Origin of the sequence: Dialister histaminiformans (assembly GCF_900103425.1) — a bacterium.
GTDB lineage: Bacteria > Bacillota > Negativicutes > Veillonellales > Dialisteraceae > Allisonella > Allisonella histaminiformans.
Genome location: NZ_FMXA01000005.1, coordinates 1 through 57,671, shown reverse-complemented (window position 1 = coordinate 57,671; position 57,671 = coordinate 1). Strand labels below are relative to the sequence as shown.

Here is a 57,671-nt window from a genome sequence, read left to right as displayed (position 1 = left end):
AAAAGACGCTGAATAAGGCGGCTACCGTTATTAAAGAATAAGATAATGAAATCCTTTACATTCCACAGCCTTATGAAATGCAAAGGATTTCCATATCAAAGACCGTCAAGGCTGCACAGACAGTCCCTGTTCCGCAAAAAGAGGAAGAAATCCCAATTACTTCAGATTTCTTCCTCTTTCACTTTTTATTATATGATAGGTCTGGTACAGAAAGAGAGAGGAAACCTCAGTATCTCTGTTGTTTCCTCTCTCTTTTTTATCCGCCTGGAATCCGTATTACCAGTACACTGGAGACTGCGTCTTTTTATTCTTTCTTCAACCCAGGATAATCTAATGTAGCAAACAGATCGGCCAGCGTTTCATTCCGGCGAATCTTCTGAATTGTCCCATCCGTCCGGATGAACAGTTCCTGATGACGAAGCCGGCCATTATAGTTGAATCCCATGCTGTGTCCGTGAGCTCCGGTATCGTGGATGATAATTAAGTCCCCTCTCTCGATTTCCGGAAGATGTCTCTGGATGGCAAACTTGTCATTGTTTTCGCAGAGGCATCCTACCACATCATATACGAAATCTTCTGGCTGATTTTCCTTCCCGGCTATTGTAATATGGTGATACGCACCATACATGCCCGGCCGCATCAGGTCAGCCATACATGCGTCCACACCAATATAATTTCTGTAAATCTTCTTGTGATGAATAGCCCTTGTTACCAGCCATCCATGCGGCCCGGTAATATACCGTCCGCATTCAAAGGAAATCCGGGTATTCTCAAATCCCTGCATCTTCTGATTAAAGAGCTCATGAGCTCCTTCGCCGAGTGCTTCAATATTGACCCCGTTCTGATCCGGGCGATAAGGGATCCCAATACCTCCGCCAAAGTCAATAAAGGAAACCGTAACTCCGGTACGTTCACGCACTTCATTCGCCAGATCAAACATCATGGAAATAGTACCAAGAAGTCCTGTCAGTTCCAGTTCTGCGGAAATAACCATGGTGTGAATACCAATATACTTAATTCCTTCATCCCTGGCCCAGGCCACTCCCTTCATAAGCTGTTCCTTCGTCATACCATACTTAGCTTCCTGCGGCTTTCCGATAAAATCATTGCCAAACGCAAGATCCGGTCCCGGATTATAGCGGAAACATACCTTGTCCGGATGCAGGTCCAGTCTTCTCAGATCGCTGATAAGGCTCTTATCATCCAGATTAACGATAGCCCCCAGTTCACAGGCCTTAATAAATTCCTGATCCGAAGTCTCATTAGAGGAAAATACGATTTCATCACCGGAAAGACCTACAGCTTCCGATAAGGCCAGCTCTGCCAGAGAACTGCAATCCGCCCCGACATTAATACTCTTCAGTGAATCCATAATCCACGGATTCGGGGTCGCCTTTACCGCAAAATATTCAAAAAAGTTCTTATTCCAGGCAAATGCGTTCTGCAGACGTTTTACTCCATCATGTATTCCCTGTTCATCATAGATGTGAAATGGAGTGCCATATTCATCGGCTATTCTTCTTAATTCTTCCAGTGTTAATGGAAAACTCTTTGTAGACATCGTCTGCACCTCTTTCATATAAATTTACCAAGAATTTCTTCTATATGTAATGATGAAAGTATAACATGCTTCACGACAGAGGTCAACGTTCAAAACATATTATTTATTAATATCTGATTCTTCTTGAAATCCCATTTAAATTATATAACATTGCAATTTCAGCTAAATTAATATCATATAAGTTATTGTTTTAAACCAATGGTTAGAAAAAACGAGCACTGAAGTGCACGGCCTTTCGGTAGCAGAGCCAGCATAACATAACCTATATCCTCATATCTTTATTCTCAATACAAAAAGCCCCTGATGAATATCAGAGGCCTTTTTCATTATTTACTTTTTTGAATGCTGTACAGTCGATGACGGACAAATGTCACTTAAGAAACATTTCTCACATTCTGGTTTCCTGGCATGACATATTTTTCTACCATGCCATATGAGCCAATGATGCGCGTGTCCCCAGTCTTTTATGGGAATGACTTTCTGAAGCCCCATCTCCACTTCCAGCGGCGTTGACCCTTTGGCCAGACCAAGGCGGTTGGAAACGCGGAATACATGGGTATCTACTGCAATGCCCGGATACCCCCAGTACACACTGCGTACCACATTGGCTGTCTTGCGCCCCACCCCCGGGAGCTTAATCAGTTCATCAAACTCCTCAGGCACTTCCCCGCCATAATTCTCTATGAGCATATGGGACATAGCCAGAATATGTTTTGCCTTGCTCCGAAACAGCCCGCAGTCATGGATTTCTCCTTCCAACTCGGACTGTGTGAGCTGTACCATCTTTTCCGGGGTATCCAACCGTGGAAACAGGCGGGCCGTCACTACATTCACCCGTTCATCTGTACATTGTGCAGACAGAATAGTAGCCACCAGCAATGTAAAAGGGCTTGTATAATGCAACGCCGGTCTGGCATCGCGATATACTTCCTGCAATCGCCGCAACTGCTCCTTCTTAATTGCTTTTGTCACTCTCATCCTATCGTCTCCCTGTTATTCGTTTCTCAGCAGAAAAGCATGCGCAGACAAGGCAGCCACTGCCCCTTCTCCTGCCGCAATGACCACCTGCTTGGCTTCCCGATCTGTCACATCTCCTGCCGCAAAGAGCCCCGGCACATTGGTAAGACCATCCTTATCAGTAAGGATTTCCCCTTTGCCATTTACCGCCACTTCTTCCGGAAGATAGGCATTGTTGGGAATACCGCCAGCTTCCACAAAGAGTCCGTCCACTTCAATATGAGACTCTTCCTTGGAGGAGTTGTTGCGGATATCTACCCCATCCACCTTCTTATCCCCGGTAATACGAACCGGAGAATAACCAATCATAACTTCTACATTGGGCAGTTTATTCAGCCGGTTTACCAGGATTTCTGAAGCGCGGATACGGCTTCGAACAAGGAGATATACTTTTGTCCCAATGGCTGCCAATTCCATGGCCGCCTGCACCGCGCTGTCTCCGCCGCCAACCACAGCCGTCACCTTATTGCGGTAAAATGGTGCATCGCAGGTGGCGCAGTAACTTACGCCGCGGCCGGTAAGACGGGCTTCTCCATCAATATCCAGTGTCCTGTTCCTTTTCCCTGCGGTAACAATCAGCGTCCGGCCATGCAGTTCCTGTCCGTCATCCAGAGATACGGTAAAGGTTCCATCCTTTCCTTTTCTGAACTTTTCCACAGATGCATATTCAATGGTTACCGGATATTTTCTAACCTGTGCTTCCATTTTATCAGCCAGTTCATATCCTGCCACCGAATCAAATCCCGGATAGTTCTCAATTTCATTCGTAAGAAGCATCTGGCCCCCGATATCAGGAGAGACCAGTATAGTCTTCATTTCTTTTCTAACCGTATACAATGCCGCAGTAAGCCCTGCCGGACCACCGCCTATAACTATGGTGTCGTACATAGTACCACCTCTTTCGTAAATCCAATTAATTCGATATACTCATATTATCGTATTTTTTCGATATAGTCAACTTCTTTACACCAGTTTTCCTCCACCGATAAATTCCCGGAGAAGAGATCTGTCAGGAACCAGTGAACAGTCGATCGTATCAAACAGGTGCAGGAAATCAATAAGGCGGCGGGCTTCTCCATAATTAGGGCTTTCCGGTTTCACTTTTTTCAGTAAAGGAATTGCCATGGTTCTGAGCACCGGAAGCTCATAAATGAGTGCGGTATTGAAAACCACATCTGCCCGCCCCTGGAATGGGAATATATTTTTTCTTTCTCCCTGTTGCACGTTTGCCCAGGCACTCAGTGTATCATCCGGCGTATTATTTCTTGCCCAGCTATCTCGGACGATACGTCGAACAAGGCGGGTATCTGATGTAGAAATACGGTTATGCCTGTCTATGGAAAGCTGGGTCAATGCAGACAGGAAAATATGCATACACTGATATCCGGGGACAAAGTTGGTAAGTTCAGGATTCAGTGCATGCAGCCCTTCCACCAGCACCGGTTGTTTATCTTCCAGTTTTACTTCCTGCGCCGACCATTCCCGTTTCCCTGTTTTGAAATTAAAATGAGGAATCCTCATAGCCCTTCCTTCCAGAAGACCACTGATTACCCGCTGGAACAGCGGCACATCCAGCGCGTCCAGATTTTCATAATTTTCTTTATTTCCCGAGGAAACCGGAGGATGTTCCCTGTAATAATCATCCAGAGAAATGGTGACCGGTTTGATTCCGTTTACCCAGAGCTGCACAATCAGCCGGTTCATGAATGTGGTTTTTCCGGAGGAAGATGGTCCGGCCATACATACCATACGTATTCCCGGACGACTGAATGCAATAGAGTCGGCCAGCCAGGCCAGTTTCTTTTCCTGCAATGCTTCCGCAATGGAAATGAGCCGGAATGCTTTTCCCTCTTCTATGGCATGATTAAGTTCCCACACATTTTTGCACCCAATACGTTCTCCCCATTCCTGAGCTTCCAGGAACACGCGGGCATACATGGCTTCTCCTTCTTTTTCACCGGTTCCTGTCTTTGCATTATGGCAATGCAGCAAGAAGCCAGGGGCATAAGGAGAAAGGGAAAACTCTTTAATATAGCTGAAGTCCGGAAGTAATGCTCCAAGGAAACAGTCATAACAGGTTCCACAGGAGTAAACATGCATGGATTTCTTTATCTTATTAATCTTCTTCTGCTGATCTTTCCCAAATACAGACAGCGCCAGTTTCTCCAGCTCAGGTTCTTTGGCCACCACGTGTTCTGTCAGTGGCACTTTTTCCTGTATAATCTGATGCATTTCTCTGGTGATATCGGCCATTTCTTTTTTCAGCGGCACATGCTTATCAGTAAATTCGCAGTACAGCGAACTGCCCATAGAATGTTTTACTTCCACCCCCAGCTTTTTATTATGCATCCGGTAAATGGCATAGTCCAGAAGCAGAACCAGCGTTCTCTGATACGCCTGGAATCCATATTTAGAATGGATGGACCACCACCGGACCTCACCGGCATCCGGTATTTCCCTCCCCATCCCAAACAGTTCTCCATTATATTCTGCCAGTACCTTATCTCTTCCCAGATTCAGGGTATCTCTGAGCATTCCAAAGGTACTTCCCCTGGCAATTCTGACAGTTGTACCCTGTGAAATCATCTTCATGATATATCCCCCTTTATCTCAACTGCAACAATTTACCTGTCCTTAGTATAACCTATCCACTGAACCCCTTCCCTGGACTACATTACCATCCTGCGATGGACCGCAAAAAAGAGCCCCTGCCTGAGCAGAAACCCTTTCTTGCATTTATTTTTTATTTTACTACAATGTTAACGATTCTCTTCGGTACAACGATAACCTTGACAATCTTCTTGCCTTCCGTAAACTTCTTAATTTCCGGAAGAGCTTTTGCCTTTTCAGCAATTGCTTCTCTGTCCATAGATACCGGAACAGATACAACGGCACGTACACGGCCGTTGACCTGAACGCCCAGTTCTACTTCATCAACTACCAGAGCTGCCGGATCGGCCTTAACCCATTCCGCTTCGTGAACGCTGGCTTCCGGTTCATCCAGCTTCTGCCAGAGTTCTTCCGTAATATGCGGAACAAATGGAGCAAGGAGGATGAGCAGGCTGCGGAGCAGTTCATGCTTCAGTGCTGTATTGATTTCCCCGTGGGATTCAATGAACAGGTACATGGCATTAACCAGTTCCATGATAGAGCTGATAGCGGTGTTGAAATTAAACTTGCCATCCAGATCATCCGTTACCTTGGCAATGGTCTGATGGAGACGACGTCTCAATGCGGTTTCATCCGCTGTCAGGCTGTCTCCGTCAGCGCCCTTGAATTCCAGATACTTTTCTGTAATAGCCCATACACGCTTCAGGAAACGGTAAGAACCTTCTACGCCCTGATCGCTCCAGTTCAGATCTCTTTCCGGCGGAGCGGCAAAGAGGATGAAGAGGCGGGCTGTATCCGCGCCGTACTTGTTAACGATTTCTTCCGGGCTGACTACATTGCCGACTGACTTACTCATCTTTCCGCCGTCTTTCAGCACCATGCCCTGGCAGAGCAGGTTGGTAAACGGTTCATCTGCGGATACAAGGCCTTCATCATGAAGAACCTTGACAAAGAAACGGGAATAGAGCAGATGCAGAATGGCATGTTCAATACCACCGATATACTGATCAACCGGCATCCAGTAGTCTGCCTTTTCTCTGTTGAACGGTTCGTCTGCATTATGCGGGTCGCAATAGCGCAGGAAATACCAGGAAGAATCAATGAATGTATCCATGGTATCGGTTTCACGGAGAGCGTCCTTTCCGCAGTGCGGGCACTTGCAGTGAACAAACCCATCGCTGGTCTGCAGCGGGGACATAGCTCCGGCCACAAAGTCAACGTCTTCCGGCAGTCTTACCGGCAGATCGCTTTCCGGTACCAGAACCGGTCCGCAATCCGGGCAGTTGATAATCGGAATCGGGCAGCCCCAGTAACGCTGACGGGAAATGAGCCAGTCACGAAGACGATAGTTTACCTTTTCTTCGCCTATGCCCATCTTTTCCATCTTACGGGTAATAGCTTCTCTGGCTTCATTGCCGCTCAATCCATTGAATTCCCCGGAATTAACCAGCACACCTTCCTCAGTATATGCGTTTTCCATATCTTCCAGCTTGAGGGACCCTTCCGGATTCTGAATAGTAATCTTTACCGGCAGGTTGTATTTCTTAGCAAATTCCCAGTCACGTTCATCGCCTTCCGGCATAGCCATAACGGCACCTGTACCATATTCATACAATACATAATTGGCAATCCAGATCGGAACACGTTCACCATTCATCGGATTGATTGCATAGCTTCCGGTAAACATCCCCAGCTTTTCGGCACCTTCCGCTGTACGGTCAATATCACTTTCATTCTTTACCTTGTCAATAAAGGCGCGAATTTTTTCTTCTTCCGGATTTCCTGCAATCAACTTGGAAACCAGAGGATGTTCCGGAGCCAGAACCACATAAGTCACCCCGTATACGGTATCAACACGGGTTGTGTAGACTTCGATTCTGTCTTCCATGCCTTCCACTGCAAAGCTGAACTGTGTACCGGTGGAACGGCCAATCCAGTTCTTCTGCATAGTCTTAACACGTTCTGGCCAGCCTTCCAGCTTATTCAAATCCTTGAGCAGTCTGTCTGCATAGGCAGTAATCTTGAAGAACCACTGAGAAAGGTTCTTCTTCACTACCGGATTCTTACAGCGCCAGCATCTGCCTTCTTCTACCTGTTCATTGGCAAGAACGGTATGACAGGTGTCGCACCAGTTAACCTTAGCTTCCTTCTTATAAGCCAGTCCACGCTTATAGAAAATTTCAAACAGCTTCTGGGTATGCTTATAGTAATCTTCGCGACAGGTCAGTACTTCTCTGTCCCAGTCATAGGACAATCCCAGTTCTCTCTGCTGACGGGTCATGTTTTCAATATTGGAATATGTCCATTTTGCAGGAGCAATACCATGCTTGATAGCAGCATTTTCAGCAGGCATACCAAAAGCATCATATCCCATAGGATGGATGACGTTGAATCCCTGCATCTTCTTGAATCTGGCAACCACATCGCCAATCGAATAGTTTCTTACATGCCCCATGTGAAGATTCCCAGATGGATATGGGAACATTTCCAGAACATAATATTTCTTCTTGTCCGGATCCTGTTTCGTGGCAAAGGCCTTATCTTCCAGCCACTTCTTCTGCCACTTTTTTTCAATTTCCTGAGGTACGTATTTGTCTACCATGTGCATCACCTTCCATAAGTTATTGTGTCGCCTGTATAAGCATAAACTCCAATTTAACTTTATATATACGTTACATTTTACAACACCATGCTTAAAATAGCTAGTTATTTCTTACTGTATACTTTCTTTCTCTGTCCATATTTGCTTATACATGTTCAGGTAATATAATAAGGATATTGATGATAAATTTTATGTGATTTGATTATATCAATGAAATTAATTCCCATATTCTTTCCTGCATTGTGAGGTATTTATGCACCAGTATCTGTTCTTTATCGGCGGCTGGCCTATCCGCTTTTATGGTATTTTCTTCACCTTAGGCATTCTATCCGGCTGTATCATGGCCTATTTCCTTCTGCAGAAAGAGGGCCATCACTGGGAAGAGCATATGTTCAATCTGGGATTGGTTATTGCCTTTTTCGGTATCATCGGAGGTCGACTCTGGGATGTCTTCTTCTTTGACTGGGGATATTACCACGATCATCTTCTGCAAATTCCTTTTGTCTGGCAAGGCGGTATGGCGATACAGGGAGGCGTCATCCTGGCCAGCATAGCCGCTTATTTCTATCTTAAGAAATATAAGATTCCTGTTCTCCCCTTTGCCGATACGGTGGCACCGGCCATTATCCTGGGCCAGGCGGTAGGACGCATTGCCAATTTCATGAACGGTGACGCCTTCGGGCACCCTACCGGATCAGATTTTGGCCTTCTTTACCCGCATACCACACTGGCCTATAAGGCTTATGGTTCCCAGCCGTTATGGCCGGCTGAGGTCTGGGAATGTCAGGGTGACCTCCTCATCTTTGTTCTTCTCATCTGGTATGTTTGTGAAAAGCGCCCCAGAGGCACGGTTATCTGCCTCTATGTGATGCTGTATTCCCTGCTTCGCTTTTTCCTTGAGTACTTCCGTGGAGATTATGTCCACCTTACTTTTGGCCTTAAGAGCGCACAGGTGACTGCATTAGGCGGATTCATGATTGCCACTGCGCTTTTTATTTATTTTTACTGGAAGAACCATTCTCTGAAAGATTAATCCTGCCGCAACCCCTTCACCGTTAAAAAAGCAGTAAGCCACAGGGAACTCTCCCCTCCAGGGGCAGAGTTCTTCTCCGGCCTACTGCTTTTTATTGTGCTTATTTTTTTATTTCTGCCATATGCATGCATTCGTTAAACCTGTCCATGGCAAAGAACAGTTCTACCTGGCTGAATTCTCTGGTCTCTATCGGATTGTTATGGTAATACAGACAGGCTGCCTTTCCTGAATCATCAGAAAGCACCACTGGCTGACCTCCTGCCTGAATCAGATGTTTCTGAATAGATTCTGAGTTATTCACTGAAGACCGAAGCGTAATTACCGTCTCCAGCTGACAGGAAGCCCGCAATCTGTCTACCGGATTGCGCCAGGTCCTGCGTTTTCTCCGGAAGGAATTTTCCACTGCGGTCAACCGCCCTTCGGAATGACCAACATAAAGGTAATATCCTGCCGGCAGCGAAACCTGTCCCGGCCAGGCCAGTTCCTTTTCATTATTAAGTACGAGAAGGAAATTCCCATATTCCCTGTTTTCCTCCTGGATGACTTCCCGGGATGATGGAAGAAGTTTTACCGATTCCGGCATATCAAACGATTCACTCCATGAAATGGCCGCCGCCTTCCAGTCCAGTTTATCCATATACCGGGAAAAGGTTTCCGCGAATTCAGGATCCGTATGAAAATCCGGCAAAAACCATTTAGCTCTGGGCCACTGCACCAGGAAAAGGATACCGGCATGTCCACCCTGTTCTGCTATTTTCCCTAAATGTTCCACATGTTTTCTCCCACGGGCTGTAACCGCATCAGGAAACATAGCTCCCTGGCTTCCAAACAGTGTACAGGATTTCACTTCCACAGGAAATACTTCTCCGGTCGCTTCATCCATAAGCAGAAGGTCAAACCGGCTGTCCCCCATAGTGACTTCTCTGCGGATAACCCGGCAGGACTCCCATCCGGGAATCCTATGCATGGTAATCAGGTATTCTGCCACATCATTGGCTCGAACAGTGTCCAGCAGGACAGGAATCCCATCCCGCTCAGCACCGACCACCTTGTACGCAGTCTTACTCTGTGCTCCATGGTTCTTTACAACATACAGCGCAGTACCTGGAAAAAGGAGTTCTCTCATGCGTCCCGGATTGGGCATATGACAGAGTTCTGTTTTTCCCTGAATCTCTACCCTGGCTACAAAACGGTTAGGCCGGCTGACAAAAATTCCCTTTACTATCTTTTCCTTATATAGTCTCATCTTTTTGTCCACAGAAAAAGGATGGGGACCCCATCCTTTCGCCTTATCAGTTAGTTATACATTGAAACGGAAATATGCTACATCTCCGTCCTGAATGATATAGTCCTTGCCTTCTACACGGAGAAGTCCCTTTTCACGAACTGCCGCATAGGAACCGCAGGCCATCAGGTCATCATAGGATACGATTTCCGCACGGATAAATCCGCGTTCAATATCCGTATGAATCTTACCAGCCGCTTTAGGAGCCTTTGTTCCCTCGCGAACGGTCCAGGAACGGCATTCATCTTCCCCTACGGTGAAGAAGTTGATGAGTCCCAGCAGGGAATAAGCCGCGCGAATCAGTCGGTTAAGTCCTGGTTCCTTTTCTCCCAGGTCTGCCAGGAATACCTTGGCTTCTTCCGGATCCAGTTCAGATACTTCCTGTTCAATTTCCGCAGAAATCGGTACCCACTTAGCGCCTTCCTTTTCTGCCTGTGCCGCTGCCTTCTGCACCAGTGGGCTGGACATCGGATCGGATACGTCATCTTCCGATGTATTCAGCACATAGAGAACCGGCTTCAGCGTCAGGAGATTCAGCTCGCGGAGCACTTCCTTTTCATCATCAGACAGCCCCAGACTTCTTACCGGCTTTCCATCAGAAAGTGCTGCATATACCTTTTCATATACCGGAAGAACAAGCTTTGCTTCCTTAATACCGGAAGAAGCCAGTTTAGCCACCTTGTTCTTCTTCTTTTCCACAGAATCCAGATCAGCCAGGCAAAGTTCGGTGTTTATAATTTCCATATCACGGACCGGATCGACAGATCCTTCCACATGAGTAATATCTCCATTTTCAAAGCAACGTACTACATGGGCAATAGCATCAGTTTCACGGATATGGCTCAGGAACTGGTTGCCAAGACCTTCCCCGCGGGAAGCCCCGGCTACGAGACCTGCAATATCTACAAAACGTGTAAACGCCGGTGTAACCTTCTTTGGATGGAAAAGGCCTGCCAGATCATAAATACGATGATCTGGAACTTCTACCACGCCAACATTCGGTTCAATAGTGCAGAACGGGAAATTAGCCGCTTCTGCCCCTGCCTTAGTAATTGCATTAAACAATGTACTTTTCCCCACGTTTGGGAGACCTACAATACCAATCTGTAAATTTGTACTCATTTAAACTCCTCTTTACTTAATTTCTTTCAATGCCTTCTTCATTCTTTCTACAGCAGTCCTGGTCAGTTCCGGAGTATTGAAAGAAGTCAGACGGACATATCCTTCCCCGCACGGACCAAAACCGGAACCTGGTGTACAGATAATTCCCGCCTTATCCAGCAGGAAATCAAAGAACTGCCAGCTGGTCATGCCTTCCGGAACGCTGAGCCAGATATATGGGCTGTTGGTTCCGCCAATAGCATGCAGTCCCGCTTCCTTTACGCCTTCCAGAATGACACGGGCATTATTTCTGTAAATATCCAAGGTAGCCTGAATCTGCTTTCTTCCCTCTTCAGTGTAAATTGCTTCTGCACCACGCTGTACAATATAGGAACAGCCATTAAACTTAGTGCACTGACGGCGATCCCACAGTTCATTGGCGCTTACCATTTCTCCACTCTTTGTTTCCAGCTTCAGTGCATGTGGCACAACGCAGTATCCACAGCGAACGCCGGTAAATCCGGCAGTCTTGGAATAGGAGCGGAATTCAATGGCTACGTCCTTAGCTCCTTCAATTTCATAAATACTGTGCGGAACATCATCTTCTGTAATGAATGCTTCATATGCTGCATCAAAGAAAATCACTGAACCGGTCTGCTTTGCATAGCGTACCCACTGTGTCAGGTCCTTACGGTTAAGAACCGTGCCTGTCGGATTGTTTGGAGAGCAGAGATAAATAATCTGCGGATCATGCACTGGAAGGGATGCCTTAAAATCACATTCTTCATAGCATGGCATATAAACAATACGTTCATATCCGCCATTCACGAACTTGCCACCGCGTCCAGCCATCACGTTGCTATCCACATATACCGGATATACCGGATCAGTTACTGCCACAATGGCTGTATCACTGAAAATTTCCTGCATATTGCCTGTATCACACTTTGCGCCATCTGATACGAAAATTTCTGATGGATCAATGTCTACACCGCGGGACTTGAAATCACCTTCCGCAATAGCCTTGCGCAGGAACATATATCCCTGTTCAGGGCCATATCCGCGGAAAGTTTCCATTCTTCCCATTTCAGCTACTGCTTTAGTCATGGCTTCTACAACAGCCGGTGCTAATGGCTGAGTCACATCACCAATGCCAAGAGAAATAATATCTGCGTCCGGATGCTGCTTCTTATAGGCTTCCGCTCTCTTACGCACTTCTGCAAAAAGGTATGCTCCCTGCAGTTCAAGAAAATGTTCATTACAAAAAGCCATGATTAATCACCTCATATACTCAAAATTATTCAGTCACGTAATATTTTAGCACTCTTTCCCAGTGTTTCCAACTCTTACAGCTTGAAAGCTACGGTTCCCAGCACGTGGGAAACCGGAACCGGTCCGATGAAGCGACTGTCGCTGCTGTGGTTGCGGTTATCCCCCATGACAAATACATATCCCTTCGGTACGGTAAAAGTACCATCCATGGAGAATTCCATAGGTTCGTTGATATATGGTTCATTCAGCGCTTTGCCATTGCGATATACATGTCCATCATGGAAGGCCAGAACATCGCCACCCTTACCTATAACACGCTTAACCCATACGTTGTGCTGCTGAGCTGATGAGCTGAAAATGGAAAGATAGTTATCCAGCGGTTCTTCCACATCATCTGCCCATGTTCTTGGACGATCTACCCGGCTGTCAATAATGACAATATCCCCATAATTTACATCCTTATGGAAGACATGCCCGATTTTTGAAACAATAAGGTATTGTCCATTATTCAGCGTAGGATACATGGATTCTCCGGATACCCGGGTTGGCACGAACACAAAAATATGAATAATCATGGCCAGTACCAGAGCTATCGCAATAGAATACACCCAATCTAATAATTCATGCATATAAAGCCTCCATGCCTTCATTCAATCGTAATATCCATCCTTCCCTTTTGCACAGGTATTTTATCGCCAGAGCAAAAAAGAGAAGGCTGTGAAAAATGTGTCTGCATTTTTTCACAGCCCCTATTTTAACAGATTTTACAGTATTTTAATAGCATATCAGAGCTTTACGCCTGGCTTATCTTCGCCAAAACGATGAATGGTATCCACAAAGCGTACGGTACCTGTCTTGTACCGGAGCAACATGGTAGATGTACGGCATCCGCCGCCAAAGTATCTTACGCCCTTCATCAGATTGCAGTCCGTAATGGCTGTTGCCGCAAAAATGCAGTCATCGCCCTGAACCAGGTCGTCAAGAGTAAGAATACGGGATGGATCTTCAATCCCCATGGCACGGAGACGGCTCAGTTCTTCTTCATTGTGTGGAAGAAGTCTTGCCTGCATATCCCCGCCAAGGCACTTGAGTCCTGCAGCTGCCAGAACGCCTTCCGGAGCTCCGCCCTGTCCGATAACCATATGAATACCACTACCCTGAACGCCGCATTCTACAGCCGGTGCTACATCGCCATCTGTAATCAGACGGATTCTTGCCCCTGCCTTTCTGCATTCACGGATAATCTTTTCATGACGCGGTCTGTCGAGAACGACTACAGTAAGGTCAGAAACTTCTCTGTCCATAGCTTCCGCTACGTTGTGGAGATTTTCCGTTACGGATGCATCAAGGCTGATTCTTCCCTTAGCTCTTGGACCAACACAGATTTTGTCCATATACATATCCGGAGCATGCAGGAGGCATCCATGCGGAGCAACAGCCAGAACAGCAATAGCGCCATCCTGTCCCTTAGCCACCAGGTTTGTACCTTCTACCGGGTCAACCGCGATATCAATAGGTTCTCCGCCTGCACCTACATGTTCTCCGATGTAGAGCATCGGTGCTTCATCCATTTCGCCTTCGCCGATAACGACCGTGCCGCTTACCGGTGTCTTGGCAAACTGTTCATGCATGCCATCTACTGCCAGCTGGTCAGCACCTTCCTTATCCCCTCTGCCCATAAGACGGCCGCTCTTGATAGCTGCCTGTTCTACAATTCGTACAAATTCCAATGATAATTGTCTGTTCATTGAAGTGCCTCCTGTATAGCCTTTTTTCATTTGATATCTCATTTTACCATATTTTAAGCTTAAATGGAGTATACATTTTAAAAAATATGTGCAACATTATTACTTATAGAGGGGAAAAGACAGGTTTGAGATTTGAGAAAGATGAGCTAAGCTCATGGCTGTAAGCCCCTGGCTTAGGGATGTACAGGCCTGAAGGCATACGGTCAGACACTAAAAAACTGAAAGGTTTTCTATCAGACTGCAGCCCGTGATCATTTCATGTTCACTTTCAGATTAAACATAGACTCAGAGCTTTGCCATGCTTTTCTTTGCTCTAACATACAGGAATGAGCTAACACTCAAGGACTGTGCGAATCTGTCGATTCGCACAGTCCTTAAAATCAAAATGGCAAGGCTGTATGGAAGTCGATGACTTCCATAAGGGGCGGATACTACGTATAGCTTTTCTTAATGAGGTTCGTTCTGAATTCTTCCTTTTCTTAGAGTCAAGTCCATATGTGTGTGTAAATTCCTCTTTGTAATAAACAGATTATCAAGCCGCTAATAATCTTTGTTTTTCTTCGGCGGACATCCTGCCGTACGGCCGGAAGAAGGGAAGTGTGGATTTTTTCTTTTATATGGAATTTTCTGAATTCTACCTCCGGCCTCTTATCTCTCACCGCTCATCTTTTGTTTGTCATCTAACTGCAATAAAAAAGATGCAAATGGCTTTAATCCATATTGCATCTTTTTTGTTATTTAAGCACTTTGGAGAGGAAGTTCTTTGTTCGTTCTTCCCTGGTGTGGTCAAACACTTCTTCCGGTGTTCCTTCTTCCAGAATGGTCCCATGGTCTACAAACAGAACACGGGTACCTACTTCCTTGGCGAATCCCATTTCGTGGGTAACTACCACCATGGTCATGCCTTCCATGGCTACTTCCTTCATGATATCAAGAACATCATGAACCATTTCCGGATCAAGTGCTGAAGTCGGTTCATCAAACAAAAGGGCTTTCGGTTTCATTGCCAGAGCTCTGGCAATAGCCACACGCTGCTGCTGTCCGCCGGAAAGCTGAGACGGCATAGCGTTTGCCTTGTCCTTAAGTCCTACCTTTTCCAGAAGCTTCATCCCACGAGCATAAGCTTCTTCTTTGCTTACCTTTCTCACCTTCATAGGAGCAAGCATAATGTTCTTAATTACAGTCATATGCGGGAAAAGATTAAAACGCTGGAATACCATCCCCACTTCGGTGCGTACCTTATTAAGATTATCTTCACTGTTCAGTGCAATTCCATCAAAGTAAACGGTTCCGCTGGTTGGTGTTTCCAGTCCGTTCATACAGCGGAGAAGAGTACTCTTTCCGGATCCGGATGGTCCGATGATAACCACTACTTCTTTCGGCTTGATTTTCAGGGTAACATCTTTTAATACATGCAGGTCCTCAAAGGATTTGCTGATATGATCTACATCAATAAGATATGGGGTACTATTCTTGTCTTCCATTATTTATGCTCCATGAACGAAACAAACTTGGCAATTGCCAATGTCATAATCAGATAAAGTGCTGCTACGGTCATCCAGATTTCAAAGGATGCATAGGTCTGTGCAATAATCAGCTGACCGCGGCGTGTCAGTTCTTCAAATCCGATAACGGAAACAAGGGAAGAATCCTTAAGCATGGTAATGAATTCATTGCCCAGCGGCGGCAGGATATTATGAAAAGCCTGCGGCAGAATAATATAATACATGGTCTGCCACCAGGATAATCCCAGAGAACGCCCCGCTTCGAACTGGCCCTGATCAATAGCCTGAATACCTGCACGGAAAATTTCCGATACATATGCGCCAGAGTTGATAGCGCAGGCAGTCACTGCGGCCACAAAAGGATTAATCTGGGTGTGAATAAGCATTGGTAAAGCAAAGTATATAAGGAAAATCTGCACCAGAAGTGGTGTACCACGGATACAGTCGGCATATATTGTCGCAATAATACGCAGTGCTTTTATTCTGCAGATTCGTGCAATCCCGGCAAACAGCCCGATAAAGAAACCGATGCCGACAGCCATTAGTGTAATTTCAATGGTAATCAATGCCCCCTGTATAAGGTAAGGAAGCGATTGTTCAATTAACTCAAAATCCATGTTTATTTCCCCGCCATCTTAATGAATGCATAATAAAACAATTGATATTGGTAATAATACAACCAATGTATTCACTTGTCAATGGATAAAAATTGTGATAAATATAGTATTTTATCGAAAAAGCCCATATTCAGGCACTTTTGAATACTATGTATAAATATTTTATTATTTGCATAATTATTTATTCTAATGGTCCATTATACATTTCACCATGGAATATCCACCCTCGGCAAAACTACATGAAATATGCCCCTCTGTCTTTCAGAGGAGCATATTTCTGTTATCTGTCATCACAACCTTAATTCACAGCCGCAGGGATGACAGGATATTTCCATATTATCAGAAACGATTCAGTCTCTTTTCCGTTTCTTCCAGGCCAAGCAGTTCAATCATAGTATAAAGACCAGGTCCCTGTGTCTGGCCGGTAAGAGCAATACGTACCGGTTCAAATGCAGCCTTGCCTTTAATACCTGTTTCCTTCATTACCGCCTTAAAGCACTTCTTGATGCTATCTTCATTAAATTCCGGAAGAGCCTTTAATGCTTCTGCATAGGCAGCCAGAATCTTATGGCTGTCTTCTGCATCTATAATTGCCTTGATTTCAGCATCTTCCACCGGTGCCGGTTCTTCAAAGAACGGTTTAACATTTTCAACCACCTGCTGACCAAAGTAGAGATGGTCTCTTACATACCATACCACCTTTTCGAGCCAGTCCCTCTTTTCATCAGACAGAGGAAGGGTGACATATCCAGCCTTTTCCAGGAATGGCATAACGAAATCCAGGAGTTCCGGTGCAGTAAGCTTCTTCATGTACTGGAAATTAATCCAGTTAAGCTTTTCGATATCAAAGACGGCATCGTTGGAAGATACTCGATCCATGGAGAATTCCTTAATCAGTTCTTCTCTGGTAAACAGTTCCTGTTCTCCCTTAGGAGCCCATCCAAGCAGTGCCAGATAATTCACCATGGCATCCGGCAAATACCCCATATCGCGATAAGCCTGTACAGAGGTTGCTCCATGACGCTTACTCATCTTCTTATGGTCAGAGCCAAGGATGAGTGAGATATGACCAAATCTGGGAACCTTATATCCCAACGCTTCATAAATAGCCAGCTGTCTTGGTGTATTGGACAGATGTTCTTCTGCACGGATTACATCGGTAACCCCCATCAGTGCATCATCAATAACCACTGCAAAATTATATACCGGAATGCCATCGGATTTCATAATGATAAAATCGCCTACTCCGGATGACTGGAATTCTACATGTCCTCTTACCATATCATCAAATGCATATACTTTATCGGTAGGAACAACCAGTCTGACTACCGGCTTTCTGCCTTCCTTCTTATATTCTTCTACCTGTTCAGGAGTGAGGTGGCGGCAATGTCCGCCGTAAACAGGGGTCTTACCTTCTGCCAGCTGTTCTTCTCTTTCCTTCTGCAACTCTTCTTCTGTGCAATAGCAATAGTAAGCCTTTCCTTCATCAATCAGGCGCTGTACTTCTTTTTTATAGATGTCCAGTCTTTCTGTCTGTCTGTATGGGCCGTTGTCTCCACCAACATCAATACCTTCATCCCAGTTAAGGCCCAGCCACTTCATAGCTTCCTTGATATTTTCTTCTGATTCACGGGAAGAACGAGCCAGATCGGTATCCTCTATACGTACGAGGAAAGTACCTCCCGTGTGTTTGGCAACCAGCCAGTTAAAGAGAGCAGAACGAGCTCCGCCAATGTGGAATGGACCTGTCGGACTTGGTGCAAATCTTACTTTAATCTTATTTTCCATAATCAGTAATTCCTCCTGTACAGTAACGAACTGGCCATAACGGCAATGGCTTTGCCTTCACCGATGGCATCCATTTTTTCTTTAGTTGTTGCTTTAATTCCCAGCGCATCCTCAGTAATTCCCATAACCCGGGACAGGCATGCTTTCATTTCCGGAATATAGCCGGAAAGTCTGGGGCGCTGTGCAATGATAGTGGTATCTATGTTACCTACTTCATATCCCATATCCCGGATTTTCTTCATCACCCGGATAAGCAGCTTAACGCTGGACGCATTTTCAAACTCCGGATCATCATCCGGGAAAAAATGCCCGATATCCGGAAGGCCTGCTGCTCCCAGCAGGGAATCCATAATCGCATGAATCAGCGCATCCGCATCGGAATGTCCAAGAAGCCCATGGGTATCAGAAATTTTTATGCCCCCGAGAATCAGAGGTCTATCATCACAAAACTGATGTATATCATACCCCTGCCCAATGCGAAATGCAATTTTTGGCTGTTCCAGTGAAGCCATGAAACGTTCAACATCCTCTCTGGTAGTCACTTTAAAAAAAGATTCCCTTCCCTGAATAATCTTTACCGGAATGCCTTTATATTCAAACAGAGACACATCGTCCGTAAATTTCTCATCTCCTGAAAGGGAATCTACCACCTTTCGAAATAACGGGGTATAAAAGCCCTGTGGTGTCTGTGCACGAAACAGTTCTTTCCTGTCCAGTGTCATGCTGACCATTCCCTCCGGCGTTACCTTCTTTATGGTATCCACACAAGGAATTCCGGTCACTACAGCAGGAACTTTTTCATTGACAAGATTCAATACAGAATCAATAAACAGACCATCCACAAGAGGTCTTGCCCCATCATGTATCAGAACCTTATCAGATGCTTCGGAAACCTTATTCAGCCCATTTCGAACAGACTCACTCCTGGTCCTTCCCCCATTGGCAAGAATAAAGGGGATTTGCGTATGAAAAGACCGGACCACTTCCTCAAATTCCGGTCTTTCCTTCTCCTGAGTCACCAGGATAATTTCATCTAATTCTGTGCTTTGCAGAACATGCTTCAGGCTATACCACACCAATGGCTTTCCCTTCACAGAAATCAGCATCTTATTTTTTCCCGCACCTACCCTGCGGCCTTCTCCTGCCGCGAGAAAAATCAGACTATTCATCCTGCTCCGGTGCCTCCAGTTCTGCAAATATCATACGCCCTGCGGAAGTCTGCAGAACGGATGCAATAACGACTGCCACTTCTTTACCTATGGATTGTGCCCCATGCTCTACCACAATCATAGTACCATCATCCAGATAGGCAACCCCCTGACCAGGTTCCTTGCCTCGTTTAACCAGCTGAACAAACAGCTTTTCTCCTGGAATAACCACCGGCTTAAGCGCATTAGCCAGATCGTTAATATTCAGTACCTCAATCTCCCGAAGCTCAGCCACTTTATTCAGATTATAATCATTAGTAATAATCTGATATCCTTTTTTCTGCGCCAGACGCATAAGCTTGGAATCCACTTCTGTAATATCATCAAAATCATCGGTGACTATGATAACGTTATCTTTTCTGGTCTTTCTCATTTTATTGAGAATGTCCAGACCACGGCGGCCACGATTTCTCTTCAGCAAATCAGCGGAATCGGCAATTTTCTGCAGTTCTTCCAGAACAAAGACCGGTACGATGACTTCGCCTTCCAGGAACCCGGTCTTGCGGATATCTGCCACACGGCCATCAATAATAACGCTGGTATCCAGCAGTTTGCCTTTAACTATATCCTCATTTTCAGCTGTCCGTGCATTTTTCCCCGGGCTGAGACGGATCCATTCCGCAATTTCACTCTGCTTGGAAATAGCCATATGCATGCCCAGATATCCCAGCAGAATACTGAGCACTACAGAAATATACGGCCCGATATATGGAATATTTTCAAATGCCAGTCCTACCAGATTGGCAATAATCAGACCGACAAACAATCCCCCTGTCCCCAGAAGAAGATCCTGAATGGAAATTTCCGCAAGGGAGGTTTCTATTCTGGAAGTAAGAGAGAAAATAAGGCGATTCAGATAGGGGGCGACCAGCAATCCCACCACGGCACCTATCATACCGCTTAAAATCATGATGCCCAGAGACAGCGCACTAATCCCCCAAACTGTCTCTGTCAGCAACGTTCTGGGAATGTACTGCGTCATCAAATGAGCCGGCTGCGCTCCTGCTACGACGCCAAGAACGGCAAAGAGCAGGACAAAGATTGATTTCAATACTTTTTCCGACATTTTGAATTCCCCATTATAAATTTAAATAGTAAGAATCTGTATGGAAGATGTAAAATCTGCCATAGATATACACATATATCTTAACATAAAAGACCGCGAATTATAATACAATATTTCTACTTTTAATCAATTTAATAAAAATTAATAAAGCGCCAGAAAGTATGCGGATAATTCCACTGTAAATACAGCTCTTCCCCTCACCGGATGTCCTGATTTTTACCCTTCTTCTGTTTCATCCAGGAAACGGCATCCGCCAGTTGACTTACATATACAGGATGGAAGGTTCCTTTATCTTTCTGTGCGGAAAACCAGGCTTCCACTTCCTCCCGGTTCCCCTCAGGGAGCAGGAAAACCGTAAAGTGCATACGCTGCGCTTCTTTTATTCTGGCCAGCACATGGGTAACCGGAAGAATCTCCCCGGTCAGGCTGATTTCCCCGGTGGCAATTACACCAGCCGGAATAGGTATATCCCAGTGAGCCGACACAATGGCCATAGCCGCGGATAAGTCAGCTGCCGTTTCCTGCACTTTAAAGCCGCTGGCTACATTGACATACACATCGCTCTGTGAAAGGCGGATATGCGCCCGTTTTTCCAGAACCGCCAGCAGCACAATCATGCGGCTATAATCAAATCCGACGCTGATTCTCCGGGGCATTGACAGTACAGAATGAACTGCCAGTGCCTGAATTTCCACCATAATAGCCCGTTGCCCTTCCATGCATGAGGTTATGGCACTTCCAGCCACAGGATTTTTCTTTTCCCGTATAAGGAATCCAGATGGATCCTTAATCCCCATAAGTCCGTCTTCCTTCATAATGAAAAGTCCGGTTTCTGATGTGGGTCCAAAGCGGTTCTTTACCGTACGGAGCACACGGAACTGATAGCTTCTGTCCCCTTCCAGGTACAGCACCACATCCACCATATGTTCCAGCATGCGCGGGCCGGCCAGATTGCCTTCCTTGGTCACATGCCCCACGATAAGCACGGTGATATTCTTCATTTTCGCCAGTTTTACCAGAGCTGATGTGCAGCTTTTAATCTGATTGGGACTGCCGATGGGCGAATCATTTTCCGGCACATACATGGTCTGAATAGAATCGATAACCACAAAATCAGGTGCCAGTTTTTCCACGGTTTCCACTATGTGGGTCAGATTGCCATCCGCCAGGATGAAACATTCATCTTCTCCCATATGGAGCCTGTCTGCCCGCATCTTAATCTGTCTCTCTGACTCTTCTCCTGTGCAGTACAGGGCCTTCGTCCCTTTTTTTGATACCGCGTGGCACAGCTGTAATATCAGCGTGGATTTACCAATCCCCGGTTCGCCGCCAAAGAGAATGACCGACCCGGGAACGATACCGCCTCCTAGTGTGCGATCCACTTCCGGCATATCCAGTACATTCCGGTTTTCACTGCCCAGATGAATTTCTGACAGGCGGGATGCTTTCTGCAGCTTCCCTCCGGTTTCTTTCAAAGCCACGGGATAATGCTTTTCTTCTGTAATGGTAAATTCTTCCATAGTGTTCCATGCTCCGCATACCGGACATCTTCCCATCCACTGGGCGGACTCTGCCCCGCAGTCAGAACACATATATTTCACTGTACTTTTTTTAGCACTCATATCTTATCTCCTGAAACAACAAAGAGGTACGGATCTGCTCCGTACCTCTTTATTATACATGAACTTTCAGGAAAACTTAGTCGGCTGTAAATACCAGTTTACCCTTGTCGTCCACATCAATGTGCAGGGTGTTCTTGCCCTTCAGGGTACCTTCAAGAATCAATTCAGCGATAGCATCTTCCACTTCGCGCTGAATAGTTCTTCTGAGTGGTCTTGCACCATACTCCACATCGGTCCCATCCTTGATAATCTGTTCAAAGGCTTTATCAGAAACCTTAAGAGCCACATGCATGGAATCCATCTTCTTTTCTACTTTGACCATAAGCAGTCTTACAATCTTCTTCAGATCGTCTTCGGTCAGTGGATGGAAGACAATGATTTCATCAATACGGTTGATAAATTCCGGACGGAATGTTCTCTTAACCGTATCCATAATCTTCCCCTTGATTTCTTCAAAGTCAGTGGTTTCCCCTTCCTTGTGTTCTGCTGTAAAGCCCATGCTCTTGGTATGTTCTCTCAGAAGAGTAGAACCAAGATTACTGGTCATGATGATAACCGTATTGGTAAAGTCTACCGTACGGCCCTGACCATCGGTAAGACGGCCATCATCCAGTACCTGGAGAAGGATATTAAAGAAATCGGCATGTGCCTTTTCCACTTCATCAAACAGAATGACAGAATATGGATTCTTACGAACAGCGTCTGTCAGCTGACCGCCTTCATCATAACCAACATATCCTGGAGGTGCTCCGACGAGACGGGACACTTCGTGTTTCTCCATGAATTCCGACATATCGAAACGAATCAGTGCCTTTTCACTGCCAAACATACATTCAGCCAGTGCCTTTGCCAGTTCGGTCTTACCTACACCGGTAGTACCGAGGAACATAAAGGAACCAATCGGACGATGTGGATCCTTCATGCCGGCTCTTGCACGACGGATAGCCTTAGCCACTGCATGTACAGCTTCTTCCTGGCCAACCACTCTCTTATGGAGTTCATCTTCCAGGTGAAGCAGACGTTCCGAATCACTCTGTGTAAGGTTCTGCAGCGGAATACCGGTCCACTTAGCCACAACTTCGGCAATGTCTTCTGGAGTAACGGCCAGATGATCCTGGTCCGCCCCCTTCCAGTCCTTCTTCAGATTTTCAATTTCATCGGAAAGTTTCTTTGCCTGATCTCTGTAGACGGCTGCCTTTTCAAAGTTCTGCGCGGAAACAGCGGCTTCCTTTTCCTTCTGGATATTCGCCAGTTCATCTTCCTTCTGCTTCAATCCTTTTGGCGCGGAAGAAGCTTCCATGCGAATCTTGGCAGCGGCTTCATCGATTACGTCAATGGCCTTATCCGGCTGGAAACGGTCCGTGATGTAGCGGGAAGACAATCTTACGGCTTCCTTAATGGCTTCATCCGGAATCTTTACCTTGTGGAAAGCTTCATATTTATCACGGAGTCCCTGCAGAATCTGCACGGTTTCTTCGTTGGTTGGCTCGCCTACCTTTACCGGCTGGAAACGACGTTCCAGAGCTGCATCCTTTTCAATGTACTTCTTGTATTCCTTCAATGTGGTAGCACCAATGCAGCGGAGTTCGCCTCTGGCCAGAGCCGGCTTCATAATATTGGCAGCATCCATAGAGCCTTCTGTTGCACCTGCCCCTACCAGCGTATGCAGTTCATCAATGAAGAGAATCCATTCCGGATGTTTCTTCACTTCTTCAATGACTTTCTTCAGTCGTTCTTCAAATTCACCTCTGTACTTGGTACCGGCAACCATAGAGGACATATTGAGAGAAATAATATGGCAGTTCTTAAGAATTTCAGGAACGTCATTTTCAACAATTCTCTGTGCCAGTCCTTCCGCAATGGCTGTCTTACCAACCCCTGGTTCACCAATCAGAACCGGGTTGTTCTTGTTACGACGGGACAGAATTTGAATAACCCGGTTGATTTCATTGGTTCTGCCAATGACCGGATCAATCTTCCCCTGCTTAGCCCGTTCGTTAAGATCGATTGCATAATCACTGAGATCGCCCAATGTTGCTGAGTCTCCTCCTTTACCGGATTCATTCATAACGGTTTCAAATGCCTTTTGCATTTTTTCTTCGGTTACACCGAAACGTTCCAGAATGCTCATGGTCATCCCATCACCTTCACGCAGTATAGCCAGAAGAAGATGCTCCGTACCTACATAGTTATTCCCCAATTCATTAGCTTCTGCAGCTGCCAGTTCCAGTACCCTCTTCGTACGCGGCGCAATGTACAGTTCGCGGTTAAAGAAGCTGGTATGAGCTCCTCCAAGCAGCTGTTCAATCTTTTCCGGGGTAATTCCAAAGGAATGAAGAATCTTGCCGCCGGCGCTATCCTTTTCACTGGCAATCCCCATGAGCAGATGTTCAACCCCTACGTATTCACTGCCCAGTTTCTGCGCTTCAGCGATAGCAAACCTCCATGCGTTTTTTACCCCATCCGTAAATCTCTGATCCATATATACCCCTCCTTGTTTATATGTTCATTGCTTTAATAAATTCTCTTACGATAACGGCTCTCCATCGATTGCTGTCTTTTTCAGAGAGCCCCTCCTGCTGTACTTTCTGTTCCACATAGGATGTAGAAAGCATTTTCAGCAGCTGCAGGCACTTTGCCTTTGTCTGTGCCGGGAGAAGTTTATGGCGGATGCCATTGTAAATCCAGGCAAAACACTCTACCCCTTCCCTGTACGGAAGGCTTCTTGCGTAGGAAAGCGTGCCTATAGCTCTCCACGCCTTATCCTTACAGAGTTCTTCATGAGCTGAATACCATGTATTCCAGGCCTTGTCCTCAACGAATTCAATATTCTTGTTCGCCTCTTCCAAACGGTTGCAGAGCCCTTTTTCAGAAACGCCCATGGAATAACTGTTCTCAATCACATAAAACGGAAAGAATTCCGACGCGCTTCGTTCCATGGCACCAATCCGGTATCCACTCCGGGCCAGTTTACCTGCCAGATTTTCAATCTGACGAAGCTGACTGATTCCCGGAATAAACACCGTTTCCCGGACAGATAACCCGGTCCCGGCCATAAGCGGCGAAGCGGTAAGATAACCAAATTCATGGTCAAAGGCAAATGGTATATACTGACTGAAAAAATCATCCAGCTTTGACAACTTTTCCCAGGTTTCCGTCAGATTGCCATCATGGGATAACGCCCAGGCGGTGAAATGGTCATCCCCATTGGTGAGGATAGCCATACCCCAGGAATCTGAAAGATACAACTTTCTCCACTGGCTGTTTCCGCTCTCCGGAAAATCAATTCCGCTTTCCAGAAGAAGGTTCTTTTCTCCTTCCGACAGGGCTGATACCGATACCGGAGTAAACTTTACCGACCCGGTTTCATTCCACTTCTGCACAACCTGGCTGACCTTGTCATTCACTTCCGCAGCCTCTGCGGTAGTCATATTATCCGGAAATGGTATCCCTGCCATATTCCGGGCCAGCTTCAACCGTGTCTGAACGATGGAATTCCACTCGCTGTTGGAATTATCTTCTTTATCCAGCCACTCTTTTACTATCATTATGCCTCTCCTCCAGATATCTTCTTAATCTCATCCCTGATTCTGGCTGCGTCCTCATACCGTTCCTCTTTAATACACTGCTGCAGTTTCTTATTCAGTTCCGCAACTTCAGGAGAAACCTTCTTTTCAGCCTCTGGATTCTTTACGCGGCCTGACGTATCCGCATCCCCATCCGTAGAAATGGAAATCTTTGGACCTTTTCCGGTGTGGTTATGCGAACCGCCTGCCTGCTGAAACAGAGGACGGAGTTTTTCACGGAATGCTTCGTAGCAGGATGGGCACCCCAGCTTGCCCGACTGTCTGAAATCCTGATAAGTTGTTCCACAGGATGGACAGGACAGGCTGCCTGTCAGCCGTTCATTCCCATTTCCCCAGAGCCGGTCAAACAAACTGTCTCTGCCGAAAAAGTTGGTAAACGGATCACTGAAAAAATCCTGCTTAAAATGCATGCCCTTTTCCTGAGCCGCACAATCCTGACACAGATGTTTTTCAGTTCTGTTCCCATTCAGTACTTCCGTAATGTGTACGGTAGCTTCCTTTTTATGACAACGTTCACAAATCATATATTATCCCCTTCTCTCAAAATGGTATTCACATTCTTAACCAATGCATGCATAAGTTCCGTCTCCCTGTTTTCAGGGCACACAGTAAATAACGACTCAAGCATACAGGTAATGAGTTTAAATTCTCTTTCGGAAATAACTCCGCAATGTCTGATCATCCGGAAATATCCCAGCACATCTTTCTCTACAGACGAATATGTTTCTTTTCCGGAAGTCCCCTCTGTCTTACGCTTATCACTGGATGTTCTGCTTTTACTTTCGGCCTCCTTAGTCCGAGTCTTTCCTTTAGGAGACAGGGAAATACGGATATAGCCTCCATTCCCTCTCCTGGATTCCACAACATAGTCCCGATTAGGTGTAAAGCGGGTATTAATCACATATGTCACCTGCGATGGCGCACATCCTAAATAGTCGGCCAGCTCATTTCGGCTTAATGTCACAGGACCATCGTTCTGTTTATCCATAAGCTGAAGTATCAGCTGCTCTATCTGATCTGACAACATCGTTCCTCCTGCCTCCTTTCTTCCTTATCGTTGTATACATTATATTATTCGAAAGTTTAAAAGTCAATAGTTTTATTAAAGAAAATTAGACTTTTTGATTTTATGCTATTTTACTAGTATTTGTCGGATTTTTTCAGCTATTAGATATCAGAATTTTCCAGATTTTTTAACTTTTATTTTAAACTTTTTGATTTTTATCTTTGACTTTCGACTTATTATCCACCTGGAAAACACAAAAAGACCTTCCTGCTCTCCTGTAAGAAAGCAGAAAGGTCTCTTCTTCATTCCTGTGCAGAAAACGTCCCGTATTTTTCTTTACCACGGTTCGTTTTCTTCACAGGCCGTATAGTCAGTCAGTATGTCCATTATAAGATACACGGGAAATCCACGGCGCACCAGGAACCCGGCCAGCCGCTTCGGATTGCCAGCCGCTTCCGGGCTCACGCGGATCTTAGCCTCCAGAATGCGGCGGGCCGCCGTTTCTTCTTCGCCCCGAGAAAGATGTCTGTCAGAAGAAAGTCCCCGCTGTGCCAGCTTTCGATGGATATATGCATCACCGTAAATCCCCTTATTCTTTATCGCTTCGAAGACTTCATCTCCCAGTACTCTGTCATTCAGATAACCATACTGTATCAGCCTGTCTATTGCCTCCGCGATTTTTTCCTCTTCATACCCTTTCCGTCTGAGTTTTGTACGTATTTCGGTTTCAGAGTAGGAACGATAGCCAAGCATGGACAGCGCTGCGTCGAATGCCTTTTTATTCGTTGTCTTCTTCATTCTTTGCAATCACCGTATCTTCGAACGGTTCTGGTTCTACCACCAGGGTATCTCTTACAATCTTATCGATTTCAGCCGATACTTCCGGATGTTCTTTCAGATAGCGTTTGGCATTTTCTCTGCCCTGGCCGATTCTGTCCCCATTATAGGAATACCATGCGCCGCTCTTTTTAATGATTTCCATGTTGGATGCAATATCCAGCAATGTGCCTTCTCTGGAAATGCCCTGACCATACATGATATCAAATTCAGCGACACGGAATGGCGGTGCCACCTTGTTCTTAACTACCTTGGCCCTGGTTCTGTTCCCAAGGATTTCTGTACCATTCTTAATCGCTTCCCCACGTCGGATTTCAATACGCATGGACGCATAGAACTTCAGTGCCCGTCCGCCGGTGGTCGTTTCCGGGTTACCAAACATAACCCCAACCTTTTCACGGATCTGGTTAATGAATATGACGATAGTTCTGGATTTGCTGATAATACCGGTAAGTTTTCTGAGCGCCTTACTCATGAGACGCGCCTGAAGACCTACGGACTGATCGCTGATGTCCCCGTCAATTTCCTGCTTCGGTACCAGTGCCGCTACAGAGTCAATAACCACCATATCCACTGCGCCGCTTCTTACCAGGGCTTCACAGATGCTCAGTGCCTGTTCACCACTGTCAGGCTGGGAAATAAGGAGATTCTTTGTGTCTACGCCCAGATTGTGCGCATAAATAGGATCGAGAGCATGTTCCGCATCGATAAACGCGGCCACTCCGCCTTCTTTCTGCGCTTCTGCGATAGCATGAAGTGCCAGTGTTGTCTTACCGGATGATTCCGGTCCGTAAATTTCAATAACACGGCCTCTCGGGTATCCCCCTACCCCTACAGCAATGTCCAGTGCCAGTGATCCAGTAGGAATGACTTCAATATTCATTCTGGTCCCCAGATCACCAAGGCGCATAATTGCCCCGGTACCGAATTCCTTTTCAATGTGGTGTAATGCACTTTCCAACGCTTTCTTCTTTCCTGCTTCGCCGGTGTTTACACCTGCATCATGGACTTTAGCCATCTCATTGCCTCCTTATATTAAATAAATGAATGTATTGCCACACGCGGTACATAGCTTTTTCTGCCGCACCCATCCTTACATTATTCCGGTCTCCCAGAAATTTTTCCTTATACACCCGGGTTCCTGCTTCACCGGAAACTGCGATATACACCAGGCCGGGATCTTCGCCCCTCTCTCCTTGGCCTGGCCCTGCATAGCCGGTGGTGGAAACAGCCAGGTGGGCCCCATAAAGCTTTCTTGCCCCTTCGGCCATTTCACGGGCAGTTTCTGCGCTCACCGCCGTATATTTATCCAGAGTTTCCTTTTTCACTCCCAGAATGTGTTCTTTGGCTTCATTCCAGTAGGTGACACAGGAACCTTTGAAATAAGAAGAACTTCCCGGATAATCCGTCATCAGTTTGCCAATAAGTCCGCCTGTGCAGGATTCAGCTGCACACAGAACCAGCTCTCTCTTTTTCAGTTCTTCTGCCAGAACCGGATGGATTCCCTGTTCTCTCACTGTAGTATGTTCCGGAATTCGTTTTTCAATTTCCCGGATAACCGGTTCCATCCGGTCCAGCGCCTCTTCGCCATCTTTCCCCCAGGCTGTAACCCGGACGGCAATAAATCCCGGTCTTGCCAGCAGGGCAATGGTTGGATTGGACTGCTTTTTCAGCAGATCCATAAGCAGTGACTCCACCTGAGGTTCTCCCATTCCGGTGACAGAGAGGACCACTGAGCGGATAATCCCCTGATTTCCAAAGCGCTTTTCCATCCATGGCATCATATAACGCTGTGCCATGATTTTCATCTCAAAAGGCGGTCCGGGAAGATGAATCAGCGTCTTTCCATTGTACGTTACCGCCGATCCGCTGGCTGTCCCCACATCGTTCTTCAGAATGAATGCCCCTTTACAGAACCAGGCCTGCCGGTCCAGCTGCGGGCTCATTGGGCGCCCTATATGTTCATAATGGGCGCACAACCTCTTATATTCTGATTCCACATGCACCAGGGACAGTCCCATCGCACTGGCCCCCGCCTTTTTGGTTATATCCCCCAATGTGGACCCCAGTCCTCCGGAAGTAATAACAATATCCGCCCTTCCCAATGCAGTGATAAATGCATTTTTCATACGATCAGGATTATCTCCCACGGTTGTCATGTATGCCACCGTATATCCGTGTTCATTGAGAAAACGTGCCAGCCAGCAGCTGTTTTCGTTCACAATCTCTCCCAGAAGGAGTTCCGTTCCCGTGGTAATGATTTCAACAATCATGATATCGCCTCTTTACCGGATGAATCAGATTCTGTTCGCAATCAGATCATACGCATATCCATCGACAATGCGTACTTTGCAGAAATCACCAGGCTTTAAATCCCCTGGATTTTCGATATATACATTACCATCTACTTCCGGTGCCTGGAATTCAGCACGTCCTTTGGCAACCAGTCCATCTCCATTGTCCACCAGTTCTTCCACCAGCACTTCCGTTTCTGTTCCAATCAGGTTTCTGTCGTTTTCCTCAGAAATTTCAGCCTGAACAGACATCAATCGATGATAACGGTCTTCTTTGACATCTTCCGGAATCTGGTCCGCCATTCGTGCAGCTGGTGTTCCATCCTGAGGAGAATACTTAAATGCACCCATATCATCAAATTTAACTTCCCGGATGAAATCACAGAGTTCCTGGAAGTCCGCTTCTGTTTCTCCCGGGAATCCTACCATAAGGGTAGTGCGGAGTGTAATCCGTGGAGAAGCTGCGCGCAGCTTACCCAGCAGGGCATAAATGCTTTCTTTTGTATCCCTGCGATGCATTCTCTTCAGAACGGAATCGCTGATATGCTGCAGCGGAATATCCACATATTTGCAGATTTTCTTTTCTCTGGTAATAAGGTCAAGCAGTTCATCTGTAAAATAAGTTGGATACATATAGAACAGACGAATCCACTTTACTCCTTCCACTTTGACCAGTTCTCTCAGGAGCCCTGCCAGATTCGTTCCATCTCCCAGATCTCTACCATAATAGCTGAGATCCTGAGCAATCAGGTTGAATTCCTTTACTCCCTGTGCCGCCAGGCGCTTTACTTCGTGTACTACCGAGGGAATCGGACGACTCCTTGCCTTGCCTCTCACATAAGGAATATAGCAGAATGTGCATCCATTATTACATCCTTCTGCAATCTTCACATAGGCCGTATACTTTGGAGTCACCAGCTGACGTGGTATTAATTCTTCATGTTCACATGGAGCGCTGTCAAAACAGTTAACCTGCTTGCCGGTGCGATAAGACTCATTAACCGCATCAAGAATCTTTGACCAGGATTCAGTACCGAGCAGTACGTCCAGTTCCGGGATCTCTCTGGCCAGTCCTTCCTGGAACTGCTGGGACAGGCAGCCGGCGGCCACAAGTTTTTCACATTTACCGTTTTTCTTATATTCTGTTGCCTGAAGCAGTGTCTGTACCGATTCATCCTTTGCCGCATCAATAAACGTACAGGTGTTGATAATGATAACATTTGCTTCATTCAAATCTTCAGTCATTTCGTAGCCGGCCTTTTCCATAAGCCCAATCATCATTTCGGTATCTACCAGATTTTTTGAGCAGCCAAGGCTGATGAATCCAATTTTTTTCATTTAGTTACTCCGTATCTCTTGCAAATCTAACCTGAGTCACCCAGCGTTTTTTCAGGCTGTCACGACCCGTTTTAACAAAAACCTTTTTTAAATTCCATAAACTCAGCAAATGTCCACGCTCATCCTTATCCCGCCTCAGTTCATTGGTAGACAGGTAGTATGTATCGGAGGCATTCATTGCCTTATCCAGTGTCTTTCCCGTAAGCAGCCAGTCCACGAATCTTCTGGCATCCGGCTTATGGGCTGCATCAGAGAAAATACCTATACCATAAAGATACCATGGCTGTCCATCATCTGGATAAACAACAGCAATGGGCAGATGCTCATTCTTGACCCGCATCACTTCATTGAAGCTGGAAATCCCAATGTCCGCCTTATCCATTGCCACCATACGTGCAGGCGTGGAAAGGAATTTTCCATACTGCACAATATGTGTTCCTGCATAGGCAAGTCGACCGATAGCCCCATCTTCCCCAAAACGTTCTGACATGCTGTAAAGCAAATCTTCCGCCTCGGAGGAAGAAACAAAATCGGTGACGGAAAGACGTGTCATCGGTGATGTGACCACATTATCCCATGTATATATGTAATCAGGATTCTCTGCATAGAAATCTCTGTTCACTGCAAATACCACCGGGTCTATCCAGATACCGGTCCAGGTATCATTTTCTGCACGATACTGATGCATTACTGTGTCGGAAGCGGGTGAAGAATATGGAGCCAGTTCTTTCTTTTCCGAAAGCTGCTGGAGTACTTCCTGTGAAGTAATCACCACATCCCCCATATTATCAGAACGCAGAGTGCTATCCAGTATCTGACGGGTAGTGAGCGGAACCACAACGATGTTTATTTTTTCTTTTCTGGCAAATGCCTGCCCCACCGTCTGAATAAAATCCGCAGGCATATCCGTATATACACGTATAAAACGCGTAGATGCTACATCATTAGCCCTCTGCCTTGCTGCCTTTTCCATATACAGGATAACCGACCCGAACACAAGTACCGCTATGCCCAGAAATAACAGCACTGACGCCAAACGTTTCATTTACTGCTCCTGCACTTTTACTGATTATCAATTATAGAAAAAACGAATCCAGAATATAACTGCCAGAATGACGATTACGGCCAGAATCCATTTTTCTGCCCGCGACATCCCTTTATCTGGCTGTTTTTTCTTATCGGATACCACTTCTACGCTCTTGCGCAGGGCTTTCCTGCTTTCATCGGATTCTTTTTTCTTTACAGGAATTCCGGCATCATCGGCTGCTGTTTCCTCATTGAAATACTGAATAAGCATATTGCCATTAAGGCCTACGGCTTCCGCATAATTGCGGATAAAACCGCGCACATAGACTGCATCGCGTATCTGGGAATACTGCCCGTTTTCAATGGCGATGATATAGGCTTCATTAATAAATGTCCGATCCGCAATGTCTCTGGTGGAAAGCCCGAGCGACTTGCGCTGTTTCTGTAAGATATCTCCTACTGTACCATTATCCATGATTTACCTCTTTATTTACATTTCCGGATAACAGTTTATCCGCTTGTTCTTTATTCATAAGGATTTCACGGGGCTTTGCTCCGTTAGCCGGGCCTACAATCCCCATCTCTTCCATTGTATCCATAAGTCGTCCCGCCCGGGTATACCCAATACGGAAACGCCGCTGAAGCATAGAGACAGACGCCCTTCCTGTATCCAGTATCCATTCTACCGCTTCTGGGAAGAGTTCGTCCTGTTCTTCCTCCACAGCAGCCTTTTCTGCCTCGTCGGGAGCGGTGAACACCAGGGGTTCCTCACTGGAAAGCATTTCCTTCACTGCTGTTTCATTATGGATATAGGAAGTAACCGACTCTACTTCTGAATCTGAAACAAAAGCCCCCTGTACACGCACAGGGTTCTGTGCTCCGATAGGATCAAAGAGCATATCGCCCTTCCCCAGCAGGTTTTCTGCGCCAGCCTTATCGAGGATAGTGCGTGAATCAATCTGAGAAGATACGGCAAAGGAAATACGGCTTGGAATATTAGCCTTAATAAGACCAGTGATAACGTCCACAGAAGGACGCTGTGTAGCCAGAACCAGGTGAATACCTGCTGCTCTGGCCTTCTGTGCAAGACGGCAGATTGCCTGCTCTACGCTGTCGGCCGCCACCATCATCAGATCAGCCAGTTCGTCGATGATGATAATCAGATATGGCATCTTTTCCTTCGGGTTCAGACGATTATACCCCCGGATATCCCGGACGGCCGATGCAGAGAATAACTTATAGCGGTGTTCCATTTCCTTAACTGCCCACTGAAGTGCACCAGCAGCCTTCTTCGGTTCAGTTACCACCGGAGAACGAAGATGCGGCACTGCATTGTATACAGAAAGTTCTACAACCTTCGGATCAATAAGCAGCATCTTGACTTCTTCCGGCCGATAATGGTACAGAATGCTCATAATGATAGTATTAATGCACACACTCTTACCACTACCTGTGGAACCAGCGATGAGAAGGTGCGGCATCCTGGTCAGATCGGCCACAATAGTCTTTCCGGTAATATCCTTGCCCAGTGCCACATTGACATTACCATGGGCATTTCTGAACTCATCGCTGTCCAGCACATCCCGGAGCGCCACCATGGTAGTCTTACCGTTTGGTACTTCAATACCTACTGCAGACTTTCCTGGAATCGGCGCTTCAATACGGATATGTGTGGCTGCCAGCTGAAGGGCAATATCGTCAGCAAGGTTTTCAATTTTTTTGACCTTTACGCCAGGAGCCGGTTCAAGCTCAAACCGTGTAACTGTTGGCCCCACACTGGTATTAATAACCCTGGCGGCTACACCAAAGTTATGCAGTGTAGATTCCAGAATCTTTTTCTTTTCTTCCGCTTCCCGGGAGAGGGACGCAGATTGTCTTCCACCAGGTTTAAGCAGCGTAAGAGGTGGGAACTTATAGGTTGAAACCGGGTTTTCTCCCTTCATGCTGCCTTCCGTTTTATCGGTGGCTGCATTTTCCGGCGGCACCACTTCTGCAGGCATATCCGGTTCCTCCGGAATCGGTACCGATTCTGGTTCCGGTGCAACGGCTATTTCTTCTTCTTCCGGAATATCCGGATTTTCCTCTGGTTCCGTATTCAATATGAGTTCCGGCCCGTTGTTTTCTACCGCCTGAGAATCCAACTGATTTTCCATGTCCGATTCCACTGTCTCCATCGGCTGTGGCTGCGTTTTTTCACTTTCCGCATCCTGGTCATCCTCATGGTGACGCTTATGGAAGATAAAATCCGTCATGGAATATGACTTTCCAAGTTCACGTTCTACCCGGCGCTGTTCATCGTAGATTGCCTTCTTCTCTTTAATGGCCTCCCCCATACGTGCCACATGCTTCGCTGTTTTCTGCTCCACATAGTTGACTCCCGGAGACAGGGAGAAATGGGTAAGAAAGACAATATCCAGAATAAATCCGGCAATCAGGACAATCCATAATCCAGCAGTTCCAAACAGGGCATGAAGGCCATAGACAGCTATCGCTCCCAGTGCCCCGCCTCCGGAAAGAATCATATCTCCGGAGAACTCCTGCCCCATCGGAACTATCCAGGCATGTATTCCTGCCAGTATCATCCAGTATAAAAGGCTGATAGCAACAAATCTCCAGGTAAATCTTACCTTAGGCCCTTTTCCGATAAACTGTAATCCCTGCAGAATACAGAAAAACGCAGGAATAATGGCTCCTTTTCCGAATAAGATCTGGAATACCTGTCGCAGTAAATCGCCAAAAAGCCCCATACTTTGTCCGGCAAGGCTGAGACAGGACAGTATCCCCAGCAGGGTCAGAAGAAGACCACAGGCTTCATAAGCTCTGGAGCCTGTCTTCTTTTTATATTTCCTTGTAGAAACGACACGTCGTTTCATATGTTCATTTCTACCTCCTCACACATGACATAGTATATTCTCTACGGTCAGCCGTTAAATTGCTGTACAGACAAAAACAAGTCGCCAAGTTCCCTCGGCGACTGTCATTTGTATATCCCCACCATGTCGTATTGGCCGTATTTTGAGTCTGCAAAAATGCAGGTGGGTGTCATCATGAAGGACTTTACTAGTCCCCGTTGAAGGGCATTAACGCTATCCCTCAGCTCTAACTCCCGATGTAAAGGTGTTGGTTCAAAATATTCAAGCTGCACGTGCACAGCAGGGCTTCATCTGTATTCATTTTAGCAGAATCATAGTTCATTTACAAGAAAAAATGTTCTGCTTTCTGAAAAATCAGAATAATTCTTTTTCCTTGTCTTCCTTGGTTACCAGCTTGATATGGAGTTCATCCAGCTGCTTGTCGGTAACTACATTCGGAGCTTCAGACATCTGGTCAATAGCGCTCTGTGTCTTCGGGAAGGCAATGACATCACGAATGGATTCGCGATGGAGCATAAGCATTACCAGACGGTCCAGACCAAAGGCAAGGCCTTCATGCGGCGGTGCGCCGTACTGGAATGCCTTAAGCAGGAATCCGAATTTTTCTTCTGCTTCTTCCTTGGAAATTCCGATAGCCTGGAATACCTTTTCCTGCAGGTCTTCCTGGTAAATACGAAGGCTGCCGCCACCGGCTTCTACGCCATTGAGGACCATATCATAGGCCTTAGCGTAAACCTTTTCCGGATTGGTGAGCAGATACTGAACATCTTCATCACGAGGTGCGGTGAATGGATGATGTTCTGCCACATAACGCTTTTCTTCCTCGCTGTATTCAAACATCGGGAAGTCTACTACCCAACGGAAGCAGAATTCATTCGGATCAATAAGATTCATACGACGGCCCATTTCCAGACGGAGTTCGCCCAGAGCCTGAGCTACTACCTTCGGCTTATCGGCAATGATAAGGATAAGATCTCCCTTTTCAGCTTCGCAGAAGCGGCCGATTTCACGAATCTTGTCTTCACCAAGGAACTTGGTAATCTGACACTTCAATGTTCCATCTTCATTGAATCCGATCCATGCCAGGCCCTTAGCGCCGTAATGTCCAACGTATTCAACCAGTCCGTCCAGTTCACGACGCGGAATCTTAGCATCGCCCTTAACGTTGATAGCCTTAACTACGCCGCCATTGTCCAGTACGTTACGGAATACCTTAAATCCGGTATCGCGAAGGAGGTCGGAAATGTCGTAGAAATGCATATCAAAGCGGAGATCCGGCTTATCAGAACCATAGAGATTCATAGCATCTGTCCAGGTAATGCGCTGGAACGGAATCTGAATATCTACATCCAGTACATTCTTGAACACTCTCTGCATCATATGTTCTACCAGATCAAGGATGAAATCCTGATCTTCAAAGGATACTTCCATATCCAACTGAGTGAATTCCGGCTGACGGTCAGCGCGCAGGTCTTCATCACGGAAGCAGCGTGCTACCTGGAAATAACGTTCAAAACCGGAAACCATGAGCAGCTGCTTGAACAGCTGCGGGGACTGTGGAAGAGCGTAGAACTTGCCCGGGTTTACACGGCTCGGAACCAGATAGTCACGGGCGCCTTCCGGTGTGCTCTTTGTCAGCATCGGGGTTTCAATTTCCAGGAATCCTCTTTCATCCAGGAATTCGCGCATTTCATGGGTAATCTTATGGCGCATGATCAGATTGCGCTGCATTTCCGGACGGCGGAGATCGAGATAACGATATCTGAGGCGTACATTTTCATCAACATCTACACCATCTTCAATATAGAATGGCGGAGTCTTAGCCTTGTTCAATACGCGCATTTCGCTGACAACAACTTCCAGTCTGCCAGTCTTCATGTGCGGATTAATTGTTTCTTCGCTTCTTTCTCTTACCTTGCCCACAACAGCTACTACATATTCATTACGAACATCTTCTGCCTTGTGGAACGCTTCTTCACCGTACTGCGGGCTGAATACCAGCTGTACGAGACCGGTGCGGTCACGAAGATCGATGAAGATAAGTCCGCCGTGGTCACGTCTTCTCTGTACCCATCCGGCCAGAGTAAGAACTTTGCCTGAATCATTGTCTTTTACTTCACCACAGCCGCAGGATCTGTGCATACCTGCCATGTTTTCCATAATTTGAGCACCTCACTAAATATTATTTATTGTTAACTGAAAAGGACGATTATAAGTTCTTGGCCATATAATCAGCCGCTTCAGCAACGTTAACCTTAATCTGTTCTCCGGTTTCCATGGTCTTAACCTGGACAACGCCTTCTTCCATTTCTGAAGAACCAATGATAGCTACCAGGGCAGCTCCGGACTTGCCGGCATGCTTCATCTGTCCTTTAAGGCTCTTGCCCTGAAGGTCAATTTCTGCCGGAACTTCTCTGTCCCTGAGTTCCTTCTGGAGTTTAACCGCAGCCACTTCCGCTTCCTTGCCCATAGCGGCAATATATACATGTTTTGCCGTTTCCGGTTCAGGAATAAGATTCTGCATTTCCAGTGCCAGAAGCAGACGTTCCATACCTACTGCGAACCCAATGCCCGGTGTAGACGGACCGCCGACTTCTTCTACGAGGCCGTCATAGCGTCCGCCGCCGCAGATAGCGCTCTGTGCCCCAAGTGGAGTGTACTGAATTTCAAATGCCGTATTGGTATAGTAATCCAGACCACGAACCAGTCTTGGATCCACTTCAAACGGAATGCCCATAGCCGTCAGATACGATTTAACCGCATCAAACTTTTCCTGGCAGTCATCGCAGAGGTAATCGGTAATTTCCGGAGCGCCAATGCTTGCCTTACGGCAGCCTTCTTCTTTGCAATCCAGAATACGGAGCGGATTCTTGTGCAGTCGTTCTCTGCAGTCATCACACAGGTCATCTACCTTCGGTTCAAAGAATTCAATCAGTTTTTTGCGATAAGCCGCACGGCATTCGCTGTGACCAATCGAATTAATGTGGAGCTTCAATTCATGAAGTCCCAGTCTCTGAAAAAGGTCATAGGCAAGAGCAATACATTCTGCGTCAGCGGCCGGAGACTTGGCTCCCAGAATTTCTACGCCGAACTGATGGAATTCACGATATCTGCCTGCCTGTGGTCTGTCATAGCGGAACATGGATCCAATGTAGAATACCTTATGTACCTGCTGATCCCCGTACAATTTATGTTCCAGATAAGCACGGACTACGGATGCTGTGTTTTCAGGGCGAAGTGTAATCGATCTTCCGCCTCTGTCTTCAAACGTATACATTTCCTTGGTGACTACATCGGTCGTGTCACCGATTCCACGAAGGAACAGTTTTGTGTCTTCAAACATTGGCGTTCTGATTTCGCCATATCCGTAAAGTGCACATAAATGGCGGATTACACGTTCCATATAATTCCACTTATATACCTGATCCGGAAGAATATCCTGTGTACCTCTTAATGCCTGCATGAGCAACCCTCTTTTTCTAAAAAATAAACATTCTGCCAACTGCCAACCGGCAGGACAAAACATGAATAAATTGTATCATTTATGCTATACCTTGGCAAATAAGCCAGGATGCGCATACCTTATATCTGCGGTTCCTTTTCGCTGTATTCCGGATGCTGCTTCTGACAATCTTTGCAGTATCCGTAAAACTTAAGCTGATAGTCCACAATATTAAAGCCATTTTTCTTTTTAATCCGGCTTCTTATTTCTTCTGCAAAATCAGAAGTAAATTCGATAACCCGGCCGCATCCAAGACAGATAAGGTGGTGATGGCTGTGAGACAGGTTATGATCATTTAATTCATAACGGCTTCTCCCATCTCCAAAATCGAGCTTTTTCACCAGATCCAGTGACGTAAACAGTTCCAGGGAACGATATACGGTAGCCAGCCCGATATCCGGATTTTCCCCGCGGACCATTTCATATATATCTTCCGCACTGAGGTGATTCTCCTTGCTGGATAAAAATGCCTGAAGGATAATCTGCCTCTGTGTCGTAAATTTATACTTATGTTCTCTGATACGCTTTTTCAGCGTATTCATTACTGTCGATTTTTTCATAGACCAACACCCTTAACTAATGACCTTGTAATAATCGTAAAACCACATATGTCTGATGACTACCTGAAGCACAGCCAGCACCGGAACTGCAATCATCATCCCCAGAATGCCAAACAGGTGTCCCCCGATCAGCACTCCGGCAATGATAGCCACTGGATGCACATTGATAACATGTCCCATTACCTTAGGCATAATCAAGTGAGAATCCAACTGCTGAACAATTATATAGAATACTATAACCTGTGCCATCACATGAGAACTCTGCAGCAGCCCCAGCAGTGCCGGAGGTATGGCCCCGATAATCGGCCCCAGCACAGGGACCAGTTCCATCACACCGGCCAGCAGTCCTATAACTAACGGATAAGGTATGTCCAGGGCCACCATCCCCAGGAATGTAACCATAGCCATAAGAACTGACAAGGTAAGCTGCCCTCGTACATACGCCGAAAGCATACGATAAATTTCCTCCAGCAGGTTAGTCAGATGTCTCTGATACTGCACGGGAAACAATTTCACGAAAGCTTCCTTAAATGCCGAGCCATTCTTAATCATATAAAACGTAATAAATGGCACGACCACCATTTCAATCAGCGTGCTGGCCACAGAGAAAATAGCCGAAATACTGAACTGCGCAATCTGCAATGTATACGAACCAATGTAAGATACCACATTATTGATTACATGCCGCAGTTCCGGTGGAATCAGACGCACATCATATTCCGCTTCCAATGCCGGTATAGCCTGCTGAATTTCCTGCACAATAGCTGGCAACCCATTAATGAAAGATTTAGCTTCGGTAACGAATGGTACCAGTATATGAATAATTACCAGATAAACAAGGGCTATAAACAGCAAAAATGAGAGAATGATGGATATATCATAAGGAAACTTTTTGAGACCTGCTTTCCTCATCAGCGCCTGTATAGAATCTGCTACCGGAGTGAGCAGCACCGAAAGTATGAGCGATATGCTGAACGGATACAAAATCTGCGGCACCAGAATAATCAGGGTAACGATAAAAACTGTCACAGCTATTCTGAGCCAGAATTCCGGACTGTTCTTCATTATAAACCTCCCCTCAGAAAAGGATTATTTATTTTTTCCAGGCCCATTTCAGAATGTTCACCATGCCCGGGTAAGATAATGGCCGAATCAGGAATTATCTGTTTTAGCCGATCCAGACTGTCAGCCAGCTTTTCCTCATCGCCCAGTGGCAGATCACATCGGCCTGCCGAACCTGCAAACAGGGTATCTCCTGAAAACAGCCACTGCCTATCTTCCTGGTAATAACATACACTTCCAGGCGTATGCCCCGGCGTAGCAATCACCTGAAATATACTGTTTCCCAATGAAACGGTATCCCCATCCTGCAGCCAATGGAAAGGTCCATGAATAAACGGTCGCGGCATCCCCATAAAGTCAGAATCCTCATCCCCTTCTTTCTTCAGATAGAAGTTATCTTCCTTTCTGATATACAGCGGAATCTCCTTATACTGCCGCTGAAGTGCAGGAACCCCTGCCACATGATCATTATGCCCGTGGGTAAGCAGAATCTTATCAATGTGAATCTGTTCCCTCGCGGCATAAGCAGCCACCTGTTCCGAACCAAAGGAAGGATCTATGACCAGGCTCGTTCCCGTTTCCTCATCCGTAATCAGATACGTATTATTCCTCAGCGGGCCCAGAACAAAATTAACCACACGCAACATATACTCAGAACTCCTTCTGGCTGTCCAGGAGAATGGTTATCGGCCCCACATTATCCAGCCGTACATGCATCATGGTCTGAAACCTTCCCGTTTCCACATGAAGCCCTGCTGCCCGGCATTTCTGCACTACATATTCATAAAGCCGGTTAGCTTTTTCTGGAAGTTCCGCTTCAAAGAAACTGGGCCGGCGGCCATGGCGGCAATCCCCATACAGTGTAAACTGCGATACGATCATCAGTTCCCCGCCTTCATCCAGAATGGAGCGGTTCATCTTTCCCTGTTCATCCTCAAAAATCCGGAGATTTATTATCTTGTCAGCCAGGTAATCTCCATCCTTTTCTGTATCTCCCTTACGAACCCCCAGAAAGACCAGCAGACCGTTCCCTACATGGCCTGCCTTTTTCCCTTCGGACTCCACGTCACAATATCCACAGCGCTGTACAACCGCTCTCATCTGTCAGTTCCCCTTTCTGCCTTTCAGTCGTTCTACTGAGTGGACACCTTTTACTCTTCTGATTTTCGTCATTATATATTCCAATTGTTGAAGATCCTTGATCTGAATTCCCAGCCGCATGGTGGCCACTCCGGCATCATTGACATTGATATTGGCGGAAGAAACCGATGTCTTGTTATCTGACAGGACGGCCAGTATATCCGCCATGAGTCCGGTGCGGTCATAGCTGACGATTTCAATATTGACCTGGAATGTGCCTGACGTCTGCTTAATCCATGTGGCTTCAATCAGTCGTTCCGGCTCATCAGTATTTACAATATTTGGACAATCCAGCCTGTGTACAGTCACACCACGGCCACGAGTAATATACCCGATGATTTCATCTCCCGGAACCGGGTTGCAGCATTTAGCCAGGTGAACTTCCAAGGAGGATTCGCCTTTGACCAGGACACCGTGGGGAGCAACCTGTTTCTTCTTTGGTTCCGTCTTAAGCTGTTCAAATGCTTTGGCCGATTTAGCTCCCTGAGCTGCTTCTCTGGTTTTGACCTCTTTGTTATATATGTTCATCAGATTGAGGATAACACTCTTTGGTGTAATACCCCCATACCCAACTGCAGCGAACATATCATCAAGAGACTGTACATTGACCCGGTGAACCACTTCATCCAGCCGGTTCCGGCTGGCCAGTTCCTTCCAGTCCTGGTTCATCCGATTAGCTTCTTCAACCAGCAGTCCTTGCCCTCTGGCAATATTCTCTTCCCGGTTTTCATGTTTAAACCAGCTTCTGATTTTACTGCGGCTTTCCGACGCCCCGACAATGTTCAGCCAGTCATAACTCGGCTTAGCGGACTTGGATGTAACGATGGATACAATATCCCCGTTTTTCAGCTTCGTATCCAGAGGCACCATCTTATTGTTGACTTTGGCCCCTACACAGTGATTACCGATTTCCGTATGAATTCGATAGGCAAAATCCAGTGGAATTGACCCCTGCGGCAGGTTAATGACATCCCCCTTCGGAGTAAATACAAAGACTTCGTCAGAGAATACATCCAGTTTCAGCGCATTGACAAATTCCTTGGAATTACTGGTATCCTGCCATTCCAGAATATGGCGGAGCCAGCTTATCTTGGAGTCAAACCGGCTGGCTCCTCCGTTAGCCTTGCCTTCCTTGTAACGCCAGTGTGCCGCTACACCGTATTCAGAAATATGGTGCATTTCCCAGGTACGAATCTGAATTTCAACCGGCTGTCCCTGGGTTCCGATAACGGTAGTATGCAGAGACTGATACAGATTGGGCTTCGGCACCGCAATATAATCCTTGAAACGGTTTGGCAGCGGTTTCCAGAGAGAGTGAGCCAGACCAAGTACGGCATAACACTGTGGAATGGTATCTACAATGACACGGACAGCATACAGATCGTATATCTGAGACAGATCCTTATGCTGTTTTTTCATCTTCTTATAAATACTGTAGAAATGCTTTGGTCTTCCGGTTACCTTGGCTTTAATTCCCGATTTATCCAGATGTTCCTTCAGCACTTTCATCGTTTCTTCAACGATTTCTTCCCTGGCTCTGCGCTTCTGTTTCATCTGGCGGACCAGATCTTCATATTCCTCCGGATGGAGGTAATGGAAACACAGATCTTCCAGTTCCCACTTAATGTTATAAATCCCGAGACGATGTGCCAGCGGAGCATAGATTTCCAGTGTTTCTCTGGCTATACGCTGCTGTTTTTCCCGGCGGAAAACTCCGAGGGTACGCATATTGTGCAGACGGTCTGCCAGCTTGATAACCACTACGCGGATATCCTTGGCCATGGCCAGGAACATCTTACGGAAATTTTCAGTCTGCTGATCCTCTTTGTCCGTATAGTGGAAGCTGGACAGCTTGGTTACCCCATCCACCAGAAAAGCGACTTCTTCGCCAAAAATCTTCGCAATATCTTCCCGGGTATATTCCGTATCCTCTACCACATCATGCAGCAGAGCCGCAATCACCCCCGGCAGATCCATCTGCAGTTCGGCCAGAATATAGGCTACAGACAACGGATGAATAATATAGGGTTCCCCCGATTTTCTTACCTGTTTCCCATGAGCCTGAGCCGCCAGGTTATAAGCTTTATTAATCCATTCCAGTGCCTTAGGGTCCTTGTTATACGACTGCACTTTCTTAATAAGGCGATCATATTCCTCTTTTACTTCGAAAGAAAAATCATGTTGTTTGGCCTTTTCCTTAATATAGTTTTCCTCATTAATCAGAAAATCTGCCAACGTAGACGCCGATGCATCCGTATGAATAGTTTCATCATCCAGCGTCTTTGAAAATATTTCAGCCATGTTTATCTTTTTTGTGGTTTCTGTGGATACATTATTTTTATCCTTATTCATGTCTTCGTTCGTAACAGCCATGATAATCAACCCCTCATTGAATACTTACAATACGTAGATGATGTAAATAAATCCAGCTTCTTCACCGCCGGCTGATACTGGTAATAGGTTTCATTCCCCCTCTGCCGCCGGTTAAGAAGATGTATCTCCTCAAAAACTCTGAACATAAGTTCCACTTCCTGGAAAGAGAAGGACGGTTTAAGTCTGTCTGCCACCTGATGCTGTATTTCCTCTATCGGACCTTCCGAATCCATGACCCGTTTTACTGTTAGATAGAAGGAAACCATCTTGTCCCGGTTCAGGAACGGTTCAGGCCTGATGATGATGTCTTTGCAGATAAGCTGAACATTCTCTCCATACCATTCGTGTATTTCCGCTCGATAGGCAGCGGACACTATATCCCCGTTTCTGCAAGGGGACGAAATACCAGTGTTCCAGAATATGCCCTGCCTGGAAATATTATCCTGTTCGAACATACATTTAAAATGTTTATTGTCCTTCCCCATATGCCTTGTATAATTCACATGCAGGTTTTTGCTGGCAAACAGCGGTCGGGGATTATCGCACCCGCAGGGTTCCAGAATTTCCAGTTCATGAATGAACCGGGGAGTCAGTTCCCGAAGTGGAAGATATTCTTCCAGCTCCAGTTCCGGAATAAAGTCTTCCGGACTGAGCACCCTGGCTGCGTAATCATTGATTGCCTTTCTGAACGCCGGGATGTTTTCTTCCCTGATGCTGAAGCCCGCAGCCATCTTATGTCCACCCAGCTGTATAAGCAATGATTCCTGTGCTTTTAACGCCTGGTAGATATCAAAAGCCGGAATACTGCGGCAGGATCCTTTTCCAATACCATCCTTGATGGTAATCATGAGCACCGGCCGGTTATACTGCTCCAGAATTCTGGATGCTGAAATTCCGATAACTCCAGGGTTCCACCCGTGACCATCAATCACCATGACATCCGCCTTTTCCGCATTCAGCTGATGCAACCGCCGGACAGCCTCTTCATAGATTCCCTTTTCAACAGCCTGGCGCTTCACATTTATCTCACACAGATTGCGAGCAATATGTTCTGCTTTTTCGCGGGAATAACTGATAAGAAGGTCCACCCCCATCCGGGCATGGGCAATGCGTCCTGCGGCATTAAGCCGTGGCGCCAGTCCAAAGGACACATCTTCCACAGAAATCGGTTTGTCCTCCCCCGGTTTTACAATGCCCGCTGCCCGGAGCAGAGCGGCCAGCCCGGGAATCTGTGTATACCGCATCTTCCGGAGCCCTTCTCTCACAAGGATTCGATTTTCTCCGGTAAGGGAAACCACATCGGCGATGGTGCCCATCGCTACCAGTTCCATATCCTCTTCATAGGCTTCGTTATGAAGAGTCAGAGCCAGTGCCCGGCATACCGTATAGGCCACTCCACATCCTGCAAGTTCTTTATAAGGATATCTGCAGTTCGTCTGATGGGGGTTCAGCACCGCTATAGCATTCGGTATCTTTTCCGGAACCAGGTGATGGTCCGTAACAATGATATCCATAGTTTCAGGAGCCTGCGCAATAATATCAGCGGCGGCAATACCATTGTCCACAGTAATAAGCAGTTTACACCCCTCTTCTGCCAGCTTCTGTACCGCAGGCAGGTTCAGGCCATATCCTTCCGTTTCTCTGGCAGGAATATAAAAGCGGACATCCGCCCCTTCCCTTTTCAGAAAACGGTACAAAATGGATGTAGCCGTTATGCCATCTACATCATAATCCCCGTAGATAACCAGGGGTTCTTTTTTCTGTAATGCCAGAATTATCCGGTCTACCGCAGCCTGCATCCCTTTCATTAGAAATGGATCTGACAAATCAGCCGGCGTATCATAGCAGAAATGTTTCAGCTTATCTTCAGTGTCTATCCCTCTTCGCAGAAGGATACCCGCCACCAGCGGAGAAATTCCATGTATTGAAAAAAAAGCAGGAATTTCATTATCCTTCCCTGCTGATGCAAACTTCCATATATATTTACCTTGCTGTTTATCTGTTTCAGGTTTATTTTGCATATGCATACCTCTGTCGTTAATCACATCCTTATTTTATCACTTTTCTTTCTCATTCTCTACAAGATATTATCATTTTCATTATCACGCAAAAAAAGCCTCATCGCTGTATTTTTGATGAGACTTTTTACTGACTTCTCAGCTTTTATATCCGGTTATTTCCATGCCAGCTGCATAACTTTCTTGTATTCGTGGTTGAGATGATCTACCACTACATCCAGTACAATGCGTACGACCTTTGGGTCAAAGCTTTCCTGTGTGCTTGGCATGCATGCATCGAGAAATAAATCCCCATCATCTGTTGCTGCATACTTGAACACCTTATAGCTTCTGTTCATCTGATTCATGAAAGAATCAAAGTCCGCACGGTTATTTTCCTTGATAATATGCTGTCCCACAAATACACGGATAATAGTGTAAATGGTCCGGTCAGTAATTACATTCACCGGAAGCTGCTGTCCTTCCACCTGAATATTGGAACGAAACAAAACCGTCTGATTTTCATCCCCCTTATCAAAACGAGTAAAGAAATTCAGATTGTTATCTTTCAAATATTTCTCAAAACTATCAGCCTTTTTATTTACTATAGTCTGTTCTGCCATACCCAACCCTCCGTTGTTAATAAATTCTATTATTATTATAACAGAATACTGCCACGATAAAAGCCCCTCTTTTCCTTTTTACCGGGATACTACAGGAATATCTTATACCCCTTACATAGATAATCTCCATATTGACACCATATAGATGTCTTTCTATAATAAAGCCAGCTAAATTAGTTCTATATCGTATTAATTTAGCTTTATATTAACAGCATGCGGTTTTGAAGAGAGAGAGAGTCAACATGGAACTGAAAAATACACTGGGCTACCTTCTGGCTCAAACCGCCAGAAATATCCATGTGAGAATGAATGATTTTTTCAGTGGCTACGGCCTTACGCTGGAACAATGGACTGCATTGAAGCTGATAAAAGAAAACAGCCCACTTTGTCAGAAAGAGCTGGCCAGGCTGAATCATAAAAGTCCAAACACCATTAAAGCGTTAGTCGACCGTCTCCAATCCAAAGGACTTATTCATCGTGAGGAAGACCCATCAGACAGGAGAAACCTTATATTATCGCTTACTTCTGAGGGAGAAACCCTGGTCGCGAGGATTTCCCCTATGGAAGATAAAGCCAATGCACTGCTGGAGTCCCCACTTACAAAAGAAGAAAGAGTACTTATGAAAAAGCTGCTGAAAAAAATGAATTCTTAGATTCCTGCTATCTTCTTACTTCATTAATCATGTGCATACATGTATAAGTTCAGCTACAGCTGCAAGGAGAAAATCATGGCATATTACACAAGCAACGCAGAACATCCGATTGACATCCTCAATATTAAAGGCCTGGAAGCCAGAGTGAAAGCCCGCATGGAACCAGGCGCCTTTGGCTATATCCGTGAAGGCGCAGAAGACGAATGGACATTAAGAGAAAACACCCGCTCCTTTGAAGACAAATATATTGTTCCACGGGTGCTTCGCGGCATTTCTCATGCCGACCTTTCTACTTCTATTTTTGGAATCCCGTTGTCCACTCCGGTCATTGAAGCACCTTCCGCCGCCCATGGACTTGCCCATGTAAAAGGTGAAGTAGATACTGCCATCGGAGCTGCAAAGGCTGGTACATTGTTTGCAATGAGCACCTACGGCAGCACAGATCTGGAAGAAGCAGCTAAAGCAGCACCGGGCGCACCACAGTTCTTCCAGATTTATATGAGCAAGGATGATGGCTTCAATGAATTTCTTATCCGGAAAGCTGTACGCGCCGGAGTAAAGGCCATCATCATGACGGTTGATTCCACACTGGGTGGCTACCGTGAAGAAGACATTGCCACTCATTTCCAGTTCCCGCTGCCAATGCCCAACCTGGCAGCCTATGGCAATGCTGACGGAAAAGGCAAGGGCATTTCTGAAATTTATGCAGCCGCAAAGCAGGACTTCGTTCCTTCCGATATTGGCAAACTGAAGCGCCTTTCCGGACTTCCGGTTATTGTCAAGGGCATTCAGTCCCCCGAGGACGCATTAATCGCTCTGGATGCAGGTGCTGATGGCATCTGGGTTTCCAACCACGGCGGCCGCCAGCTCGACGGTGGCCCGGCTTCCTTCGCCGTACTTCCTTCCATTGCCAAAGCAGTCAATAAGAGAGCTCCCATCATTTTCGACAGCGGAGTAAGAAGAGGCAATCACGTATTCAAAGCCCTGGCCAGCGGTGCCGATCTGGTAGCCATCGGCCGTCCGGTCATTTATGGTCTCAATCTGGGCGGAGCGGAAGGAGTAAAATCTGTATTCGACCACTTCAATAAGGAACTTTCCATTACCATGCAGCTGGCTGGAACTAAAACCATTGAAGATGTGAAGAAGACCGAACTGATTTAATCTGAAACTCATTTCTATCAATTCATGCTAGATATACCAGACAGAAAGGAGAGTCGCATAGCGCGGCTCTCCTTTTTCTGTTAATTTCGTTTACACGGTGCGTTCCAGATTTCTCTTTCTATAATAATTCACCCATTGCAATACAGTTTATTCGTAACTCACATTCCCCAGCCTCCTTTATCCCCTGCGAAGGATTTCTTCTCCATTGTACGCCCCTTACACAGCAGCGCTGGCCCCGGATTTTATCTCCATCAACAGGCCGTTACTGCTGAATCAGATAATAACTGATGAATGTAACTGGTTACTCCATATGCCGTTAGATATGGCCCTGCTGGTAAAAATAAATGCCGACAGCACAGAAAAACTCCAGTACCATCAGCTTCTTCCGGCTTTTTATGAATACAGCCCTTTAAGAACTTCTATATCTATTTTGAGCTCCTTATCTCCCTTTTCCACATATGCCAAAACCTTGACCCCTGTCAGTTCTTCAATCATAAATGCATTGTCATCCTGCATATAATCCCCCGGCAGATACTGATTAAAAATCACTCCAGCGACAGGAATATTCCGCGCGTTCAGATGTTCAATAGTCAGTACGGTACTATTGATAGTTCCCAATCCTGCATCGGCAACTATCACTACCCCCAGATTCAGTTTTTTTATCAGATCATCCAACAGCATATGCTGCTGATTATCCCATCGAAGCGGGCAGATGATACCTCCGCTTCCTTCCATGGTCAGATAGTCGTAACGGCCCCTTGCCCTTTCAAAATCTGATTTCACTTTGTCAAAGTCAATCGGCCTGTGGTTTATTTTAGCGGCCAGATGTGGAGATACCGCTTCAGGATAGACATAAGTAACCAGATTTTTAACAGATTCATCCATCTCTGCCACATGCCTGACATAAAGCGCATCACCTGGCTGCAACATGCCATCTTTATCATGAATGGCTCCGGATAGAGCTGCCTTATAGTAGCCTCCATTCAATCCTGCCTGACGAAGTTTTCTGACTATCAATCCTGTTACATACGTTTTTCCTACATCCGTCCCTGTCCCTGTAATAAACAATGCCTTTCCCATCCAGTATCCCTCCTCAAACATTTCGGTACAGCTGCATACTTTTGTGGAGTCCTGCTGCATATCTTCTCGTTTTTACAGAATACCCCGTTATACTTATATTGTCAACCAAATTTATGTATTAAAGTTTACTTTTGAAATCTTGAGCAAGTAATACTTACCTGAAAAATCCATCACCATAGATCTTTGAAAAAATTTATCCACAACAAAAAAGCCATGAGAACTTCTTCCTCATGACTTATGTGTTTCTGGCGGAGCAGGTGGGATTCGAACCCACGGAACCTTACGGTTCAACTGATTTCGAGTCAGCCCCGTTATGACCACTTCGATACTGCTCCATTATATCCTCCGGGCAGAAAAAAATCTGTCCATGATTTCCCTTGCCTCTGTTGCCATGACACCACTTTTCACTGTAATCTGATGATTTAATGCTTTCCCATCACAGAGTTTCCATACGGAGCGAACGGCTCCATATAATGCATCATCTGCACCATATACGATGTGATCTATTCTGGAATTAAGCAGTGCGCCAGCGCACATTGGGCATGGCTCTATAGTAACATAAAGCGTACACCCGGTCAAACGCCACCGTTTCAGGCGAGAAGCCGCTTTTCGAAGGGCAATGACTTCCGCATGCGCGGTAGGATCCTTCCGTTGTTCCTTCTCATTATGCGCAGTGGCCACAATAACTCCATCACACACCACCACCGCCCCAATGGGAACTTCCCCTTCCTTATACGCCTTTTCAGCTTCAATGAGAGCCAGTTCCATGAATTCTCTGTCTGTCATTCCTTAGTCCTGTTTCTCTGTTTCATAGGGCCAATTTAAAATACCCCCGAAATTATATACATGTTTGTATCCAAGTGCTGCCAGCCGGGATGCTGCCTTAGCACTTCTTGCCCCACTTCGACAGTAAGTCAGTATTGGTACATTGATATCCGGAAGATTTTCCGGCCTGCCATTTCCAATGGTCCCCAGCGGAATAAGAATTGCTCCAGGAACATGGCCTTCTGCATATTCATCCGGTTCCCGCACATCTACAACCATAACCTTCTGTTCTTCCATCATGATTTTAGCTTCCTGTGGTGTAATATTTTTATATGATTCCATAAATGTTCCTCCTTGCCTGTATATTTCATTATACATTAAATATATTTTGTTTAAAAACATATTAATGTCTTCTGTTCTCTCACTTCTGTATTATTTCCACACTTTTCTGTGCCTTGAAAAAGCCTTCTCCCCACGTCTATAATGAGAATATCCATAATTTTCTGTACATTATTGAACAGAGTTTAAAATAAAGGGAATAATTATGACAACAGCTGCTGTTTTTGACATTATAGGCATTATTGCATTTGCCTTTTCCGGTGCCATAGTAGGAATTATAAAGCGCATGGATATTTTTGGAATAACTGTCCTTGCCGTCCTCACAGCCGTTGGTGGCGGAATTCTCCGCGATGTTCTGGTAGGTGTCATCCCACCGACCACCTTGGTACATCCTTATGGATTCATACTATCTATCATAACTTCCCTGTTTGTATGTTTTCTTTTTGAAACCGTAAAATTCAGTCGGAAGGGAAAACGGATTATTGCCATAGTCTATAATATTTCAGATACACTGGGTTTGGCATCGTTCACCGTGACCGGGGCCGTTACCGGCCTTACCTTGTATCCTGAAAGTTCAATAATCCTTCCGGTAACTCTGGGGCTTATTACTGCCATTGGCGGTGGTATTTTTCGGGATATACTGGCACATCGCGTTCCCGTAGTCCTGAAAACGGATTTTTATGCTTTTGCATCCATATTGGGCGGCATACTGATTGTCTGTTTATGGGAACCACTTGGCTCAGCCATCGCATCCTGGTGCTGTTTCCTGTTTGTTACCCTTCTCCGTGTATTAGCCATCCGTTATGGCTGGCAGCTGCATCATCCGCGTCCTAGACATATTTATTTCAAACTCTGAATTCGGGAGGTTAATCTTGAGAATTATAAAATCCTTATTTAGTGCAGCAACGGCTGCTGCCTGCGCTCTTACCTGTCTGTCCGTTTCTGCCCAAACCATACTACTGGTTCCACAGGATAATCGACCGGTAAGCCTTGCTTATACGGTGTCCACCGCTGAACATGCGGGATACCAAGTGCTGACTCCACCGGAGTCCATCCTTTCCGGTTCCAATTATAAGGGAAACGCAGACAGAGTCTGGAGCTGGGTAGAAGATAATATTTCCAAGTCAGATGCTGCCATTCTGTCCACAGACACTCTTATTTACGGAGGCCTGGTAGATTCCCGTAAGCATAATGAATCTCTGGCTACCCTGCAGAGCAGAGAAAATCGCATTGAACTTCTTCACAAGAACAATCCTAAGATTCCCCTTTATGGTTTTGGAACTATTATGCGTTCTCCTTATGCCTCAAATTCCGGAGTAGAACCGTATTATTACGGGACCTATGGAAATAAGATTTATCAGATTTCTATCCTCCAGGATAAACAGGACCAAGGCACTATTACCGATAAGGAAAAGGCGCAACTGACTTCACTGAAGCAGTCCGTACCGGTAGAATATCTTCAGGACTGGTTTGACCGCCGACAGAAAAACAATACCATCAATAAGGAATTAATCCAGGATGTGAAAAATAACACCTTTACCTATTTTTGCCTCGGTCATGATGACAGTTCTGAATATTCACAGTCCGCCATGGAATCCAGATATCTGGCCAAAGATGCCAAAGGTCTGAAGTCTACACGGTATGGCTCCTTCCCCGGTGCCGACCAGCTGGCTCTCCTTCTGATTGCCCGGTACTATGTGGATTCCAATAAGCTTCACCCCACCTTTGGCGTGATTTATCCTCTGGGCCGCGGCGAAGAAACCGTCCCCAGCTATGAAAGCCAGCCAATTGGAAAGACCATTAAGGAACATATCGAAGCCGTCAATGGAACCATTACAGACAATGCCAATCCGGATATCATGCTAGCCATAAATACTCCGCTCTTTAATACGAAGGAATCCGGACGTTTTGAAAACTTCAGCATGAAAAAGCAGAGCACTATAGACTTCGTGGACACTATTAAGAAATATGCGGACAGTAATGTCCCTGTATCCATTGTGGATGTATATTTTAATAACGGATCAGACAATACCCTGATGAGCCTGCTCTCAGAAAACGACCTGCTCTATAAGGTAGCCGCATATAATGGCTGGAACACGGCAAGCAATACGATTGGTTACGCCATCGCGCAGGCCATACTGGCTCCGGCCATGAACGAACAGGCACACAAAGACATGCTTCTGGAACAATATCTGGACAACTGGGCTTATCAGGCCAATGTTCGTAAGAATCTCTACCGCATGGAAAGTTCGTACCCTGCCACCGGAAATCAGAAGATTTCTCCCGTAATTCGTGAGGAAATGGTAGCGGAGCTTCAGGACTTTGCGCAGAAGAAAATGGGTGTAGATCCGCAGACTGTATATGCAGACTTCCCATGGGACCGTTTCTTTGAAATTCATGCCTATGTATCGGATACTCCATCTTATGAACATATCCTGACTCTGGCGGAAAAGCAGCGCATAGCGGAAGAAGAAGCAAAAAAGAAAGCAGAAGAAGCCGCTGCCGCACTGGAGAGCACAGAACAGCCTTCTCAGGTTGTGGATGTACAGTGGAATTAATCCCCTACCGCACGCAAAACAATATACAGAACAGAAAAGCACTCCGGTTTCCTGTCAGATATCATCATACATTCTGCACAGGAAACCGGAGTGTTTTGACTTTACAGGACATTATTTAAAACAGACTCATGAAAACAAAGCCACAAAGAATTCAGTCAGAATCCTCCTTCAGGGTTTCTCTTTGACTAAACTGACAGTTAAAAAAGGACTTCCTAATCTAAATGGAAGTCCTTTTTGCTGGCCGGAGTACATTATCAGATAAAAAGAACATCAGCGAAAAAGATACCAAAGGGAAAAGTACGAATCGTTGTTCCTCTTAAAAAGTTATGATTACCGGCAGTATTCTTAATCAAGCTTTGGGACTGATAGAGAAGCCTTGGGGTTCCCAGTCCGATGTCTGACTTCTTATTGATGACCTTTATCTCATCTCCCGTTCCGATACCAAAATCCTCCCTTCTCCACATGAATTAACAGACAGAAAAAATGCAACCCGTATAAGCTGCATTTTTTCTGTCATATAGAGATATGTCAGATGGCCTGTTTCCCATCCGGCAGTCCATGCCCATCCCAGGCAATAAACTGCGGTTCTTTTTATTTCCGGTCGTACAGGAATATCCTTAATCCGTGCCATTACGCAGGCCAATCATTGCGCGTCTCACCGTACTCCATCATTTTTGATTTTCCCCACAAAACCAACTACACTTAAGGTAAAAAGTGATTAGAAAGGAAGTGCTTCTAATGAAAACCACATGTAAAGCGGCTGGCCTTTTCCCTCATCCGCCTGTCATGATTCCAGAGATTGGAGGCAGGGAGCTTTCCCGTATGGCCCTCACCATAAAAACAGAAGAGGAAGCAATGCATAAAATGGTTTCTTCAGGTATAGAAACTGTGATTATCATTTCTCCGCATAATCTCTGTTTTCATGATGGTCCCGCTCTTTTCCTGGCCGATTCTATCTCCGGAAATCTTTCCGATTTTGGATATCCCCAGCTTTCCATGACTCTTTCTATAGACCGCATGCTGGCAGAAGCTGTCCTGCAGGAAGCAGCCCCACTGATTCCTCTGCACCGGGTAGACGAAGCGGAGGCCCGCCGGTACAACCGCACTCTCACCATAGACTGGGGTACTTTTGTTCCTATGTACTATCTGCAGAAAGCAGGATTTAAAGGAAAAGCTGTCATGTTTTCTCCCTGTTTTTCCAATTATGAAATAAACGAAATTCTCGGTACCATAGTGGAACGCACCGCTGCCAGACTGGGGCGGAAGATTGGAGTCATCGCTTCCGGTGACCTCTCTCACCGGCTGACTCCGGAGTCTCCTAACGGTTATACGGAGAAGGGAATACTTTTCGATAAAGCAGTCATGAACGCCCTGAGAAGACGGGATAAAACTCCTCTCACATCCATGACTCCGGAGTTCATTTATGAAATTGCCATGTGCGGCCTGCCTTCTGTTTATTTTCTCTTCGGCATTCTGGGCCAAAGAAAAGCGGACATGCCCTGTTTCTCCCATGAAGGTCCTTTTGGCGTCGGATATGGAATCTGCCTTTATCTTCCCCACGGAGAAGATGAAAAAGAACCAGTCCATGATGTACGTGTAAAGCTGGCCCGCGAAAGTATACGTTACTTCCTGGAACACGGAACCATTATGGATACTCCGTCCCCGCTTGCACCAGATCTGGAAAAAAGGGCCGGTGTCTTTGTATCTCTCCACAAGTACGGCGCCCTCAGAGGCTGTATTGGAACTTTCCTTCCCTGCTATAAAAACACAGCAGAAGAAATCATCCATAATGCAAGAGCGGCTGCCATGGATGACCCCAGATTTCCTTCTCTCACTGCACATGAGTTGGACGATTTAGACATTTCTGTCGATATTCTCAGCTCTCCCGAGCCGGCTGCAATTACAGACCTTAATGTCAAAAAATACGGCATCATCGTAGAAAACGGGAACCGTCGCGGCCTTCTTCTTCCTGCTCTTGACGGCGTTAACTCACCAGAACAGCAAATAAACATCGCCAGAAGAAAAGCTGGCATAAGAAACGATGAACCGATAAAACTCTATCGATTCACCGTAAAGAGATACTTTTAATAACTGGTTATTCATCAGGAGATAACTATGGAATCAATTTTATATGATAAGAAAGAAAATGGCGTCTGCATCTGCCGCGTCTGTCCACGGCAATGCCGCATTCTTCCGTCTCGCAGAGGATGGTGTCGCACACGGTGGAATGATCATGGCATGTTGAAAACATTGAACTATGGCCTTATTACATCTGCTGCTCTGGATCCTATTGAAAAGAAACCTCTGGCCTGGTTTCACCCCGGAAGCCGAATCCTTTCTCTGGGGAGCTGGGGATGCAATATGAACTGCACTTTCTGCCAGAATTTTGAAATTTCACAGAAAGAAGCGGAAAGCAGGAAACTCTCTCCTGAAAAAGTACTACGTCTGGCCCAATCCCTTACTGTGGAGGGAAACATCGGGGTCGCCTGGACGTACAATGAACCTTCCCTTTCTCTTGAATTCATACGGGACACAGCTCCTCTCATCAAAAAGGCGGGGATGGTTAATGTAATGGTTTCTAACGGTTTTATCAGCAGTGAAGCACTGGATATCCTTCTCCCTCTCATAGACGCATGGAATATCGACCTGAAAGGCTGGGACCCAGATTTCTACAGAAATATCTGTGGTGCTGCCAGAAAGCCTGTGTTGGAAACCATCCAACGCACTGTCGGGAAATCGCATGTAGAACTCACCAATCTTGTAATTCCCGGAAAAAACGATGACCCTGCCACTTTTGAAGAAATGGTGAAATGGATCCGTTCCCTGAATCAGGATATACCTCTTCATATTACCCGTTTCTTCCCCTGCTGGCACTTAACCGATTGTCCACCTACACCGCTTTCCACCCTGGTATCTCTTGGGCAGATAGCACGAAAATACCTATCTCATGTTAAAATAGGAAATGTATCCGAAGAAGAGCTGGACGAATACCAATGGGTAAATCGATAAAGCATTAATACCAGAAAAAATGAGCTGAATCCTGAACGTTCAACTTTCAAACCGGTTGATTATCTTTTAAAGGAGGAATTCTTATGCTTCCCAAAATCCCATCTAAAATCATTGAAAACGCCAACGGCGGTAAAGGTCACATCATTCTCCAGCCTGTCACCATCCCGGACGCTTTAAAAGAAAAATGCCGTCTCTATGTAAAGGCTACATTGGAAAAAGGCTGCTCCATGGGTGTGCACCAGCACAAGGGAGATGGAGAAATCTACTACATCCTTTCCGGCCATGGTCTCTACACTGATAATGACACCACTTACGAAGTCAAGCCTGGTGATGCCATGTTCTGTCAGAATGGAAACCGCCATGCTCTGGAAAATATCGGTGATGAAGACCTGGTGTTCATGGGCCTTGTTATTTACGACAATTGATATGCATACAAAAAGCAGCGCCCCAAAGCGCTGCTTTTTTATTGCCAGGAATCAGTTTTTTCTCTCAGTGGTTATTCATTGATGGCAAGATGTGTATTTCTCTCATCCAGAATATGGGCGGTTGTGGAAATGCCGAAACATTTCCATAATCCATTGACCAGTGCTTTCGCCACATTATCTGCCGTCTCATAAGGCAGGTCCCCCAGAATTTCCGATACAAAGAATACATTCTTCGTCTTTTCATTTAACAGCAGGTGTTTTGCCTGCTTCCACACAAACTGACGGGTGACTATCTGATTTCCATCAGCATAGCTTACTTCCCCAGCAGGAACATTTATTTCTTTCTCTTCATCCAGAGCCATAAACCGGTCTCCTTCCCTGGATAACCGCAAAGAAAGTCCTTCCTGCATCTGATCAATATCAAACCCACCTGCTGGCACTATATGCGATAAAGCAATAGAATTATAAAAATCGACCAGAGGAATAATATGAAAAGGTTCGCCTCCCTTTCCTGCTCTGCGAACCATGGATTCTATAGAATTTGGAAATTTTTTCCGGGATACACCAATAGCCTTCAGCCGTGCCACCCACGGTTTGATATTCGGATGGGACTGCGGATTTCCATACTGGACAGACGCCTTCCCTGCAACACTCCACCCTTCATGAAGCATATGTTCAATAGCTTCTTTGTTAATTTTTCCAGAATCAATGCCTTTGGCAATCACACAAACAAAACGTATCCCGGGAAAAAGCTTAAATATTTCACTATCCACACAAAATTCCATAAGAAACCTCCATTATTATATAGATTTTTTATAATATAAGTCACAATACAAATAATAGTCAAGGTAAGAACGCAGATTTCTGACTAAAACAAACCTGGAGATTGGACATTGTGCACTATATTAGAATATGGTCTTCCAGAGAGGAAAACGTGCTGCATGCTTTCCTTTGCTATACAGACAGGTTGGAGGTATGTGGTTGGAGGGTGGATAAGGAACGTTTTTATAAAAAAGGCCATAGAGTAACATCCGTCTGTTTTCCTGTATTCAAACATAGAGGAATTCATTATCCCACGAAGTTTGCCGGTCTCTCTCCAGAACGGGAAACGTTTTGCATACTTCCGTTAATCAGCTTTCGCATACTAGCCCAGAAGCGGCCTGGAAGAATAGGCACAAAGACAAGGGATTGTCTTCGTGAGCTGCACTCCTTAACGGTCTCAAAATCTGAAAATTTCTATATTCAGAAGGTGCCGCTGGGACGTTAAATTGTCCATAGGATGGTCTGAAAAAGTAGAACCGCAGGGGGATTTTCCTCCTGCGGTTCTACCCTCCCAGGACTTCCCAGCAAGTACTTTCGGCCCCATTTGGTAAATCGGAGACGATTTCAGCCCGCCTGCTGCTTCACTGCTGGTAAATCCGATGCCAG

General features: G+C 45.9%; 50 protein-coding genes, 1 tRNA gene and 1 other RNA gene (1 of these 52 running past the window's edge). 9 read left to right on the top strand and 43 right to left on the bottom strand.

All coding sequences use genetic code 11. The features are described 5' to 3' along the window. A protein-coding gene (locus tag BLQ79_RS02215; RefSeq protein WP_091363386.1) for a nitronate monooxygenase crosses the window boundary here: on the top strand, positions 1-41 show its 3' portion. The gene continues 913 nt to the left of window position 1, outside the view; 41 of the gene's 954 nt are visible here — the last part of the coding sequence; the start codon falls outside the window, past its left edge; it ends in the stop codon at positions 39-41. 263 nt (positions 42-304) lie between these two features. Here BLQ79_RS02215 and BLQ79_RS02210 read toward each other — a convergent pair whose 3' ends face one another. The 5 genes from BLQ79_RS02210 to leuS form a co-directional block, all read right to left on the bottom strand. Continuing rightward, complete coding sequence (locus tag BLQ79_RS02210; RefSeq protein ID WP_091363384.1) at positions 305-1,561, bottom strand: diaminopimelate decarboxylase family protein; 1,257 nt, start codon at positions 1,559-1,561, stop codon at positions 305-307. Positions 1,562-1,891: 330 nt separating this feature from the next. Further along, positions 1,892-2,539 (bottom strand): endonuclease III, encoded by a 648-nt coding sequence (gene nth, locus BLQ79_RS02205; protein WP_091363382.1) that lies wholly within the window; start codon positions 2,537-2,539, stop codon positions 1,892-1,894. 15 nt (positions 2,540-2,554) lie between these two features. Next, positions 2,555-3,466: an NAD(P)/FAD-dependent oxidoreductase gene (locus tag BLQ79_RS02200; protein WP_091363381.1), complete on the bottom strand. Its 912-nt coding sequence runs from the start codon at positions 3,464-3,466 to the stop codon at positions 2,555-2,557. Positions 3,467-3,541: 75 nt separating this feature from the next. After that, positions 3,542-5,170 (bottom strand): nucleoside kinase, encoded by a 1,629-nt coding sequence (locus tag BLQ79_RS02195; RefSeq protein ID WP_091363379.1) that lies wholly within the window; start codon positions 5,168-5,170, stop codon positions 3,542-3,544. A 151-nt stretch (positions 5,171-5,321) separates the two neighbouring features. Further along, positions 5,322-7,790 (bottom strand): leucine--tRNA ligase, encoded by a 2,469-nt coding sequence (gene leuS, locus BLQ79_RS02190; RefSeq protein WP_091363377.1) that lies wholly within the window; start codon positions 7,788-7,790, stop codon positions 5,322-5,324. Between the two features lie 253 nt (positions 7,791-8,043). Between leuS and lgt the strand changes: the two genes are divergently transcribed. Beyond that, positions 8,044-8,823: a prolipoprotein diacylglyceryl transferase gene (gene lgt / locus BLQ79_RS02185; RefSeq protein WP_091363376.1), complete on the top strand. Its 780-nt coding sequence runs from the start codon at positions 8,044-8,046 to the stop codon at positions 8,821-8,823. Between the two features lie 100 nt (positions 8,824-8,923). Here the strand turns inward: lgt and sfsA are convergent, their stop codons facing one another. The 32 genes from sfsA to BLQ79_RS02025 all read right to left on the bottom strand — a co-directional run bounded on the left by sfsA (position 8,924) and on the right by BLQ79_RS02025 (position 46,253). After that, positions 8,924-10,069, bottom strand: a complete 1,146-nt coding sequence (gene sfsA / locus BLQ79_RS02180) for a DNA/RNA nuclease SfsA (protein ID WP_091363374.1) — start codon at positions 10,067-10,069, stop codon at positions 8,924-8,926. Positions 10,070-10,123: 54 nt separating this feature from the next. Continuing rightward, on the bottom strand, positions 10,124-11,230 hold the full coding sequence (ychF, locus tag BLQ79_RS02175) for a redox-regulated ATPase YchF (protein ID WP_091363372.1): 1,107 nt from the start codon (positions 11,228-11,230) through the stop codon (positions 10,124-10,126). 12 nt (positions 11,231-11,242) lie between these two features. Next, the gene (locus BLQ79_RS02170) at positions 11,243-12,481 is read right to left on the bottom strand and encodes an LL-diaminopimelate aminotransferase (RefSeq protein ID WP_091363370.1); all 1,239 of its coding nucleotides are present in this window, start codon (positions 12,479-12,481) and stop codon (positions 11,243-11,245) included. A 74-nt stretch (positions 12,482-12,555) separates the two neighbouring features. Then, complete coding sequence (gene lepB, locus BLQ79_RS02165; protein ID WP_091363368.1) at positions 12,556-13,110, bottom strand: signal peptidase I; 555 nt, start codon at positions 13,108-13,110, stop codon at positions 12,556-12,558. A gap of 156 nt (positions 13,111-13,266) precedes the next feature. Then, on the bottom strand, positions 13,267-14,229 hold the full coding sequence (gene glpX / locus BLQ79_RS02160; protein ID WP_091363366.1) for a class II fructose-bisphosphatase: 963 nt from the start codon (positions 14,227-14,229) through the stop codon (positions 13,267-13,269). Positions 14,230-14,963: 734 nt separating this feature from the next. Beyond that, the gene (locus BLQ79_RS02155; RefSeq protein ID WP_091363364.1) at positions 14,964-15,713 is read right to left on the bottom strand and encodes an amino acid ABC transporter ATP-binding protein; all 750 of its coding nucleotides are present in this window, start codon (positions 15,711-15,713) and stop codon (positions 14,964-14,966) included. Then, positions 15,713-16,351, bottom strand: coding sequence for an amino acid ABC transporter permease (locus BLQ79_RS02150; RefSeq protein ID WP_091363362.1), 639 nt, complete (start codon positions 16,349-16,351; stop codon positions 15,713-15,715). Before BLQ79_RS02150 ends, BLQ79_RS02155 begins: the two co-directional genes overlap by 1 nt. 339 nt (positions 16,352-16,690) lie before the next feature. Beyond that, entirely contained in the window at positions 16,691-18,139 is a 1,449-nt protein-coding gene (gltX, locus tag BLQ79_RS02145; protein ID WP_091363360.1) for a glutamate--tRNA ligase, read from the bottom strand. Positions 18,140-18,141: 2 nt separating this feature from the next. Beyond that, a complete protein-coding gene (gene ispD / locus BLQ79_RS02140; protein ID WP_091363358.1) occupies positions 18,142-19,308 on the bottom strand; it encodes a 2-C-methyl-D-erythritol 4-phosphate cytidylyltransferase in 1,167 nt (388 codons plus the stop codon). Continuing rightward, complete coding sequence (locus tag BLQ79_RS02135) at positions 19,301-20,413, bottom strand: PIN/TRAM domain-containing protein (protein WP_091363356.1); 1,113 nt, start codon at positions 20,411-20,413, stop codon at positions 19,301-19,303. Before BLQ79_RS02135 ends, ispD begins: the two co-directional genes overlap by 8 nt. A gap of 197 nt (positions 20,414-20,610) precedes the next feature. Continuing rightward, complete coding sequence (radA, locus tag BLQ79_RS02130; protein ID WP_091363354.1) at positions 20,611-22,035, bottom strand: DNA repair protein RadA; 1,425 nt, start codon at positions 22,033-22,035, stop codon at positions 20,611-20,613. Between the two features lie 76 nt (positions 22,036-22,111). Next, entirely contained in the window at positions 22,112-24,517 is a 2,406-nt protein-coding gene (locus BLQ79_RS02125; RefSeq protein WP_091363352.1) for an ATP-dependent Clp protease ATP-binding subunit, read from the bottom strand. Between the two features lie 16 nt (positions 24,518-24,533). Further along, positions 24,534-25,583, bottom strand: a complete 1,050-nt coding sequence (locus BLQ79_RS02120; protein WP_091363350.1) for a hypothetical protein — start codon at positions 25,581-25,583, stop codon at positions 24,534-24,536. Next, positions 25,583-26,146 carry a UvrB/UvrC motif-containing protein gene (locus BLQ79_RS02115; protein ID WP_091363348.1) on the bottom strand — a complete coding sequence of 188 codons (564 nt, stop codon included), beginning with the start codon at positions 26,144-26,146 and terminating at the stop codon, positions 25,583-25,585. The genes BLQ79_RS02120 and BLQ79_RS02115 overlap by 1 nt, the downstream gene beginning before the upstream one ends. Further along, entirely contained in the window at positions 26,143-26,649 is a 507-nt protein-coding gene (locus BLQ79_RS02110; RefSeq protein WP_091363346.1) for a CtsR family transcriptional regulator, read from the bottom strand. Before BLQ79_RS02110 ends, BLQ79_RS02115 begins: the two co-directional genes overlap by 4 nt. A gap of 315 nt (positions 26,650-26,964) precedes the next feature. After that, on the bottom strand, positions 26,965-27,426 hold the full coding sequence (locus BLQ79_RS02105) for a regulatory protein RecX (RefSeq protein WP_091363344.1): 462 nt from the start codon (positions 27,424-27,426) through the stop codon (positions 26,965-26,967). Further along, positions 27,407-28,483 (bottom strand): recombinase RecA, encoded by a 1,077-nt coding sequence (gene recA / locus BLQ79_RS02100; protein WP_091363343.1) that lies wholly within the window; start codon positions 28,481-28,483, stop codon positions 27,407-27,409. Before recA ends, BLQ79_RS02105 begins: the two co-directional genes overlap by 20 nt. A 1-nt stretch (position 28,484) precedes the next feature. Continuing rightward, complete coding sequence (locus BLQ79_RS02095) at positions 28,485-29,738, bottom strand: competence/damage-inducible protein A (protein WP_091363341.1); 1,254 nt, start codon at positions 29,736-29,738, stop codon at positions 28,485-28,487. Positions 29,739-29,762: 24 nt separating this feature from the next. Next, positions 29,763-31,097, bottom strand: coding sequence for a 30S ribosomal protein S12 methylthiotransferase RimO (gene rimO / locus BLQ79_RS02090; RefSeq protein WP_091363339.1), 1,335 nt, complete (start codon positions 31,095-31,097; stop codon positions 29,763-29,765). A 4-nt stretch (positions 31,098-31,101) separates the two neighbouring features. Then, complete coding sequence (locus BLQ79_RS02085) at positions 31,102-32,142, bottom strand: substrate-binding domain-containing protein (protein WP_091363337.1); 1,041 nt, start codon at positions 32,140-32,142, stop codon at positions 31,102-31,104. A gap of 27 nt (positions 32,143-32,169) precedes the next feature. Next, positions 32,170-32,598: a helix-turn-helix domain-containing protein gene (locus BLQ79_RS02080; protein WP_091363336.1), complete on the bottom strand. Its 429-nt coding sequence runs from the start codon at positions 32,596-32,598 to the stop codon at positions 32,170-32,172. After that, the gene (locus BLQ79_RS02075) at positions 32,591-34,996 is read right to left on the bottom strand and encodes an FtsK/SpoIIIE family DNA translocase (protein ID WP_143270048.1); all 2,406 of its coding nucleotides are present in this window, start codon (positions 34,994-34,996) and stop codon (positions 32,591-32,593) included. The genes BLQ79_RS02080 and BLQ79_RS02075 overlap by 8 nt, the downstream gene beginning before the upstream one ends. Positions 34,997-35,107: 111 nt before the next feature. Next, a non-coding RNA gene (gene ssrS / locus BLQ79_RS02070) (6S RNA) lies at positions 35,108-35,285 on the bottom strand. 65 nt (positions 35,286-35,350) lie between these two features. Further along, positions 35,351-37,156 carry an aspartate--tRNA ligase gene (gene aspS, locus BLQ79_RS02065; protein ID WP_091363334.1) on the bottom strand — a complete coding sequence of 602 codons (1,806 nt, stop codon included), beginning with the start codon at positions 37,154-37,156 and terminating at the stop codon, positions 35,351-35,353. Positions 37,157-37,205: 49 nt separating this feature from the next. After that, positions 37,206-38,465, bottom strand: coding sequence for a histidine--tRNA ligase (gene hisS / locus BLQ79_RS02060; RefSeq protein ID WP_091363332.1), 1,260 nt, complete (start codon positions 38,463-38,465; stop codon positions 37,206-37,208). Between the two features lie 113 nt (positions 38,466-38,578). Then, positions 38,579-39,058: a Fur family transcriptional regulator gene (locus BLQ79_RS02055; protein ID WP_091363330.1), complete on the bottom strand. Its 480-nt coding sequence runs from the start codon at positions 39,056-39,058 to the stop codon at positions 38,579-38,581. A gap of 12 nt (positions 39,059-39,070) precedes the next feature. After that, positions 39,071-40,123 carry an AI-2E family transporter gene (locus tag BLQ79_RS02050; RefSeq protein ID WP_091363328.1) on the bottom strand — a complete coding sequence of 351 codons (1,053 nt, stop codon included), beginning with the start codon at positions 40,121-40,123 and terminating at the stop codon, positions 39,071-39,073. Beyond that, positions 40,123-40,767, bottom strand: a complete 645-nt coding sequence (locus tag BLQ79_RS02045) for an MBL fold metallo-hydrolase (RefSeq protein ID WP_091363326.1) — start codon at positions 40,765-40,767, stop codon at positions 40,123-40,125. The genes BLQ79_RS02050 and BLQ79_RS02045 overlap by 1 nt, the downstream gene beginning before the upstream one ends. 4 nt (positions 40,768-40,771) lie before the next feature. After that, a complete protein-coding gene (gene dtd / locus BLQ79_RS02040; protein WP_091363324.1) occupies positions 40,772-41,221 on the bottom strand; it encodes a D-aminoacyl-tRNA deacylase in 450 nt (149 codons plus the stop codon). A gap of 3 nt (positions 41,222-41,224) precedes the next feature. Beyond that, positions 41,225-43,633 carry a RelA/SpoT family protein gene (locus BLQ79_RS02035; RefSeq protein WP_407639615.1) on the bottom strand — a complete coding sequence of 803 codons (2,409 nt, stop codon included), beginning with the start codon at positions 43,631-43,633 and terminating at the stop codon, positions 41,225-41,227. Between the two features lie 5 nt (positions 43,634-43,638). Further along, positions 43,639-45,654 (bottom strand): single-stranded-DNA-specific exonuclease RecJ, encoded by a 2,016-nt coding sequence (recJ, locus tag BLQ79_RS02030; RefSeq protein ID WP_091363322.1) that lies wholly within the window; start codon positions 45,652-45,654, stop codon positions 43,639-43,641. Positions 45,655-45,806: 152 nt separating this feature from the next. Continuing rightward, on the bottom strand, positions 45,807-46,253 hold the full coding sequence (locus tag BLQ79_RS02025) for a histidine kinase (RefSeq protein ID WP_091363319.1): 447 nt from the start codon (positions 46,251-46,253) through the stop codon (positions 45,807-45,809). A gap of 242 nt (positions 46,254-46,495) precedes the next feature. On the opposite strand from BLQ79_RS02025, the gene BLQ79_RS02020 reads away from it, so the two are divergent. Beyond that, positions 46,496-46,906, top strand: a complete 411-nt coding sequence (locus tag BLQ79_RS02020) for a MarR family winged helix-turn-helix transcriptional regulator (protein WP_091363317.1) — start codon at positions 46,496-46,498, stop codon at positions 46,904-46,906. A 75-nt stretch (positions 46,907-46,981) separates the two neighbouring features. After that, positions 46,982-48,067 (top strand): lactate oxidase, encoded by a 1,086-nt coding sequence (locus BLQ79_RS02015; RefSeq protein WP_091363316.1) that lies wholly within the window; start codon positions 46,982-46,984, stop codon positions 48,065-48,067. A gap of 393 nt (positions 48,068-48,460) precedes the next feature. Here BLQ79_RS02015 and bioD read toward each other — a convergent pair whose 3' ends face one another. From bioD to BLQ79_RS01995, 4 genes are all read right to left on the bottom strand, one after another. Further along, positions 48,461-49,147 (bottom strand): dethiobiotin synthase, encoded by a 687-nt coding sequence (bioD, locus tag BLQ79_RS02010; RefSeq protein WP_091363313.1) that lies wholly within the window; start codon positions 49,145-49,147, stop codon positions 48,461-48,463. Positions 49,148-49,393: 246 nt separating this feature from the next. Further along, positions 49,394-49,482: transfer RNA gene (locus tag BLQ79_RS02005), tRNA-Ser, on the bottom strand. 1 nt (position 49,483) lies between these two features. Beyond that, a complete protein-coding gene (tadA, locus tag BLQ79_RS02000; protein ID WP_200779810.1) occupies positions 49,484-49,933 on the bottom strand; it encodes a tRNA adenosine(34) deaminase TadA in 450 nt (149 codons plus the stop codon). A gap of 3 nt (positions 49,934-49,936) precedes the next feature. After that, positions 49,937-50,254, bottom strand: coding sequence for a rhodanese-like domain-containing protein (locus tag BLQ79_RS01995; RefSeq protein ID WP_200779809.1), 318 nt, complete (start codon positions 50,252-50,254; stop codon positions 49,937-49,939). 202 nt (positions 50,255-50,456) lie between these two features. On the opposite strand from BLQ79_RS01995, the gene BLQ79_RS01990 reads away from it, so the two are divergent. The 5 genes from BLQ79_RS01990 (at position 50,457) to BLQ79_RS01965 (ending at position 56,243) form a co-directional block, all read left to right on the top strand. Continuing rightward, positions 50,457-51,107, top strand: coding sequence for a trimeric intracellular cation channel family protein (locus tag BLQ79_RS01990; RefSeq protein WP_091363311.1), 651 nt, complete (start codon positions 50,457-50,459; stop codon positions 51,105-51,107). A gap of 16 nt (positions 51,108-51,123) precedes the next feature. Beyond that, positions 51,124-52,809, top strand: coding sequence for a DUF4127 family protein (locus BLQ79_RS01985; protein ID WP_234944890.1), 1,686 nt, complete (start codon positions 51,124-51,126; stop codon positions 52,807-52,809). Positions 52,810-53,547: 738 nt separating this feature from the next. Continuing rightward, positions 53,548-54,897 carry an AmmeMemoRadiSam system protein A gene (gene amrA / locus BLQ79_RS01975; protein WP_091363300.1) on the top strand — a complete coding sequence of 450 codons (1,350 nt, stop codon included), beginning with the start codon at positions 53,548-53,550 and terminating at the stop codon, positions 54,895-54,897. A gap of 27 nt (positions 54,898-54,924) precedes the next feature. Beyond that, positions 54,925-55,818: an AmmeMemoRadiSam system radical SAM enzyme gene (amrS, locus tag BLQ79_RS01970; protein ID WP_091363297.1), complete on the top strand. Its 894-nt coding sequence runs from the start codon at positions 54,925-54,927 to the stop codon at positions 55,816-55,818. An 83-nt stretch (positions 55,819-55,901) separates the two neighbouring features. Further along, complete coding sequence (locus BLQ79_RS01965; RefSeq protein ID WP_091363295.1) at positions 55,902-56,243, top strand: cupin domain-containing protein; 342 nt, start codon at positions 55,902-55,904, stop codon at positions 56,241-56,243. A gap of 71 nt (positions 56,244-56,314) precedes the next feature. Here BLQ79_RS01965 and BLQ79_RS01960 read toward each other — a convergent pair whose 3' ends face one another. Together BLQ79_RS01960 and BLQ79_RS08345 are read right to left on the bottom strand one after the other, a co-directional pair. Then, a complete protein-coding gene (locus BLQ79_RS01960) occupies positions 56,315-57,028 on the bottom strand; it encodes a B3/B4 domain-containing protein (RefSeq protein ID WP_091363292.1) in 714 nt (237 codons plus the stop codon). Positions 57,029-57,462: 434 nt separating this feature from the next. Further along, a partial coding sequence (locus tag BLQ79_RS08345) for a hypothetical protein (protein ID WP_234944889.1) occupies positions 57,463-57,671 on the bottom strand: 209 nt, incomplete at its 5' end.

Excerpts from the sequence above, each read along its gene's own strand:
- BLQ79_RS02170 (WP_091363370.1), bottom strand. The coding sequence starts at position 12,481 with ATGGCTTTTTGTAATGAACATTTTCTTGAACTGCAGGGAGCATACCTT.
- aspS (WP_091363334.1), bottom strand. The coding sequence starts at position 37,156 with ATGGAAAACATGGCAGGTATGCACAGATCCTGCGGCTGTGGTGAAGTA.
- BLQ79_RS02135 (WP_091363356.1), bottom strand. The coding sequence starts at position 20,413 with ATGTCGGAAAAAGTATTGAAATCAATCTTTGTCCTGCTCTTTGCCGTT.
- tadA (WP_200779810.1), bottom strand. The coding sequence starts at position 49,933 with ATGACAGACAGAGAATTCATGGAACTGGCTCTCATTGAAGCTGAAAAG.
- BLQ79_RS02125 (WP_091363352.1), bottom strand. The coding sequence starts at position 24,517 with ATGGATCAGAGATTTACGGATGGGGTAAAAAACGCATGGAGGTTTGCT.
- BLQ79_RS02150 (WP_091363362.1), bottom strand. The coding sequence starts at position 16,351 with ATGGATTTTGAGTTAATTGAACAATCGCTTCCTTACCTTATACAGGGG.
- BLQ79_RS02195 (WP_091363379.1), bottom strand. The coding sequence starts at position 5,170 with ATGAAGATGATTTCACAGGGTACAACTGTCAGAATTGCCAGGGGAAGT.
- bioD (WP_091363313.1), bottom strand. The coding sequence starts at position 49,147 with ATGGGAAAGGCATTGTTTATTACAGGGACAGGGACGGATGTAGGAAAA.
- BLQ79_RS02015 (WP_091363316.1), top strand. The coding sequence starts at position 46,982 with ATGGCATATTACACAAGCAACGCAGAACATCCGATTGACATCCTCAAT.
- BLQ79_RS02155 (WP_091363364.1), bottom strand. The coding sequence starts at position 15,713 with ATGGAAGACAAGAATAGTACCCCATATCTTATTGATGTAGATCATATC.
- BLQ79_RS01995 (WP_200779809.1), bottom strand. The coding sequence starts at position 50,254 with ATGGAATCATATAAAAATATTACACCACAGGAAGCTAAAATCATGATG.
- BLQ79_RS02055 (WP_091363330.1), bottom strand. The coding sequence starts at position 39,058 with ATGAAAAAATCGACAGTAATGAATACGCTGAAAAAGCGTATCAGAGAA.
- BLQ79_RS02200 (WP_091363381.1), bottom strand. The coding sequence starts at position 3,466 with ATGTACGACACCATAGTTATAGGCGGTGGTCCGGCAGGGCTTACTGCG.
- sfsA (WP_091363374.1), bottom strand. The coding sequence starts at position 10,069 with ATGAGACTATATAAGGAAAAGATAGTAAAGGGAATTTTTGTCAGCCGG.
- BLQ79_RS01960 (WP_091363292.1), bottom strand. The coding sequence starts at position 57,028 with ATGGAATTTTGTGTGGATAGTGAAATATTTAAGCTTTTTCCCGGGATA.
- gltX (WP_091363360.1), bottom strand. The coding sequence starts at position 18,139 with ATGGAAAATAAGATTAAAGTAAGATTTGCACCAAGTCCGACAGGTCCA.
- BLQ79_RS02045 (WP_091363326.1), bottom strand. The coding sequence starts at position 40,767 with ATGTTGCGTGTGGTTAATTTTGTTCTGGGCCCGCTGAGGAATAATACG.
- BLQ79_RS02110 (WP_091363346.1), bottom strand. The coding sequence starts at position 26,649 with ATGTTGTCAGATCAGATAGAGCAGCTGATACTTCAGCTTATGGATAAA.
- amrA (WP_091363300.1), top strand. The coding sequence starts at position 53,548 with ATGAAAACCACATGTAAAGCGGCTGGCCTTTTCCCTCATCCGCCTGTC.
- radA (WP_091363354.1), bottom strand. The coding sequence starts at position 22,035 with ATGAGTGCTAAAAAAAGTACAGTGAAATATATGTGTTCTGACTGCGGG.
- BLQ79_RS02085 (WP_091363337.1), bottom strand. The coding sequence starts at position 32,142 with ATGAAACGTTTGGCGTCAGTGCTGTTATTTCTGGGCATAGCGGTACTT.
- amrS (WP_091363297.1), top strand. The coding sequence starts at position 54,925 with ATGGAATCAATTTTATATGATAAGAAAGAAAATGGCGTCTGCATCTGC.
- BLQ79_RS02075 (WP_143270048.1), bottom strand. The coding sequence starts at position 34,996 with ATGAAACGACGTGTCGTTTCTACAAGGAAATATAAAAAGAAGACAGGC.
- glpX (WP_091363366.1), bottom strand. The coding sequence starts at position 14,229 with ATGAACAGACAATTATCATTGGAATTTGTACGAATTGTAGAACAGGCA.
- BLQ79_RS02035 (WP_407639615.1), bottom strand. The coding sequence starts at position 43,633 with ATGGCTGTTACGAACGAAGACATGAATAAGGATAAAAATAATGTATCC.
- BLQ79_RS02105 (WP_091363344.1), bottom strand. The coding sequence starts at position 27,426 with ATGAAGAAGACAACGAATAAAAAGGCATTCGACGCAGCGCTGTCCATG.
- lgt (WP_091363376.1), top strand. The coding sequence starts at position 8,044 with ATGCACCAGTATCTGTTCTTTATCGGCGGCTGGCCTATCCGCTTTTAT.
- recA (WP_091363343.1), bottom strand. The coding sequence starts at position 28,483 with ATGGCTAAAGTCCATGATGCAGGTGTAAACACCGGCGAAGCAGGAAAG.
- lepB (WP_091363368.1), bottom strand. The coding sequence starts at position 13,110 with ATGCATGAATTATTAGATTGGGTGTATTCTATTGCGATAGCTCTGGTA.
- dtd (WP_091363324.1), bottom strand. The coding sequence starts at position 41,221 with ATGAGAGCGGTTGTACAGCGCTGTGGATATTGTGACGTGGAGTCCGAA.
- BLQ79_RS02115 (WP_091363348.1), bottom strand. The coding sequence starts at position 26,146 with ATGATTTGTGAACGTTGTCATAAAAAGGAAGCTACCGTACACATTACG.
- BLQ79_RS02095 (WP_091363341.1), bottom strand. The coding sequence starts at position 29,738 with ATGATTGTTGAAATCATTACCACGGGAACGGAACTCCTTCTGGGAGAG.
- ispD (WP_091363358.1), bottom strand. The coding sequence starts at position 19,308 with ATGAATAGTCTGATTTTTCTCGCGGCAGGAGAAGGCCGCAGGGTAGGT.
- rimO (WP_091363339.1), bottom strand. The coding sequence starts at position 31,097 with ATGAAAAAAATTGGATTCATCAGCCTTGGCTGCTCAAAAAATCTGGTA.
- BLQ79_RS02080 (WP_091363336.1), bottom strand. The coding sequence starts at position 32,598 with ATGGATAATGGTACAGTAGGAGATATCTTACAGAAACAGCGCAAGTCG.
- BLQ79_RS02020 (WP_091363317.1), top strand. The coding sequence starts at position 46,496 with ATGGAACTGAAAAATACACTGGGCTACCTTCTGGCTCAAACCGCCAGA.
- BLQ79_RS01965 (WP_091363295.1), top strand. The coding sequence starts at position 55,902 with ATGCTTCCCAAAATCCCATCTAAAATCATTGAAAACGCCAACGGCGGT.
- BLQ79_RS02120 (WP_091363350.1), bottom strand. The coding sequence starts at position 25,583 with ATGATAGTAAAAGAGTGGCTGGATAAAGAAGATAATTCCAACAGCGAG.
- ychF (WP_091363372.1), bottom strand. The coding sequence starts at position 11,230 with ATGAGTACAAATTTACAGATTGGTATTGTAGGTCTCCCAAACGTGGGG.
- nth (WP_091363382.1), bottom strand. The coding sequence starts at position 2,539 with ATGAGAGTGACAAAAGCAATTAAGAAGGAGCAGTTGCGGCGATTGCAG.
- BLQ79_RS02025 (WP_091363319.1), bottom strand. The coding sequence starts at position 46,253 with ATGGCAGAACAGACTATAGTAAATAAAAAGGCTGATAGTTTTGAGAAA.
- recJ (WP_091363322.1), bottom strand. The coding sequence starts at position 45,654 with ATGCAAAATAAACCTGAAACAGATAAACAGCAAGGTAAATATATATGG.
- BLQ79_RS01990 (WP_091363311.1), top strand. The coding sequence starts at position 50,457 with ATGACAACAGCTGCTGTTTTTGACATTATAGGCATTATTGCATTTGCC.
- BLQ79_RS02050 (WP_091363328.1), bottom strand. The coding sequence starts at position 40,123 with ATGAAGAACAGTCCGGAATTCTGGCTCAGAATAGCTGTGACAGTTTTT.
- BLQ79_RS02210 (WP_091363384.1), bottom strand. The coding sequence starts at position 1,561 with ATGTCTACAAAGAGTTTTCCATTAACACTGGAAGAATTAAGAAGAATA.
- leuS (WP_091363377.1), bottom strand. The coding sequence starts at position 7,790 with ATGGTAGACAAATACGTACCTCAGGAAATTGAAAAAAAGTGGCAGAAG.